Source organism: Vibrio sp. 1069 (assembly GCF_033340555.1).
In genome coordinates, this window is record NZ_JAWOWP010000003.1 from 123,254 (window position 1) to 180,924 (window position 57,671).

Annotated in this window: 52 protein-coding genes, 2 pseudogenes and 1 riboswitch (1 of these 55 cut by a window edge); of the genes and pseudogenes, 30 read left to right on the forward strand and 24 right to left on the reverse strand. The window is 45.1% G+C overall.

Features of this window, described 5'->3' with window-relative positions:
• Positions 1-2,143, reverse strand: the 5' portion of a protein-coding gene (locus R7040_RS06645; RefSeq protein ID WP_151515298.1) for a formate C-acetyltransferase/glycerol dehydratase family glycyl radical enzyme. It extends 299 nt beyond the left edge of the window; only the first 2,143 of its 2,442 coding nucleotides appear in the window; it begins with the start codon at positions 2,141-2,143; its stop codon lies off the left edge, out of view.
• 2 nt (positions 2,144-2,145) lie between these two features.
• Positions 2,146-3,087: a glycyl-radical enzyme activating protein gene (locus tag R7040_RS06650; RefSeq protein WP_318081148.1), complete on the reverse strand. Its 942-nt coding sequence runs from the start codon at positions 3,085-3,087 to the stop codon at positions 2,146-2,148.
• Between the two features lie 258 nt (positions 3,088-3,345).
• Here R7040_RS06650 and R7040_RS06655 point away from each other — a divergent pair, with 258 nt between their 5' ends.
• Positions 3,346-4,020, forward strand: coding sequence for a fructose-6-phosphate aldolase (locus tag R7040_RS06655; RefSeq protein ID WP_065275635.1), 675 nt, complete (start codon positions 3,346-3,348; stop codon positions 4,018-4,020).
• Positions 4,021-4,259: 239 nt separating this feature from the next.
• On the opposite strand, the gene R7040_RS06660 is transcribed toward R7040_RS06655, so the two are convergent.
• From R7040_RS06660 to R7040_RS06675, 4 genes are all read right to left on the reverse strand, one after another.
• The gene (locus R7040_RS06660; RefSeq protein WP_064354941.1) at positions 4,260-4,688 is read right to left on the reverse strand and encodes a DUF2809 domain-containing protein; all 429 of its coding nucleotides are present in this window, start codon (positions 4,686-4,688) and stop codon (positions 4,260-4,262) included.
• Complete coding sequence (gene creD / locus R7040_RS06665) at positions 4,675-6,015, reverse strand: cell envelope integrity protein CreD (protein WP_064354942.1); 1,341 nt, start codon at positions 6,013-6,015, stop codon at positions 4,675-4,677. The genes R7040_RS06660 and creD overlap by 14 nt, the downstream gene beginning before the upstream one ends.
• Positions 6,016-6,090: 75 nt before the next feature.
• Complete coding sequence (gene creC / locus R7040_RS06670; RefSeq protein WP_318095550.1) at positions 6,091-7,533, reverse strand: two-component system sensor histidine kinase CreC; 1,443 nt, start codon at positions 7,531-7,533, stop codon at positions 6,091-6,093.
• A complete protein-coding gene (locus R7040_RS06675; RefSeq protein WP_318081150.1) occupies positions 7,533-8,243 on the reverse strand; it encodes a response regulator in 711 nt (236 codons plus the stop codon). Before R7040_RS06675 ends, creC begins: the two co-directional genes overlap by 1 nt.
• Before the next feature lie 260 nt (positions 8,244-8,503).
• Here R7040_RS06675 and R7040_RS06680 point away from each other — a divergent pair, with 260 nt between their 5' ends.
• On the forward strand, positions 8,504-9,016 hold the full coding sequence (locus R7040_RS06680; RefSeq protein ID WP_064354945.1) for a DUF2799 domain-containing protein: 513 nt from the start codon (positions 8,504-8,506) through the stop codon (positions 9,014-9,016).
• Positions 9,017-9,050: 34 nt separating this feature from the next.
• Here R7040_RS06680 and R7040_RS06685 read toward each other — a convergent pair whose 3' ends face one another.
• Together R7040_RS06685 and R7040_RS06690 are read right to left on the reverse strand one after the other, a co-directional pair.
• Positions 9,051-9,509, reverse strand: coding sequence for a GNAT family N-acetyltransferase (locus R7040_RS06685; RefSeq protein ID WP_318081151.1), 459 nt, complete (start codon positions 9,507-9,509; stop codon positions 9,051-9,053).
• A 24-nt stretch (positions 9,510-9,533) separates the two neighbouring features.
• A complete protein-coding gene (locus R7040_RS06690) occupies positions 9,534-10,004 on the reverse strand; it encodes a GNAT family N-acetyltransferase (protein ID WP_065275497.1) in 471 nt (156 codons plus the stop codon).
• A gap of 132 nt (positions 10,005-10,136) precedes the next feature.
• Here R7040_RS06690 and R7040_RS06695 point away from each other — a divergent pair, with 132 nt between their 5' ends.
• From R7040_RS06695 to R7040_RS06740, 10 genes and pseudogenes are all read left to right on the forward strand, one after another.
• Positions 10,137-11,327: an MFS transporter gene (locus R7040_RS06695; RefSeq protein WP_064354948.1), complete on the forward strand. Its 1,191-nt coding sequence runs from the start codon at positions 10,137-10,139 to the stop codon at positions 11,325-11,327.
• Positions 11,302-12,269, forward strand: a pseudogene (gene yidZ / locus R7040_RS06700) (HTH-type transcriptional regulator YidZ). Before R7040_RS06695 ends, yidZ begins: the two are co-directional and overlap by 26 nt.
• A 141-nt stretch (positions 12,270-12,410) precedes the next feature.
• On the forward strand, positions 12,411-13,280 hold the full coding sequence (locus R7040_RS06705) for a DMT family transporter (protein ID WP_213870685.1): 870 nt from the start codon (positions 12,411-12,413) through the stop codon (positions 13,278-13,280).
• Between the two features lie 388 nt (positions 13,281-13,668).
• A complete protein-coding gene (locus R7040_RS06710) occupies positions 13,669-15,843 on the forward strand; it encodes an FUSC family protein (RefSeq protein WP_318081152.1) in 2,175 nt (724 codons plus the stop codon).
• Between the two features lie 10 nt (positions 15,844-15,853).
• Positions 15,854-17,497 (forward strand): TolC family protein, encoded by a 1,644-nt coding sequence (locus R7040_RS06715; protein ID WP_053307950.1) that lies wholly within the window; start codon positions 15,854-15,856, stop codon positions 17,495-17,497.
• On the forward strand, positions 17,497-17,700 hold the full coding sequence (locus R7040_RS06720) for a DUF1656 domain-containing protein (RefSeq protein ID WP_005374946.1): 204 nt from the start codon (positions 17,497-17,499) through the stop codon (positions 17,698-17,700). The genes R7040_RS06715 and R7040_RS06720 overlap by 1 nt, the downstream gene beginning before the upstream one ends.
• A gap of 12 nt (positions 17,701-17,712) precedes the next feature.
• On the forward strand, positions 17,713-18,603 hold the full coding sequence (locus R7040_RS06725) for an HlyD family secretion protein (RefSeq protein ID WP_005374944.1): 891 nt from the start codon (positions 17,713-17,715) through the stop codon (positions 18,601-18,603).
• Between the two features lie 16 nt (positions 18,604-18,619).
• Positions 18,620-19,306 (forward strand): potassium channel family protein, encoded by a 687-nt coding sequence (locus tag R7040_RS06730; RefSeq protein ID WP_005374942.1) that lies wholly within the window; start codon positions 18,620-18,622, stop codon positions 19,304-19,306.
• Entirely contained in the window at positions 19,299-20,447 is a 1,149-nt protein-coding gene (locus R7040_RS06735) for an AI-2E family transporter (protein ID WP_054730104.1), read from the forward strand. The genes R7040_RS06730 and R7040_RS06735 overlap by 8 nt, the downstream gene beginning before the upstream one ends.
• A 216-nt stretch (positions 20,448-20,663) precedes the next feature.
• Positions 20,664-21,335, forward strand: coding sequence for a DUF2057 domain-containing protein (locus R7040_RS06740; protein ID WP_017634411.1), 672 nt, complete (start codon positions 20,664-20,666; stop codon positions 21,333-21,335).
• Between the two features lie 59 nt (positions 21,336-21,394).
• Here the strand turns inward: R7040_RS06740 and R7040_RS06745 are convergent, their stop codons facing one another.
• Positions 21,395-21,841: an RDD family protein gene (locus R7040_RS06745; RefSeq protein WP_005374936.1), complete on the reverse strand. Its 447-nt coding sequence runs from the start codon at positions 21,839-21,841 to the stop codon at positions 21,395-21,397.
• Between the two features lie 180 nt (positions 21,842-22,021).
• Entirely contained in the window at positions 22,022-22,786 is a 765-nt protein-coding gene (locus R7040_RS06750; protein ID WP_005374935.1) for a ferredoxin--NADP reductase, read from the reverse strand.
• Between the two features lie 210 nt (positions 22,787-22,996).
• Between R7040_RS06750 and R7040_RS06755 the strand changes: the two genes are divergently transcribed.
• Positions 22,997-23,449, forward strand: coding sequence for an acyl-CoA thioesterase (locus R7040_RS06755; protein ID WP_171345528.1), 453 nt, complete (start codon positions 22,997-22,999; stop codon positions 23,447-23,449).
• A gap of 1,584 nt (positions 23,450-25,033) precedes the next feature.
• Here R7040_RS06755 and R7040_RS06760 read toward each other — a convergent pair.
• Positions 25,034-25,252 carry a VF530 family DNA-binding protein gene (locus R7040_RS06760; protein WP_005374929.1) on the reverse strand — a complete coding sequence of 73 codons (219 nt, stop codon included), beginning with the start codon at positions 25,250-25,252 and terminating at the stop codon, positions 25,034-25,036.
• A 132-nt stretch (positions 25,253-25,384) separates the two neighbouring features.
• Here R7040_RS06760 and R7040_RS06765 point away from each other — a divergent pair, with 132 nt between their 5' ends.
• On the forward strand, positions 25,385-26,308 hold the full coding sequence (locus R7040_RS06765) for a LysR family transcriptional regulator (protein WP_318081153.1): 924 nt from the start codon (positions 25,385-25,387) through the stop codon (positions 26,306-26,308).
• Here R7040_RS06765 and R7040_RS06770 read toward each other — a convergent pair.
• Positions 26,305-26,595, reverse strand: a complete 291-nt coding sequence (locus tag R7040_RS06770) for a putative quinol monooxygenase (RefSeq protein ID WP_005374925.1) — start codon at positions 26,593-26,595, stop codon at positions 26,305-26,307. The genes R7040_RS06765 and R7040_RS06770 overlap by 4 nt on opposite strands.
• 69 nt (positions 26,596-26,664) lie before the next feature.
• Complete coding sequence (gene nfsB, locus R7040_RS06775) at positions 26,665-27,318, reverse strand: oxygen-insensitive NAD(P)H nitroreductase (RefSeq protein ID WP_064354956.1); 654 nt, start codon at positions 27,316-27,318, stop codon at positions 26,665-26,667.
• A gap of 167 nt (positions 27,319-27,485) precedes the next feature.
• Between nfsB and R7040_RS06780 the strand changes: the two genes are divergently transcribed.
• A complete protein-coding gene (locus R7040_RS06780; protein WP_198039124.1) occupies positions 27,486-28,949 on the forward strand; it encodes a helix-turn-helix domain-containing protein in 1,464 nt (487 codons plus the stop codon).
• Between the two features lie 129 nt (positions 28,950-29,078).
• Positions 29,079-31,736 carry an alpha-amylase family glycosyl hydrolase gene (locus tag R7040_RS06785; protein ID WP_064354957.1) on the forward strand — a complete coding sequence of 886 codons (2,658 nt, stop codon included), beginning with the start codon at positions 29,079-29,081 and terminating at the stop codon, positions 31,734-31,736.
• An 84-nt stretch (positions 31,737-31,820) separates the two neighbouring features.
• Here the strand turns inward: R7040_RS06785 and R7040_RS06790 are convergent, their stop codons facing one another.
• A complete protein-coding gene (locus tag R7040_RS06790; RefSeq protein WP_064354958.1) occupies positions 31,821-32,978 on the reverse strand; it encodes a D-alanyl-D-alanine carboxypeptidase family protein in 1,158 nt (385 codons plus the stop codon).
• A gap of 211 nt (positions 32,979-33,189) precedes the next feature.
• Here R7040_RS06790 and R7040_RS06795 point away from each other — a divergent pair, with 211 nt between their 5' ends.
• Positions 33,190-34,485 (forward strand): alpha/beta fold hydrolase, encoded by a 1,296-nt coding sequence (locus R7040_RS06795; protein WP_064354959.1) that lies wholly within the window; start codon positions 33,190-33,192, stop codon positions 34,483-34,485.
• Positions 34,486-34,947: 462 nt separating this feature from the next.
• The gene (locus tag R7040_RS06800) at positions 34,948-35,928 is read left to right on the forward strand and encodes a rhodanese-related sulfurtransferase (protein ID WP_005374899.1); all 981 of its coding nucleotides are present in this window, start codon (positions 34,948-34,950) and stop codon (positions 35,926-35,928) included.
• A 68-nt stretch (positions 35,929-35,996) separates the two neighbouring features.
• Here R7040_RS06800 and R7040_RS06805 read toward each other — a convergent pair whose 3' ends face one another.
• Positions 35,997-36,302, reverse strand: coding sequence for a DUF6482 family protein (locus tag R7040_RS06805; protein WP_005374898.1), 306 nt, complete (start codon positions 36,300-36,302; stop codon positions 35,997-35,999).
• A gap of 108 nt (positions 36,303-36,410) precedes the next feature.
• Between R7040_RS06805 and R7040_RS06810 the strand changes: the two genes are divergently transcribed.
• The 3 genes from R7040_RS06810 to gbpA all read left to right on the forward strand — a co-directional run bounded on the left by R7040_RS06810 (position 36,411) and on the right by gbpA (position 40,408).
• Positions 36,411-37,892, forward strand: coding sequence for a cryptochrome/deoxyribodipyrimidine photo-lyase family protein (locus R7040_RS06810; protein ID WP_017820144.1), 1,482 nt, complete (start codon positions 36,411-36,413; stop codon positions 37,890-37,892).
• 80 nt (positions 37,893-37,972) lie between these two features.
• Complete coding sequence (locus R7040_RS06815; RefSeq protein ID WP_005384595.1) at positions 37,973-38,473, forward strand: fasciclin domain-containing protein; 501 nt, start codon at positions 37,973-37,975, stop codon at positions 38,471-38,473.
• 272 nt (positions 38,474-38,745) lie between these two features.
• Positions 38,746-38,846, forward strand: a riboswitch (cyclic di-GMP riboswitch).
• Positions 38,847-38,944: 98 nt separating this feature from the next.
• Positions 38,945-40,408, forward strand: a complete 1,464-nt coding sequence (gene gbpA, locus R7040_RS06820; RefSeq protein WP_064354960.1) for an N-acetylglucosamine-binding protein GbpA — start codon at positions 38,945-38,947, stop codon at positions 40,406-40,408.
• Positions 40,409-40,461: 53 nt separating this feature from the next.
• Here gbpA and R7040_RS06825 read toward each other — a convergent pair whose 3' ends face one another.
• Positions 40,462-41,334 carry a patatin family protein gene (locus R7040_RS06825; RefSeq protein WP_017634445.1) on the reverse strand — a complete coding sequence of 291 codons (873 nt, stop codon included), beginning with the start codon at positions 41,332-41,334 and terminating at the stop codon, positions 40,462-40,464.
• A gap of 190 nt (positions 41,335-41,524) precedes the next feature.
• Entirely contained in the window at positions 41,525-42,166 is a 642-nt protein-coding gene (locus R7040_RS06830) for a MarC family protein (protein WP_005374889.1), read from the reverse strand.
• Between the two features lie 194 nt (positions 42,167-42,360).
• On the opposite strand from R7040_RS06830, the gene nfsA reads away from it, so the two are divergent.
• The 4 genes and pseudogenes from nfsA to R7040_RS06850 all read left to right on the forward strand — a co-directional run bounded on the left by nfsA (position 42,361) and on the right by R7040_RS06850 (position 47,323).
• Entirely contained in the window at positions 42,361-43,083 is a 723-nt protein-coding gene (nfsA, locus tag R7040_RS06835) for an oxygen-insensitive NADPH nitroreductase (RefSeq protein ID WP_053303898.1), read from the forward strand.
• Positions 43,084-43,501: 418 nt separating this feature from the next.
• Positions 43,502-44,624, forward strand: a pseudogene (locus R7040_RS06840) (polysaccharide export protein).
• 69 nt (positions 44,625-44,693) lie between these two features.
• On the forward strand, positions 44,694-45,134 hold the full coding sequence (locus R7040_RS06845; RefSeq protein WP_053303899.1) for a low molecular weight protein-tyrosine-phosphatase: 441 nt from the start codon (positions 44,694-44,696) through the stop codon (positions 45,132-45,134).
• 29 nt (positions 45,135-45,163) lie between these two features.
• A complete protein-coding gene (locus tag R7040_RS06850) occupies positions 45,164-47,323 on the forward strand; it encodes a polysaccharide biosynthesis tyrosine autokinase (RefSeq protein ID WP_064354961.1) in 2,160 nt (719 codons plus the stop codon).
• A gap of 65 nt (positions 47,324-47,388) precedes the next feature.
• Here R7040_RS06850 and R7040_RS06855 read toward each other — a convergent pair whose 3' ends face one another.
• Positions 47,389-47,760, reverse strand: a complete 372-nt coding sequence (locus R7040_RS06855) for a hypothetical protein (protein WP_017634450.1) — start codon at positions 47,758-47,760, stop codon at positions 47,389-47,391.
• A gap of 7 nt (positions 47,761-47,767) precedes the next feature.
• A complete protein-coding gene (locus R7040_RS06860; protein ID WP_005374871.1) occupies positions 47,768-48,076 on the reverse strand; it encodes a monooxygenase in 309 nt (102 codons plus the stop codon).
• Positions 48,077-48,184: 108 nt separating this feature from the next.
• Between R7040_RS06860 and R7040_RS06865 the strand changes: the two genes are divergently transcribed.
• From R7040_RS06865 to R7040_RS06880, 4 genes are all read left to right on the forward strand, one after another.
• A complete protein-coding gene (locus tag R7040_RS06865) occupies positions 48,185-49,075 on the forward strand; it encodes a LysR family transcriptional regulator (RefSeq protein WP_064354962.1) in 891 nt (296 codons plus the stop codon).
• Positions 49,076-49,355: 280 nt separating this feature from the next.
• Positions 49,356-50,621 (forward strand): DUF1835 domain-containing protein, encoded by a 1,266-nt coding sequence (locus R7040_RS06870; RefSeq protein WP_318081154.1) that lies wholly within the window; start codon positions 49,356-49,358, stop codon positions 50,619-50,621.
• 389 nt (positions 50,622-51,010) lie between these two features.
• A complete protein-coding gene (locus tag R7040_RS06875; protein WP_213895966.1) occupies positions 51,011-52,315 on the forward strand; it encodes a dicarboxylate/amino acid:cation symporter in 1,305 nt (434 codons plus the stop codon).
• Between the two features lie 402 nt (positions 52,316-52,717).
• Positions 52,718-53,182: a DUF6795 domain-containing protein gene (locus tag R7040_RS06880; RefSeq protein ID WP_225491615.1), complete on the forward strand. Its 465-nt coding sequence runs from the start codon at positions 52,718-52,720 to the stop codon at positions 53,180-53,182.
• Positions 53,183-53,315: 133 nt separating this feature from the next.
• Here R7040_RS06880 and R7040_RS06885 read toward each other — a convergent pair whose 3' ends face one another.
• From R7040_RS06885 to R7040_RS06905, 5 genes are all read right to left on the reverse strand, one after another.
• The gene (locus tag R7040_RS06885) at positions 53,316-53,759 is read right to left on the reverse strand and encodes a DUF6795 domain-containing protein (RefSeq protein ID WP_104980194.1); all 444 of its coding nucleotides are present in this window, start codon (positions 53,757-53,759) and stop codon (positions 53,316-53,318) included.
• Between the two features lie 170 nt (positions 53,760-53,929).
• Entirely contained in the window at positions 53,930-54,304 is a 375-nt protein-coding gene (locus R7040_RS06890) for a YkvA family protein (protein WP_054700617.1), read from the reverse strand.
• A 212-nt stretch (positions 54,305-54,516) separates the two neighbouring features.
• Positions 54,517-55,641 (reverse strand): M20 family metallopeptidase, encoded by a 1,125-nt coding sequence (locus R7040_RS06895; RefSeq protein WP_025768633.1) that lies wholly within the window; start codon positions 55,639-55,641, stop codon positions 54,517-54,519.
• Between the two features lie 9 nt (positions 55,642-55,650).
• Entirely contained in the window at positions 55,651-56,118 is a 468-nt protein-coding gene (locus tag R7040_RS06900) for a YjiG family protein (protein WP_005374849.1), read from the reverse strand.
• Positions 56,118-56,858, reverse strand: coding sequence for a nucleoside recognition domain-containing protein (locus R7040_RS06905; RefSeq protein ID WP_213891063.1), 741 nt, complete (start codon positions 56,856-56,858; stop codon positions 56,118-56,120). Before R7040_RS06905 ends, R7040_RS06900 begins: the two co-directional genes overlap by 1 nt.
• Positions 56,859-57,387: 529 nt before the next feature.
• Between R7040_RS06905 and R7040_RS06910 the strand changes: the two genes are divergently transcribed.
• A complete protein-coding gene (locus tag R7040_RS06910) occupies positions 57,388-57,594 on the forward strand; it encodes a hypothetical protein (RefSeq protein WP_005374843.1) in 207 nt (68 codons plus the stop codon).
• Positions 57,595-57,671: the final 77 nt, after the last annotated feature.

The following is a 57,671-nucleotide window of genomic DNA, read 5'->3' on the forward strand; positions in this document are numbered from 1 at the left end:
TCTTACCAACCGAGTTGTACACTGCCGTTGGACCTAAACGGTCTGAGCCAGATGACGGGCTTGCACCTTCTGCCAATGGCGTTTTCGCTTTACGACCGTCTGGCGTTGCCATGGTTGAAGCACCGAATGGGACGTTTGCCGAGATACTTGATGTACCTGCGTAGTAACCGCCGCCAATTGGACCACGCCCATGACGTGTATTAACGAACTGCTCTAGCTCATCAATGTACACTTGGTACGCGTCTGCCAGTAGTTGGTCTACTGCGTCATCATCGTTACCGTATTTTGGTGCAAAGTTGATAAGACGTTGGCGAAGCTGCTCGTTCTCCATGCCGTCGAAATCTTCAGCCAATGCTTTTGCTAGCTGTTGTTGTTGTGAGATAAGGGGTTGGGTGATTTGCGCATCATCGAAAACAAGGTGCTTGATGGCGGCTAGGCTGTTACCCAAGTTTGCGATACCGACTTGCAAGCCAGATACCCAATCGTATTTCGCGCCACCTTCTTTCACGGTTTTACCGCGAGCTAAACAGTCATCCACCAGCGTTGAACAGAATATGTCTTGCGCTTGCTGTTCAAGCACGCTGTCGACGACTGTATCAATCTCAATCGATTTACGGGTGTAGTAGCGGATTTGCTCTGCCCAAGAAGCTGTCACTTGCTCAAAGTTCTCAAAGTTGCCTTTTGCTAATGACTTATCGTGCGGCAAGAAAGCTTTACCCGTTGTTGCATCCACACCTTCGTTCAATGAAGCAAGCAAGATACGAGCGAAGTTAATGAAGCTCATGCCCGTACAACGGTACCCCCATTTGCCCGGAACCGCCGTCTCGATACAGCCGATAGATGCGTAGTTGTAAGCGTCTTCTTTCTCTACGCCAAGCTTGATGAATTCAGGAATGACAATCTCATCGTTGTTGAACGCAGGCATACCGAAGCCGCACTTAATCACTTCGATACAACCCATTAAGAACTCTTGGTTCAAACCTTCGTGGTAACGCACACTTAAGTTAGGTTGCGTCGAACGTAACTGGCCACAAGATTCCAGAATCGCCCAAGAAAGTGGATTCACTGCGTCTTCTGGCTCACCCTTTTCATTCAACTTCTGACCGCCAATACACACGTTTTGGTACAGCGGAGAACCTGCGGAGGCTTTAGAGTGCGCACCAGAGCGAATCTTGTTAACTTCAAGCAGCTTCAACCAACAGCTTTGTAAAAGCTCTAATGCAAAGTCTTTCTCAATTGTGCCGTTTTCGATATCACGAACATAAAATTCGTTGAGGAACTGGTCCATACGACCGAAAGAAACCGAGTGACCATTCGATTCGATTTGTAGCATCAACTGAACGAAGTAGCTCAATTGCAGTGCTTGCCAGAAGTTTTCTGGTGCGTGGCTCGCGACATGACGACAGTTTGCCGCAATGCTTTCTAACTCAGCTTTGCGTAGCGGGCGCGTCTCTTCTAACGCCATTTTTGCCGCCAATTCAGAGTAGCTCACTATGTGGTCTTGAATCGCAAGCAGCACGATTTCGACCGACTTGTAGAACTGCTCTTTCTTCAAGCCTTCAAAGGTCGAAACATCATTGTTAACACGGTGCTGACGAACATCCTCTAACAAACCGTTCATGCCTAGCTTAAGGATTTTCTCGTTATCCACCGCAAGGTGCGCGTCACCCGAAGTCATGTTGCCTTCAGCTTTAATGATGGTGCTGGCTAAGATTTCTTGCTGCTCATCAGTGAACAAGCCGTAACAACGGTCTTGAACGGTTTTACCACGCCAATACGGTGTGATGCTGTGGATGCTTTGCTTATCTTCTTCGGTAACGGCAAAGCCTGCACCTGGGCGGTCGGCTAGATCATCAATTTCCGCTTCAATCCAACGTACAGTGTATTCCGGGAAAATAGGCGCAGCACGCACTTTGCTCGCTTGGTTACCGACGATCAACTCATCGTGTTTAATCCAAATAGTACGAGTGCGTAAATGCTCTTGCAGTGCTAGCGCACGTTGGACAATCACAGGTTTGTCTTCGTTTGCTTGATAAGCACGAGTGTATGCCTCTGCACGCTCGGTACAGACAGGTGGCGTTACGATATTTACTAGTGCCGATTTGTGCGCTTTGATACGCTCAGGAAGGTAATTCAGGTCCATAGTTAACCTCTTACAATCACGTTAAGTTGGGTGTTTTCGCTTGCGTATTGCATGGCGCTTTCTAGCAGTTCTGGTTTGTTTAATGGCTTGTCAGAACACTCGTAAGGCATATCGAGCAAACGGTATTTATTGATGCCGAGCGTGTGGTACGGCAGCAAGTGAAGTTCTTGGCAGCTTTCTAGTGAAGCCGCAAAATCGATGATGTCTTTCAACTCTTCGATGGTGTCATTGAACCCCGGCACCACTGGAACGCGAATCACAATGCGTTTCGCGATAGGTGCCAGTTTTCGGAAATTGTCTTTGATGCGTTTTAGTGAACCTTTCGCCCAGCTAAGAAACTTCTCTTCATCGGTATGTTTTAAATCCGCCAACCAGCAATCAATATGCGGCGCGACTTTTTCGACGTTCTTCCACGGCACATGCATGCACGATTCAATAGCGGTAGAGACTTGGTTGTCATGCAGACGCTGTGCGAGTTCTACCACCAAATCCGCTTGCATGAGTGGCTCACCACCGGAGAAGGTCACGCCACCTTGGCTTTGGTCGTAGAAAGGTTTGTCTTTCATTAAGGTGTCGAACAGCATGTCTGATTTTGCTTCGTCACCGCAGACGGTCAGTGCTTGCGTAGGACAGACGTTTCGCAGCGCGATCAGTTGGTCTTCTTTGATTGCTTTGCGATTGATGATGATTTGTTTGTCGATACGTTGAATACCATCACCCACCGTTTCGCTACCCGCTGTGGGTTGAGTTGTGGCTTGATAAGCAGAAACGCACAGCTGGCAACCTTCCATACAGCTTCGTTGATCAAAAAGCAGTGAATGCTTTTCGCTGCGGCTTTCTGGGTTTTGACACCAAGGGCAAGACAAGCTGCATCCTTTAAGAAAAAGAATGGAACGAATGCCATCGCCATCATGGGTAGAGAATCGTTGAATATTGAAATACATCTCTGCTTGCCTCTTGGTCTGTGCTACCGCTGTGTACTTAATCCGTTTCTTTCTTGCTGGTTAAGTCTTATGAACAGCTTTTCTTTGTTCGAACTGAAAGCTTCATTTGAGCGTTTACAAGTTTCACTTAACTTTCATTTAATGAAATTATTATAGTTTCAAATGAAATTTCAATTGATCAAAATCAAGATCTCGTTCGATTGTCAGATCTATAGTGATCCCATCATCAAAACGAAGATTTTGTTTAAGGTAGAAACCATGATTGAACTTTATTTAGATACTGCTGATGTGGCAGAAGTAAAACGCTTTAACCAGTGCCTACCGCTAAAAGGCGTGACGACAAACCCAAGCATTTTGGCGAAGTCAAAGCAGGGACTGAATGAAACCCTAGCAGACATGCAAGAAGCACTTGGCGGTACACCTCGCTTTCACGCTCAAGTCGTGAGTTCAACCGTCGAAGGCATGGTGGCAGAAGCACGCCAACTGAATGAATTGCCTTACGATATGGTGGTAAAAGTGCCAGCAACAGAAACCGGCTTAGCAGCAATTAAGCTAATGAAAAAAGAGGGAATTCAGATTCTTGCTACTGCTATCTATTCAGCTCAACAAGGGTTCCTTGCAGCACTGTGCGGTGCAGACTACCTAGCACCTTACGTAAACCGCATTGATGCGATGAACGGCAACGGTGTTGAAGTGGTTGCGGATCTTCAATTGTTGCTCGATCAAAACCAACTACCAGCGAAGATTTTGGCAGCCAGCTTCAAGAACACTCAACAAGCGATGGAGGTGATGAAACTGGGCATCGAAGCCATTACATTGCCAACCGATGTGGCAGCGCAAATGTTCGCTCACCCAGCAGTAAAACCTGCGGTTGAACAGTTCGATAAAGACTGGAAAGAGACGTTCGGCGAGAAACTTTCATTTGAAAGCTAATTAAAAGTAAGAACTCAATATCTTAGTCAATAATAAGGGAATCTTAACTCACCCTGTGCGCCGGTGAGTTAAGATTCCCTTTTTGTATTTCATATAAAGAGGCGAGGTTTACAGCAGTTCTCTATTGGTCAGTGACCAAAGGTACACGCGCTTGAGTAAACTGATTTTGACCCTCTTACGAATACCTCGTTTGGAATGGCGGAGTCGGTTTGGTAGCACAATGGCTTTCATCTCGGTTTTCATTTCTTTTCCATCCACCAACACAGTAGACCTCCGATGCAGTAAGCCAGCAGATCTTTCCAATCAAATGTGGCGCCCAAAATTACAGCCAGAGGCGATGAAGATTCGATACCAAGCCAAGCTGCGACCTGAAGCAATTGCCCCAACTCGACGGCAAACGCAATCAACACCACCAGTGAAACCATCCAGTTAACGGGCATGGAGAACAAGCTTGCAAGAAAGTAGTAGAGCCAAACCACAACCAGAACATCACCAAATGTCGGACGAATAAAGCTGTCTCGAACATAGAGCGCAATAACGACCAATGTGATAAAACACACCAAGCTTTTCAGTCCATTTTTTGCAGAAAATTGCAGGCGGATAGCGCACGTTTCTTCCAACATATTGCTTGGCTGCCCTGTGAGAATTGCTCGTTTAAACATCTTCATGATTCGCCTTTGCGCTTTCTTCCGCTTTCTTATTTCGTGCGTACCAGTCGATGTTGCGTGTAATGACCATAGTGAAGCTCAAAATCGCGAAACACAGTAATGTCCCCATTACCAATGCGTAACTCTCTGCTTGTAGCAAGCCAAACAGTAATCCGTAGAGAGTAAGCAAACACGCTCCGAATATCGCGCCGTGTTTGGTGTTGCTCAACATACCGCTCACGTACACACTTAAAAGCCCCGTCGATGCGACTGCTGACACCACATACGCCCAGTTGAAGCCGAGGTGTTCACTCATCGAAATCAGCAATAGATAGAAAAGCGCTAAAGCCAGACCAATAAAACCGTATTGCACTGGGTGAACCGGACGCGCTTGGAACAGCTCCAGCAAGAAGAAACTCGCAAATACTAATGTAATAACCAACAGTGAATAGTTAACGGCTCGGTGAGATTTCAAATAGTGGTCTACGGGATCAATCAAATCTACGCCCATTTGTCGCTGTTCAAGCTCGTGACAAGCGTGATTCGATGACAAACAACTTTGGAACAGCTGCGCGATATTGGTTGAGAAGTTGTTGCTCGCCCATTGTGCTTTAAATCCATCTTCAGATACCTCTGACGACACTGGTAAGTAATCACCGATAAAGCTTGGATGTGCCCAAGTTGAAGAGAATTCAACCGTTGTTTGACTGCCGATTGGTGTGACTTGAAGCTGACCCATACCTTGCAGCAAGAAGTTAAGATCGAAAGCCAAAGGTTGCTTTGCGTTTAGGTCTGCGAGTGTCAGAGCACTGTGGAAGCCTTGTGGTAGCTGATTTAACCCTGTTCCCGGTGCGACTTCGATATCAGAGCTCGCCATGGTCATGTCATCCAAACGAATCAATCCGCGGCTGTCTTCAATGCCAACCACTAGGCTCATGTTGTCAATATCAAGCCCCTGCAACGCCGCGAGCTCGTCTGCATCGAAAGTGCCTTTCAGTGCCACTTGTGCTTTGTATAAACGCGCGCGGTAAATGCCTCGGTACTTTTCAAAACTGTCCAGATTCGCGCTCATATCAAAAGTGCTAGGTAGGAGGAATTTACGACGCTCTTTAATCTGTACTTTGTCATCTCGGTAACTGGTTTCGGTGTAGTTAACCATGATGAATGGACCAATGATGCGTTGTTCGCCGCTGCTGCTGCGTGCGATGTCGTTTCTGACTTCATCTTGGCGATATGAGCGTTCTGAGATCAGCCCTGTGACCATTGAAAGCGGGATTTGCAGTAAGACAAACAAAAACAGCACGAAGGCGAACTTCGTGCCGAGTTGGTTATTGAGGATCTTTTTCATGTTTCATTCTCCATTTGCTGATGGAAGTAATCTAAATCAGCAATTTGGAGAACGAATGGAGCTAATGTGGAGTTTCTATGGAGTTGGTAAAATCAGGGTCACTTTCACGCCAGCATCGACGTTTTCGACTTGCAACTGACCTTTGTGCAGCTTGATCACTTGCTCAACAAAATTCAGCCCGAGCCCAGTGCTCTTAACACCATTTTCCCGAGCGAGGGAGTAGAAGCGTTCCGTCAAACGCGACATCGCGTAGTCGGGAATGTGAGGACCTGAATTGAAAATCGACAGGCACATTTTCTCTTTCGCGACCTCAGCTTTCCATTCAATGCATCCCTCCGAATCAACAAAATCCAGCGCATTGTCCATCAAGTTAAAAACGGCTTGTTTCAGTAAGAAGGCATCACCAAGCACGGCGAGATGGTCATCAATTTGGATGTTGGCAATCACCGACTTTGCACTCAAGCGCGCATCCGCCGATTCAACCACTTCATTGACCATTTGTTTTAGCGAGATAGCTTCGACTTGTTCTAGCTCAGGGCGCTTTTCAAGACGAGCAAGTTCGAGCAACTTATCAATCAATGACTGCATGCGGTCGCTTTCTCGCTCAATGTTGCCAGCAAAGCGCGTGACCTTTTCTGCAGGCAACGGCATTTGCAATATTTCACTCGCGCCTTTAATCGCTGATAACGGGCTTTTCAGCTCATGAGTCAGCGTCTGTACGTACTCTTCCACATATTGTTTACCATCGAGCTGATTGCGCATTTTCTCTAATGCGTCGCTTAGCGTGCCGTACTCATAAAAGATACGAAATGTCGGCTTAGAGACCTTTTCACCCTCACCCATTTTGGTCGCGTAGTCTTCTAGCTTGTTCAGTGCCGAGTGAATTCGCCAAGCAAACAATGCCCCTGCCAATAGCACTAAACCACCCATCCACACCATCCAAAACAGCACATTGCGTTTAGAAAGATCGATGAAGGGTTGTACTGAGCGATTGGATTTTGCCACCGTCACGCTGCCAATAATTTCACCTTTATGATAAATGGGCGCAGCAACGTGCATAACGGTTGAGAGCGGATCTTTCGGGTCTTCGATGGTACTGCGCGCACCGTATTGACCACGCAACGTGAGATACACATCGTTCCATTGCGAATAGTCTTTGCCAACATCTTGCTGCCAAGAATCCGCAATCACAATGCCTTGTTTGTCGGTGATGTAAATTCGATGGTTAATCGCTTTTTTGCCAATTTCCCAAATGCGCGCTTGAGGTTCTCGCTGCCCATAAGCCGCTAGCAGTTTGGAGAAGCGACTCTCAGACAACTTTCCGTTTGCAACGTCCTCTTCTGCCAATACCGCGAGCAAGTTCGCCATATCCACCAGCGTCTCTTCAGTGGTTTGACGCACGGTTGGCTTAAGTTCTTGGACGACAGTTTTGCTCACCATGTAAGCCGTCATCCCGACTAAGATGAAGTAGAGAAAAAACAGTCTGAGTCCAAGAGGGATCTTCGGCCAGCGATTCATCATTCACCTTTAATGCAGTAGAAGTAACCAAAGCCACGCTTGGTACAGATGCGTTCAGACATCCCAAACGGCTTCAACTTATGGCGAATAGCTTTGATATGAGTATCGATATTGCGCTCGTATGCGGCCTCTGGCGCCATGTCTGCCGCGACCATGAGCTGCTCTCGGCTCAATACATTGGAAGAGACAGAAATCAGTTTATCGAGGATCTTGAACTCCACCGCAGTTAACCCAAGCATTTGCCCGCCAACACCATAATCGAAGTTTTGCGCGACTAAATCATGGTTCAAATGAGGTTGTTCTGGAACAGCTACAGGCTCTGGTTTGTGCTCCATCAGTGGCGCTTTAGCTTTGATTCGAAGTTTAATGCGAGCCAACATTTCACGCGGGCTGAATGGCTTAGTCACGTAATCATCCGCGCCAATCTCCAAGCCGACTACGCGGTCAATTTCATCGCTTCTTGCGGTGAGAAAGATAATGGGAATATCAGAAAACTCACGGATGGTTTTACATAATTCAAAACCATTGCCATCCGGTAAGCCTACGTCTAACACAAGTAACGCTGCAGAGTTATGCTGCAAAAAGGCCAAGCCCTCTCCTGCCGTTACAAACCACTCTGCGTGGTAGCCATCCATCTCTAATACATGAATCAGGTTCTCTGCGATGGCAGATTCATCCTCAATAATGACGACGGTTGATTGGTCGCTCAATGTTCTAACCTCACTGACGATACTTGTTTAGATGCACATCTTGTTCACTTACTTTGGCGCAAAGGCTATCGGATTGATACCACAAAGGCAAAATCCGTGAATAATATTAATCAAACACCCTCTCATTCAGCGTGGTGGACTTATCACTCACACTGATGAGTCACTACAATTGTGAATACAATGATTTCAACCATTGATATGAACAGTGTTCATTTTACACTCGAGTTATCAATTCGATTTTGTTTAAAGGACAGTAACTGATGAAAAGAGCGCTAATCCCCCTAGCTTTACTCACTTTGCTCTCTGGTTGCGCCAGCATGTCTCCGGATGAGTGCAAGACGGCGAACTGGTACAAGGTAGGTTATCAAGATGGCCGAGACGGCAACGATCCAAACGTTATCAATAGCTATACCGAAGACTGTGGTGAAGCGGGTGTGACACCAGACCGAGCGAAATGGAAAGAAGGCTTTGATAAAGGCACTATCCTATATTGCTCACCAGACAATGGTTACACTGTCGGTATCGAAGGCAAAGAATATTACGGCGTGTGCAGCAGCAAAGAGTTCATTGAAAACTACCAGTTAGGTCATCAAGAATATCAACGCCAGCAACGCATCCAAGAAATCGATACTGAAATCTCCGTCATCGATAATCAACTTGATGGCAACCCAGACAAAGACAATGCCAAACGTCTGAAAGAGAAGAGAAAGCGATTGGCTGACGAGCGTTCAGACCTGTTGTCGCCAACCATCAACTTGAATCTGAATTTCTAAATCGATTGGATTTAGCTTCTAAAAATTCATGGCCCTAGCTCAGTTCTAGGGTCATGAATTGACTGTTCGGATCGAGTTCGTAATCCCCAAACGGCTCGCAGTACACAAAGCCATGCTTTTCATACAACAGGCGCGCAGGTTTAAAAAATTCCATCGAGCCCGTTTCTAAACTCAAGCGCTGCAAGCCTTTTTGCTTCGCTTGCTCAATCACATGAATCAATAATTGAGATGCCACTCCTTGGTTTCTTGCCGCTGGCGTGGTGCGCATGGATTTCAGCTCCGCGTGTTGGCCATCCAACTCTTTAATCGCAGCACACCCCAACAGCTGCTCATCTTTCCATCCAGTCCAGAACGTTACGGCTGGTAGTTTTAGTTTATCCAGGTCTAACGCATGTACGCTCTCTGGCGGTGACGTGGCGTACATGTCCTGTAAATGTCCTTCCAACAGCGCTATCACTTGCGGCCGTTCTAAATTGTCGATTTCAATTCTCATATATCCATCCTTGGTTTTTCATAGCTAAAGCGGCTGTCTCATAATGTGCTGCGGTCCAACTGGGCCGCCGTGGTAAAGCTCATTGGTATCTTCAAACCCTGATTTTAAATAGCACTGATAAGCAGGTATGTTGCGGCAATTCACAGTGAGATAAAGCGCATCAAACTCGGGATAATGGCGTTTGGCGAAATCGGCAAACTGTTGAATGGCTTGCTTGGCGATGCCTTTGCCTTGATGACGGAGATCCACCAGCAAAGCCCGCACGCCTAAACTGTTTTCCGGGCAAAAATCGTATTTCTCACTGTAAGCTGCATCAAATAGAAAAAAGCCAACCACATCATCGTCTGTCAAAATCAGATGCGGAAGTTCTGTAGGTTCAAGACGCGTAAGCATTTCACCCACATCCGCGACCGTAAACTGCGATTGCTCTTCTAGCACGCTAAGTTCGCAAGTTTGTTCATGTCGCTCAGGCGAATACTTTTCAATAGTAATCATAATCTTCCTTGTTGTTTTTATGCTCAATTCATACAGGGTATGTCGTAAATAGAAATACCTAGTGTCGTATTTCCCACTCGCAGGCAAACGTTTAGCACTCTATTATCCTCGCCATTCGATAGAGAGGTTTCCATGTCCCGTTTTTTACTTTGTAGTTTTGCACTTGTTTTACTCTACCCTACTGCCATTGATTTGTATCTTGTTGGTTTGCCTCAAATTGCGTCAGATCTCAACGCCAGTGAATCTCAGTTGCATATTGCGTTTTCGATCTATTTAGCTGGCATGGCTACCACCATGTTATTCGCGGGGAAAATTGCAGACTCTGTGGGACGAAAGCCTGTTGCCGTCGTCGGCGCGATGATCTTCGTGCTCGCGTCTTTTCTCGGCGGGATGGCTGAGCAACCAAACACTTTCTTGATTGCTCGCTTTTGCCAAGGCATCGGGGCTGGATCTTGCTATGTCGTCGCATTCGCGATTTTACGCGACACGTTAGACGATGAACGCCGCGCGAAAGTATTGTCGATGCTCAATGGCATCACCTGTATCATTCCAGTGATCGCACCCGTGATTGGTCACTTGATTATGCTGAAATTTCCTTGGCCGAGTTTGTTTACCACAATGGCAGGAATGGGCATTCTCGTCAGTGTATTGGCCATTTTTGTTCTCAAGGAATCACTACCCAGCCAACAAGGTGAAGAACAGACAGCGCCAGAGAGCCATCAAGAGACTTTCTTCGAGCGATTTTTTATCAGTAGGCTGATCATTACTGCACTTGGAGTGACCACCATTCTGACCTTTGTTAACGCTTCACCAATTGTCGTGATGAGCATGCTTGGTTTTGATCGCGGTGGCTATTCTTCCATCATGGCTGGTACTGCGACGATCAGTATGTTGATTTCGTTCTCGGCACCATTGGCATTGGGAATTTTTAAGCAGCGAACCTTATTGATGACCTCTCAAGTATTGCTCGCTTGTGCAGGCATCGTGCTCAGTGCTGCCTATTTCCATGATGGACAATCTCATTACTATGTGTTCGGACTTGGGCTGATTTGCGCTGGCTTCGCTTGTGGCTTTGGCGTGGCCATGAGCCAAGCGCTCAGCCCATTCTCTCAACAAGCTGGCGTGGCGAGCTCACTACTGGGCATTGCTCAAGTTTGTAGTTCCGCGTTCTATATTTGGTTTATGGGTTTCATCGGCGTTAGTGCACTGAATATGTTGGTGTTTATCTTAGTGTTAGGTAGCGTAATCAGCCTTGCTCTAATACTATTGATTCCAAAGCCTGTTCACGATACCCATTATGAAGAAATCCCTAGCGCGACTTGATTTAAACTTACTGTTCACTCTGCAATTATTGCTGCAAGAGCAAAGCGTCTCGAAAGCCTCGAAAAAGCTGAACGTTACGCCCTCTACCGTAAGTAAGTCGCTCAACAAACTTCGTCATTGGTTCGATGATCCTTTGTTTGTCAAAACACCTAAAGGTCTTGCGCCAACGCCTTTGGCACAAAGCATGGAGCAAGATCTCGCAGAATGGCTGCAAATTGGCAGCCAAATTGCAGAAAAACGCAGCGATATTACGCCTAAAGGAGTGCGTTTTGATATCACGATTGAGTCGCCATTAGTGCTCACAGTGCTGGACAGACTCATCGTCGCTATCCACCAGCGATACCCTGAAGCGAAAGTAAAAACCAGTAACTGGGATTACGATTCACTCGACGCCATCATTCGAGGCGAGGCGGATATCGGTTTTACCGGCCGAGAGAGTCACCCGAGATCGAAAGAGTCGTTGGATCTTCTGCCGTATTTCTTGGATTTTGAGATTCTATTTTATGACCTGCCGATGGTGTATTTGCATAAAGATCATCCGGCATTACAGCAAGAGTGGAATCTCGAGACCTTTCTGAGCTACCAACACATCAATATTGTTTGGGAAAAAAGTGAAACTTGGGCGTTGGATGAAGTATTAACGGAACTAGGGCTACAGCGCTCTATCGGGCTGACGATGTCCAACTTTGAGCAATCCCTTTTTATGGCAGCGCAGCCGACGCATGACATGATCACCACCGCGCCGCACTATTGCAAAAGTTACACAGAAAAGCTGCATCTCGATTTGGTGTGCTTGCCAATTCCATTAGACCAAGCTCAACAAGACAAGTTACTGATTCCATTTACCATGATTTGGCATAAACGCAATGCGTACAATCCCAAATGCTATGGTTGAAAAACACCATTAAGTCATTGTACAAACAACCTTCCCAACCACAGTAAGACTCAGGCTAAGGTCAGGTTTTCTCTGGTTATTTTTAATGACTTTCTTGCTCTGATAGCTATAACTAATCACTTTATCAACTAATAAAAATGTTCTTTTGGATCTACACTAGCTGTTCATTTACACGCTAAGGATCAAGGATGTCGACCTTCTTACTCACTGCTATTGCAATGCTGGCGTTCGCTGCCAATTCATTATTGTGTCGAATTGCCTTGGCAGAAGGGTTAATTGATGCAGGAAGCTTCACGCTCGTTCGATTGATATCCGGCGCTGTTATCTTAATCGCAATGCTTGTCGTGAGAGGTCAGTGGAAAACCGATCGGCCAACTTCTCGCTTTCGCTTTTTTGCTGGCGTGGCGTTATTTGGTTACGCTGCCCTTTTCTCTTTCGCGTACTTACAACTGGCGACAGGAACAGGTGCTTTGCTTTTGTTTGGTGCCGTGCAACTTACGTTACTGGCAATCTATTGGTGGCAAGGTGAGCGCTTTCAGTTTCTCGAAATCATCGGTATCGGCCTTTCAATTGTTGGATTTGTTTGGTTGATGTTGCCATCTGCCACTCGCCCCGATATTAGCTCTGCACTTCTTATGTTGATTTCTGGCGTTTGTTGGGCTGCGTTTACTGCGCTCGGTAAACAAGCGCCTTCTCCAAGTAGTGGCATCACGTGGGGATTCATCGCTGCATCAATAATTGGCGTGCTCCTTTCGCCATTAATCTTGTCCTCAATCCACCTTTCTTGGAGCGGAGTGTTGCTCGCTATCGCATCTGGTGCCATGGCCTCTGGCCTTGGTTATACACTTTGGTACCAAGTCGTGCGTAAGCTCTCTCTACTTCAAGCCGCCGTCAGCCAACTTTCCGTGCCAGCCATTGCTTTGCTACTCGGCAGCATCGTACTCCACGAGCCTCTTTCACTGCATATTCTTTTCACCAGCGGCATCATTCTTGGTGGGATCGCTTTGGTTTTTTTATCTCGATCCAAAAAAACAAACGAACAATCAGCAAGCCGATAAAAAGTAATAACTTTCCCTCTCAAATACCCATTCATCATCTATGCTTTTTAAAGCAGTAAAGCTCATTGCAGATGGTACAAGTGGTCTGCTTTGGTACCAGGCGAAGAATATAAGGTGAGAATTGGCTCACACAATGCAACGATTTTGTTTCAAAAATGAGAATCGTCACAGATCGCGAATTTGCTCGTTTTAGGCGTTTCGCCAATAACGCCAAGGGCTAGCACGAGATCAAGCCAAATACGCACTTTTTGTTTTGACAAAGGGTTTACAAAGCACACTTTTTCACCCGCTATATTCCGCCCCCCGAATTTATTCAGAACAAGATTCTGATTATTCATATAAGAAATTCATCAACTTATAACGATAAGCCTGAGCAAACTTTGACACTATGAACGACAAAATAAAATTCGCTATTAAAGTATCGCTTAGCCTGACTCTGGCTTATCTGATCCCGTTTGCCATGGGTTGGCCGCAAGCATCGACGGCCGCAACCACAGTGATGCTGATTGCATCCACAGGCAGTCGTCGTGAATCACTCGCCAAAGGTACCTTACGCGTGTTTGGTACGTTGGTTGGCGCCGTCGTTGGCTTGTTACTGGTGGGATTGTTTGCTCAAGACCGCTTGTTGTACATGCTGAGCGTGTCGGTTGTGGTCTCATTCATTTTTTACTTCCGTAATGCCTATCAAAAAGATCCAACGCTACTCATGCTGACCGGTGTGATGACGTTGATGATGTCCAATGGCGGTGACGCAGAAGGTGCGTTTCTTTATGGCGTTGACCGCGCCTACATGACGGTGTTTGGGGTGGTGGTTTACACACTCGTGGGGACTTTCTTATTCCCGACCAAAACAGAACAAAACCTAAGACAGCTCATCGAACAACTCAACCAAGCACAACGCGCGCTGTTCACCGCTATCTTGCAAAATTTCGAGCAAAAATCGGCAGGGCAAGTCTCTACTCAAGAAGAGGGAAAAGAAAATCCAGAAGCAGGAGAGCCACAACCTAGCGTGGATTCTCTTATCGAACAGATGTTTGCCGCCCAAAATGCGCTCGAACAGCGCTTTGCTACGGTCAGTGTGGAATGCAGTGAAGTGTCGGCCTACATGAAAGAGTGGCGCTTGGCGGTTCATTTGAACAAGCAGGTAACGCAACAATTGACCGTTGCGGCGCACAGCCACTTTAGCCACCAGCAAGACCGTGAAAGCATCAGCAACTTTGATCAAGCCGTTGCGGAAATTGACGCGCTATTTGATACCTGCCAACAAGTCTGGGACGAAAAAGAGCCCGCTTTTCGTGTTCAGGAATTCAAAGTCAAATACAACCAAGCGTTGCTAGAAGACGCAACTCACCTAGAGAAAGGCTCTGCGCTTACGCTTGGTCACCTATTGGAACTGATGCATCAAAACTTGTCGCGTTTAGCGGAGAGCATTAGCTGTATTGACTCTGTGACGAACAATGTCTCCTTTGACGTGCCACTGCCGAAACCGAAAGGCAAGTTTCTATGGTGGGACGCAGAAAACTTTAAAACCGCGGTCAAAACCTTTGTCACTTATTGGGTTGCTGGACTGATTTGGATTTATTTCAATCCACCAGGCGGCTATTCATTCGTGGTCTTCTCGACCATGTTTATGTCTTTGCTGTCGTTCGTGCCTGTGCACCCAATTTTGTTGCTTGTGCTGTTCACTTTCGGCTTCTTGTTCGCGGTGCCTTCTTACGTCTTCATTCTTCCGCAATTGGATCTCGGGTTAGAACTTGGCCTGTTCATCTTGATCTACACCTTTATCGGTTTTTATCTGTTTAACGGGCCAGTGACGATTTTCTACATGGTGGGCTTGTTTGTTCTCGGTTTAGATAACAACATGTTCTATCACTTCGGGATCCTCATGACGATCATACTGTTGTTCTACATGGTGGTGTTCATGATTATTTTCGCGCACTACTTCCCGTTTAGCTCACGACCAGAACACCTCTTTTTGACCATAAAAGAACGCTACTTCCGACATACCCGAGAGCTGTTCACTACCTATCAACAGCAGTCCAGCTCGGTTATTACGCCGCTCAAACGGGCCTTGCACTTGGTGACGCTCAATGTCTCATCGAAAAAGCTCAAAGTCTGGGGTTCGAAAATCAACCACAAACACTTTGATAAAACCACGCCAGAAGCGATTGGCGCGTTTAGCAAAGCGTGTGATGTACTCAGTAATCACATCAACATCTTAATGGCCGCCGAGAAAAAGTTGATGGCCAATCCGCTGATTACTCAGCTTCGTCAACAACACCGCGATTCCATCATTCCTTTGATGGCAGGCGCTTTAGCCAGCCATCAAGCAACACAAGAACTCGACTCCGTATTCGACCAATACAGTCAGGATTACCAAACATTCGAAGATAAACTGGAAGATTTTTTTAGTGAGTTGGATTTATCTGACTACGCTTATTCAGAGATAGCCGGTTTTTATATCTTGCTGAATTTAAAACGGAACGTGTTCGAAGCAATCAAGCATTGCAAGCAAACCTACGAGGATATCGATTGGGTGAACTTACAACAGAAGCGTTTTTAAAGGTGGGGATATGATGCTTCCAAAACTAACCAAACCAAGCCTCGCCATACTTTCTTTGCTCGGACTCAGTGCGTGTACCACGGTAGGACCAGATTATGTTCATCCAAAGCAGGCGCCACTGCCAAGTGACTGGTCGGTGCAAAAAGCAGCCAAAGATACGCAGCAATCAGAGCAACAGCTACAACAATGGTGGCAGCAATTTAATGACTCAACTCTTAATCAGCTGGTTGAGTTGGCGAGCAAACAAAACCTCGATTTAGAAGCCGCAGGGCTACGAATTGTCCAAGCACGTTCATTGCTTGGTATTTCGACTGGCTTGCAATACCCACAAGTTCAAACCGTGTCAGGAAACCTAGCGCGTGCCTACGTAAATGATCAGGGCGTGAATAACGCCACTTTGTCGTTTGATGCTGCTTGGGAAATGGATGTTTGGGGCAAGTATGCTCGCGGTATTGAGTCGGCAGAAGCGGGTTACTACGCATCCATCGCATCGTATCACGACATCATGGTCACCATAACCGCCGAAGTGGCGCGCAATTACATCAACTATCGCACATTCCAAGAACGTATTTTGCTGTCTCGCCGCAATATCGAGATTCAAGAGCGTGTCGTACGTATTACTCAGGTGCAGTTCGACTCTGGCAACGTTACAGAATTGGACGTTCAACAAGCTAAAAACCAACTCTACACCACCAAAGCAGCGTTACCGAGCCTCGAAGTGGCAATGAAGCAATCACGTACTGTGTTGGCTTTGCTACTGGGTCTGTTACCAGAAGAAGTAGATCGACTGCTACAGTCGGATGGGATGCACAAGCAAATCGCTGAGTACGAAGCCCAGTTCAAATCGACGGGCAGAAAATCGGCGCTATCGGGCACCGACGAGCGTTCCATTGTGCCACGTCCACCGCTTTTGGATACGCAAGTGGATGCTAACTTAGTGATGCGACGTCCGGATTTGCAAGTCTCTGAGATGCAAGCTCGCGCGCAAAGTGCGCAGATTGGCGTGGCAGAAACCGCTCTGTACCCAAGCTTTTCGTTGTTCGGTTCCATCGGTATCGACAGTACGGTTCCCGATGGCAGCAGTTTCAGTTTTAGCGATTCGCTCACCATGGTGGTTGGCCCAACGTTCAGTTGGAACATTTTCCAATACGGACGCGTGAAAAATAACATTCGTTTCGAAGATGCTCGCTTCCAAGAAACGCTGACGAACTACAACAAAAAGGTACTGCAAGCCGTTAATGAAGTCACCAATGCAATCGAAGCATATGACCTGTATTTGCAGCAAAAAGATTTACGCTTGCAATCGGTCAACTCTTCCATTCGTGCGTTCAACATATCCATGACACAGTACGAAAACGGACAAATTTCATTCGAACGTCTGCTTAACTCGGTAGAAAAAATGACCCGCGCAGAAGACAGCTACGCAACGATCAAAGGTAATGTTGCGAACCAAGTTGTCGCGCTCTACAAAGCCCTCGGTGGAGGCTGGCAAACCCAAACAGGCAAGCCTTTCATCAGTGAATCTATTGCCAAGCAAATGACAGAACGAACTGACTGGGATGGTTATTTAAATGAAGAAAACCGCGTATTGCCGCCTTTGCGACTCGAAACTCCGGCTGAGACCAGTGATGAAAACAAAACGGAGGATCGGTAATGCCTCATGAACTCTCTTGGGGAGACGTTTACTTTTCTCCTACGCTACTCGTGCTCTTTCTCGCCGTCACGGCCACGTGGATAACGGTGATGATATTGAACAAGACACGTTTGTCTCGCTTCATCGCTTTTCCGTCTCTGACGTTTATTGCCATCATGGTCGGTTATGTGGTGGCCATCGACAGCTTTTATATTCAATTTTAGGTGCCAAACAAGATGAAAAAACTATTAGTAATCGCACTCAATCTTGTCATTCTTGGTGGCGCAGCTTGGCTCGGCTATCAAAAGTTTGAGGAATACTTTAATAACCCATGGACACGAGATGGGCAAGTGCGTGCTAACGTCATCAAAGTGGCTCCTCGCGTATCAGGCCCAATTGTAAATGTCGCGGTGCAAGACAACCAAGAAGTAAAAACGGGGGATTTACTGTTTGAAATCGACCCTGCGACTTACCAGGTTGCGTTATCTCAAGCCGAAGTAGCACTGGAGCGCTCCATTGTTAGCTCTCGCGGTAAAAAAATCGAATATGACCGCTTAAAAGACATTCGTGCCAAAGACCGTGGCGCGGTTTCTCACAAGGATCTGATTCGTCGTGAAATCGCTTACGAAGAGTCGCTACTGCAAATCAAATCTGCAGAAGAGCAACTAAAATCAGCACGCCTTAATCTCAGCTTTACCAAAGTTTATGCGACCGTCGATGGTTTTGTATCTAACCTCGATATTAGAAACGGTACGCAAGCGGTCGCAAACCAACCACTGCTCGCACTGATCGACAAAAACAGCTTTTGGGTATTTGGTTTCTTCCGTGAAAACCAACTTGCGCAAATCGAACCTGGCAGCCAAGCGCGTGTCACTTTGATGTCTCACCCAGACACGCCAATTGATGCGACGGTTGACTCGATTGGTTGGGGTATTGCGCCCAAAGACGGCACGGTCGGCTACAACCTTCTTCCAAACGTAAACCCTGTTTTTCAGTGGATTCGCTTAGCACAACGTATTCCGGTGCGAATCTCCCTACAAGAACTTCCTGAAGATGTTGATCTTCGATTCGGGCTTTCTGCGTCCATCATGGTGATGAAAGAGTCATCCGCAGAAAGTGAACAATAACTAAGTGAGAAGAGCCATGGTCATTGGTAAAAACCTCAAAAATATTAATGAAGAAAACAACTTCTTCTATCTAACCTTAGCACTAGTGATTTTGTTGCTAGGGAGTGCGATGGCACAAGTCGTAGGTGAAGGGACGATTGAACACATACTTCAGGCTTTCACGGTTCTGACGTTTATCGTCTGTTTTGCGAGCCTTCGCTTTGACAAAACCTGGTCTCGTTTCCTCTACAGCCTGTTTGGTATTTGGGTTCTTGTGATTGTGATCAAGACCGTTTTCGACATCAGAGAGATGAATGTGGTGATGCTTGCCCTCACCTTTGCGTTCTTTTTCGGCACTTTTAAATCCATCGCAAGACAGATTCTTTTCACCGGCCATGTCAACAGCAACAAAGTCATTGGCTCGGTCGCGCTTTTCTTGCTGCTTGGTCTGATGTGGGCGATTGCCTACCTCATTCTGCTTGAGTTTTCGCCTGAAGCCTTTACCGGTATGGAAGCGATTTCTTGGGGGCAGAACTTCTCCAATGCAGCGTATTTCAGTTTCGTTACCTTAACCACGCTCGGTTATGGCGACATTAGTCCTCTAACACCACTGGCTCAAGTCGTGGTGTATTTAGAGGCCATCACAGGTGTTTTTTATATGGCGATTGTTGTTTCAAGTCTCGTCAGTTCTAACATTGATCATCAGGTAAACAAAAATGGATAAACAATCGGTAAAAATCGACAGTAAGCTTTTCATCAGTAATATGGTGGAATCGGCAATACGCATTGGCTTGATCTTTGTCTTGCTGATGTTTACGTACGACATCATCAAACCCTTCATCCTTCCGGTTATTTGGGGCGCTATTATAGCCGTCGCTTTAATGCCGCTTACCCAAAAATTGCAGCGTGTATATGGTGGTCGTAGAGGCTTGGCAGCCACAACCATTGCTTTACTTGGTATTGCCCTCCTTGTCACGCCACTTGTTATGGTATCAGGCTCCATTGTGGATGGTGCAACGCACGCGCTTGAAGTACTACAAAATGGACAAGTGAAAATACCAGGGCCAAAAGCTTCCGTAGCGGATTGGCCTATCGTGGGTGATAAGCTCTACGAAGTGTGGACCCTATTCGCTACTAATCTTGAGCAAGCGATTCAAACCTTTATGCCACAAATAAAGGCAGGACTCACATCTTTACTGGGTACACTGGGGGGCGTATTGGGAAGTTTACTGCTTTCAATCTTGTCACTTGCGATTGCAGCAGGTTTCATGACGTACTCTGAATCTGCGGCATCAGGCTTAAGAACCATCGCGATTCGAACCGCAGGTGAAAACGCAAAAAGCTGGACCACGCTTATCGCAGCGACAATTAAAAGCGTACTGCTTGGCGTAGTCGGTGTAGCGGCGATTCAAGCACTGTTGATCGGTGCTGGTTTCTTCGTATTTGGCGTTCCGGCAGCAGGTTTACTCACACTGCTTCTAATGATCTTATGTATCGCTCAGCTCCCGGCGTTGCTCGCTGTGCTACCTGTGATTGGCTTCATGTACATGACCCAAGACACCTCAACAGCAACCATGTTTACTGTTTGGGTCGTAGTTGCGGCTCTTTCTGAAAACCTGTTCAAACCAATGTTGATGGGACGTGGCGTCGACGTGCCAATGCCTGTGATTCTGCTCGGTGCCATCGGTGGTATGCTTTTCTACGGCATCGTTGGTCTGTTCTTAGGTGCCGTTATCCTAGCAATTTGGTATGAGTTATTTGTTTGGTGGTTGAGCATTGAGAAAGCACAACAGCAAGAAGAAATGGCAGAACAACAAGACGCTTCTGATGACCAATCAGAATCTGGACATGGTGCAGGCATATAATAAATCAATAAGTTAGAAAGAAATTTAATCTATAACTTATAATATCAAACCGCTGAATTTCAGCGGTTTGATTCTATTTGGATCACAGTTTCGTCGTAATAAATGCGATAAAAATGACGTTCTTGTTAAATTTTCATACTTATTACACTTGGGAGTTGCAATCGGGCAATGAACGATGCACTCTCGATGACCACTAATTTGCTTAGGATAAAAACAATGAAATTGATCAAGCCTTTAACTTGTGCGCTTGCTCTCGCAATGAGTGGCATGGCATTCGCAGATGTAACCGTGAGTGTTCCTGACAACGTTTCAGTATTAGCGGCTAACGGTGAAAAAGCAGATCTTTCGGGTGGTTTTTTCGCCTCTGAAAGAACACTGACGTTACCTGATGGCCTTAACCAAGTCGTATTTCGTTTCGCCCCTTACTTCAACCAAGGTAATGACCGTTTAAGTGTTGAAAGCGATGTTATCGTTACACGATTTGACGCGACCAATGCCGAACTCACTCTACAAATGCCAGAATACCGCAACCTACGTGATGCGGAAGAGAAGATCAAAGACTTAGATTGGAAACTGGTTGATGATTCTGGCAACGCAATCGCGGTTGACCAGGACAAGTTGCTCAAACCGGGTATGCAAATCGGTCGTGATTACGTACGTGAAATCGAAGATTATAACCAAGCTGGCGGTGCAGCAGCCGTGGCTTTTGCTGGCGCAGCAACCATGCAGCCAGTCACGCTTCCTGCAAAGGTTCCTGCGGATATGAAGCAAGTGAGAGCAACTGCGGTTAAAGCGGATTCGACAGCTGAAGAGATGCTGCACTTCTGGTACCAAAAAGCAGACGCAGAAACCAAAGCTCGCTTTAAGAAATATGTTAATCAACAGTAAATCTGGTTAACTTTATCGATATTATAAAAGCCACTTCACGTGGCTTTTTTGATCAAAAATTAGGAAGCTTGGACAACTTTAGTATTGGCGATCAAGTCATGCAACAATCGTCGCTCCGGATGAAAGAACAACAATGCCAAATTTACCAACGGGATCCCCGGAATGAGCATCTCCAGCAAGTAGCTAATAACAAGCCTTAACCCTGCTGTAACTTTCGTTGCCTTACTATCATTTTTCATTACAACTTTAATACCAATCATGCGCATACCAATGGTTTGCCCATGACTCAATGCATTCCAGTTGATCATTAAAACCGTTGGTAAAGAAAGCAAGTAAAACGCCTGAGTTTCACGAACAAGCGTGAGGTTATCTGCTAAAGAGAGCTGAAAGTCGTTAAGAAAAGAGTTAATACTCAATGCGATGATTAACACGACCACCATCGCAAAGAGCAGGTCGATAAAACCAGCAATGATTCTCTGTTGCTTGCTCGCGATAAAAGCATACATGGACTTCAGTCACCTCAATGTAATTGGTTAAGCGAGAATGACTGAGTGTACAGACGCGCAATGGTGAGCGCAGTTTAGGTATTGCCAACATAATATTCAACTAAGAACATACTAAATCGCGATCGTATCTCAAAAGTAATCATTACATCTTGAGCATAACCGTATCAATTTAACAAAACGCTACCAGTAACGTTCGTAAATGATATTTCCCCCAGTTTGATGGCGATACTTTTCCAAGCCTAGCTCTTGTAAAACGGGCACGGTATCTTTGATCATTTGTGGATTCCCACACATCATGACAAAGCTACGCTGAGCTGAGAATGGCGCATCAGCGGCGTTGGACAGTAAACCCGATTCGATGAGTTCAGGAATTCGGCCTTGTAATTTACCATCAACCACTTCCCTGCTAACTATCGGTATATACTTTAATCTGCCTTCATATCGTTGCTGAAGCTGTTCAATTAGGTATTTATAAACCAGATCTTTTTCGAAACGAACGGCATGAACCAGCACAATGCGCTCATTGTGAGGCGGTAAGTTTATATCATCCAGCAGCGACAAAAACGGTCCAATCCCCGTACCTGTAGATAGCAGCCACAGGTCATGAGCCTGTTTAGGAATAGAATCATGGATTAAATCGCCATGTGCGGTGGCACCGACATAAATGCTATCACCAGATTTAAGCTTTTGGAGCCGTGGAGAAAGTTGTCCTTGAGGGTCGGCTACTATTAGAAACTCCAACCAATCGAATTGCTCGCTTGGCGCATTAACCACAGAGTAAGCGCGGCTGATCGGCTTACCTTCATCATCAAGCAAAGCAAGCTTGGTGAATTGGCCAGCTTTAAAGGAAAGAGGCGCGCCAGATATTCTCAAACTGAACAGCTCACCTGTCCAATCGATGCGTTTCTCAACTCTTGCGAGGTTGAAACCTTTGAGTTCAATCATGAGACACCTCCTATCTGGTTACTCTTAGTTAAACTTACGCCTTCAACTCAATTATGTAAAGTTTCTAGTTTACATAATCAAACCACCATTTCATTTCACATTTTAAAAACAATTTTATTACATATTAAATGATTACATCTAGAATAAATGCTCAAAGTGATAAGTCGCGTCGCAATTTGTGGCAAAGCAGATGAAAAAGGAGCAATAAAAATGGACACACTGTTAAAGGACTTTCCCGTTATCACAGAGATAAAAGTCGCATGGGGTGAAATGGATGCTCTGCAACACGTTAATAACGTGGTCTATTTTCGCTACTTTGAGACCGCACGTTTAGATTACTTCAACAAAATTAACCTGCTGGTCGACCTGCAGACCTCGCAAATTGGACCTGTACTGAGCGAGACTCAATGCCGCTACAAATTGCCTGTTACTTACCCAGACACGCTATTAGTCGGTTCTCGCGTAATCGACATGCAAGAAGATCGCATCACGATGGAGTACCAAGTGCTGAGTAAGAAGTGGGGTAAAATTGCGACCATCGCGACCGCCACTGGTGTGATGTTTGATTTTAAGAACAACGTTAAAGCTTCGATTCCAGATCACGTTCGCCAGTCGATTTTAGACTTGGAAGGAACCGTGGGTAGTACGCATCATTTGGAGTAACAATAAACGAGAGATTAAAGGCGAGGTTCCCGACAGCGCTTCTTCATCGCTATCGGGAATGATGCTGAGGTACCATTCCAACTTACGCAATAAGAAAACTAGCGTCATTCTAATGAGCCTAAGTGAATCATTCGAAACCTCGCTAAACGTAACAGCAGCGCGACTCTTCCAGCCTACGCGATAAGAAAAGCTGCGTCATTCTAGCGAGACTAAGAATCTACTTGCCGCTTGCTGCAGAACATAGAACCATGAATAAACTCAATACAATCTGAGGGTAAATTCTGAATCACGCTCGTTCCTCTCGGTTCAAAATAACAGTTCGAGTTTGGCTCTGACCTCTACAAAACCATCTAAAAAAGCGATTCTAGACAAGCCTAAGTGACCATCCGGAATTTCGTTTTAGACGCATCAGCAGAGCGACTCTTCCAGCCTACGCGATAAGAAAAGCTGCGTCATTCTAGCGAGCCATAGCGAGACTAAGAATCTACTTACCGCTTGCTGCAGACCATAAAGCCATGAATAAACTCAATACAATCTGAGAGTAGATTCTGAATCACGCTCGTTCCTCGCGGTTCAGAATGACGGTTCGAGTTTGGCTCTGATCTCTACAAAACCATCTAAAAAGCGATTCCAGAAGAACCTATGTGACCATACGGAATTTCGCTTTAGACGTAACAGTAGAGCTACTCTTTCAGCCTACGCGATAAGAAAAGCTGCGTCATTCTAGCGAGCCAAAGTGAGACTAAGAATCTACTTGCCGCTTGCTGCAGACCATAGAACCATGAATAAACTCAATACAATCTGAGGGTAAATTCTGAATCACGCTCGTTCCTCTCGGTTCAGAATAACAGTTCGAGTTTGGCTCTGAGCTCTACAAAACCATCTAAAAAAGCGATTCCAGACAAGCCTAAGTGACCATCCGAAATCTCGCTTGAGACGCATCAGCAGCGCGACTCTTCCAGCCTACGCGATAAGAAAAGCTGCGTCATTCTAGCGAGCCATAGCGAGACTAAGAATCTACCTTACCGCTTGCTGCAGACCATAAAGCCATGAATAAACTCAATACAATCTGAGAGTAGATTCTGAATCACGCTCGTTCCTCTCGGTTCAGAATAACAGTTCGAGTTTGGCTCTGAGCTCTACAAAACCATCTAAAAAAGCGATTCCAGATAAACCTATGTGACCATCCGGAATCTCGCTTTAGACGCATCAGTAGAGCGACTCTTCTAGCCTACGCGATAAGAAAAGCTGCGTCATTCTAGCGAGCCAAAGTGAGACTAAGAATCTACTTGCCGCTTGCTACAGACCATAGAGCCATGAATAAACTCAATACAATCTGAGGGTAAATTCTGAATCACGCTCGTTCCTCTCGGTTCAGAATAACAGTTCGAGTTTGGCTCTGACCTCTACAAAACCATCTAAAAAAGCGATTCCAGATAAGCCTAAGTGACCATCCGGAAAATCACTTTGGACGTATCAGTGGAGCGACTCTTCCAACCTACGCGATAAGAAAAGCTGCGTCATTCTAGCGAGCCAAAGCGAGACTAAGAATCTACTTACCGCTTGCTGCAGACCATAGAGCGGTTAGCAGAACGTCTCGATGTACAGCGCTTCGACTTTGTCCCGCGCCCATTGCGTTTTGCGCAGGAACTTCAGCGACGATTTGATTGAAGGATCTTTCTTGAAACAGTTCACACGAACGCGCTCATACATGCCATTCCAACCAAAGTGTTCAACTAGTCGGGTGACGATTTTCTCTAAACTCAACCCGTGAAGTGGGTTATTCGGCTGCTGTTGGCTCATGCTATTGATCCGGTAAAGTGAAGTTGCGCGCTAATCTAACTCAAACTCGCCGTGCAACCTAATGTTTTAACCTTGAATTGGCCTACGACTCTCCCCTATAGTAGCCCAAACTTCTTAAAAGCCCTTTTCATTATGAAAGCCCTCAACGACCTCAATATTTTTGTCGAAACCGCGCGCCAAGGCAGCTTTTCAAAAGCCGCTAACAGTATGGACATGACACCTGCCGCCATTAGCGCATCGATTAAGCGTCTTGAAGGGCAAATCGGTTTCCCGTTGTTTGTGCGTTCCACCCGAAGCCTGCGTTTAACCTCAGAGGGCGAACTGTTTTTAGACAAAACCACGCAAGCGTTGGCAACATTGCAAGAGGGGTTGGATCAGATCTCAAGTGCGCGCGGGGAGTTGTCTGGTCAGCTGCACATTACTGCACCCTCCGATTTTGGTCGCAATATGTTGCTCGATTGGGTGGATGAGTTCATCGATCTCTACCCAAATGTTTCCATCAAACTAGAGCTGTCCGATAGCTTGACGGATATGTACACAAAGCCTGTCGATATTGCGATTCGCTACGGCGAACCGGCCGACTCCAATCTGGTCGTATTGGCATTGTGTGGGTCAAACGAACGGATATTATGTGCATCGCCAGAGTACGTAGCTACACATCCAGAACTCGCCTCTCCTGCCGATTTAACGCAACACAACTGCTTGTGCTACATGGTCGCGGATTCGGTCTACAACAAATGGACGCTCACTCGTGGCAGCGAGAAAGAACAAATCGTGGCCAGCGGTAACTTGTTGAGCAACGATAGTGACTTGCCACACCGGTTAGCGATCAAAGGCAAAGGCATTGCGAATAAATCATTGATGGACATTAGCCGAGACTTAATCGAGGGAAGATTGGTGCGAGTGTTACCAGAATGGGATTGCGGCCCAGTGCCGCTCTACATGGTATGTGCCGATCGTCGATTATTGACGCCAACGATTCGGACTTTCCGCGACTTTATCCAACAAAAATGCTGCCAGCAACGCGCCAACGTGCTGGCAACCTTCTGTCATTAGGCGATAAATCGAAGAGGACGAATCTGGGTATATTCAACCCAATCATTCTCTTCCAATGTTTCAAGAAACGTCGCCATATGCGGGCTTTGCAAATGCTTATCCAAGGCCTCTTGCGACGCCCAGATTTCTTGGAACATAAATAGGCCATCAACTTTTTCGTCGAGATACAACTCGTATTGGCAACAGCCTTCTTCTTTACGAGTTGGCTCTAGTAAACCAGCAAGCAAATTCACCACCTGATCCTTACTATCTGGATAGGCTTTCACTTCTGCGACTAAGTGGATCATCGTTTTATCACTCTTTTGCGATTTATATATTGATTACGGGGTTCTACGTCACCTGTAAGTAAGCTCGAATTAGATCTCGGTGAATACGGTTTCTGCGTCCCAGCGAGACTTTGGCGTTTTCGCGTTGAAGTCATCTTCCGCGTGGTAGCCAAGCGGCACGATCACAACACTGGTATAACCTTTTTTACGCAAGCCAAATTCTTCATCCAGCACTTTTGGATCAAACCCTTCAATTGGTACTGCATCAATTTCTAGCGTCGAAGCACCCAACAGCAACGTACCCACGTTGAGGTAAACTTGTTTCTCCATCCAATGGTTTGCATCTTTCAGATCAAAACGGTGCATGTTCACAAAGTAGCTACGACCACCGCGCACAGCCGCTTTCGCTTCTTCAGTTGGGAATCGACCATCTTTTTCTTCTTGCACCATTAGCGCTTCAATGTAGTCGTTATCGATGCCTGTTTTTGCACAAAACACCAATACGTGAGATGCGTTGAGAATCTTCGCCGCGTTAAACGCGTAATTCTCTTGCGCCGCTTTAGCGATGCGCTGTTTGCCTTCTTCTGTGCTTGCCAGAATGAAATGCCAAGGCTGGGAGTTCACACTCGATGGACTAAAACGAATCAGCTCTTTAACTGCATCGATTTTTTCTTGAGATAGCTTGCGCGTTGGGTCAAACACTTTCGTTGAGTAACGAGATTTTGCAGCTTGTACGATATCCATGAGGCTCTCCAATTAATGAGTTTAAGCTGAGTAACAGCATAACCTCATGAGATAAAGGGAAAAACCGATTTCGATTAAAAACATTTTCAAAATAAATTTGAAAATAAAACGATAAGAAAGGCTTTGAGCGTTCTCACTGAACTTCTTCATCTTTTCGGCAATAATGCATGTTTGCTCGCAACCAAACTCAACTCATGCTGCCTCAAGATAACGTTATTACATCCTTTCTGTGCAAAAAGCTCGGTCACAATCACCTTCGAATTGCCGGCGAATATTGGCACATTGAGAAGTTGGTGGCCTTGCAATGCATGATGTTGAAAGAAGCGCCTAACCTCCAAGAAGGGCTGCTTTGGTGGAGTAAAAGTGTCTCATTATTCGACCGCCGTTTGTACGTCACATTGCAGCATGGTGATGCCCAAATCCATCTGCAAGTCGAATGTAGAACGGGCGATATGCCAAATTGGGCGGAGTCGGTGTTTGGCTTGCTCAAAATGCAATTGGAAATGCTTGAGCTAAGCGAATCAATACAGGTACAAATTCAAGCCAGCAATCCACTCGCGGCCGATATTTTTCTAGGGGAAACGCGAGATTCTAAAACGAGTTCAAGCGTGTTTGACCTGGTGAAACATGTTTATTTGCTGCTTTCTCACCAGCCAATTGAGCAACCAGAATTACTGAGTGTTTTGAACGCCTTGTTCATCAAAAACAGCAATTACGCGCTCAAGTTAGAGCAAGCGGCAAGGCAACTGGGCGTCTCCAAACGCACCTTGCAACGTCGACTGCAAGAGAAGCAAATGAGCTACTCTCAATGCGTTGATTTCGCGAAAAGAAAGCAAGCACTCACTTTGCTTGCCGACACCCAACTCACAACGCAGCAAATCGCCTATCAACTTGGTTACGAAGAACCATCGAACTTTCACCGCACTTTTCGTCGTTGGTATCCGTTTTCACCCATGCAGTATCGCCAACAATGTTTGGATAACCGAACTCAGCTAAATCAGCAACCGATCCGCTTGTACTACGCCAAAGCCAATACCTTCGACGATAACCACATCGACCAACCTGTCGGCAAAATCTGGATGGAAGTGGACAATATTGCGTTTGAAAAAGTGGTCTCGGTAGAATGCCGTGACCGTGATGGCGCATGGCGGCGCTACCCCGCCTTCTTCGAGCGTTTTTTAAGTCATGGCACCGAACTCTGGGCAACGACCGAACTTCCGGTGGCGCATCCCCTTACCTTTCGCCTGTGTTACGAAGTCGATGGGGAGCGTTACATTGAGAATAACCACCAGCGTGATTATGTAGTTTCTAAGGGGCTTTTAATTGGCGCAACGGAATATATTGTCCCGACTCGGCAACTTATTAACATTGGGGCGCAATATACGCTCTTTATCGAACTGGCATGCCGACTTGAAAACGTTGCGAGGATTGACTGTTACGCCGATGATGACCCCACACCTCACGCAATGCGCTTAACCAAACACTCGCTACATTATGCTTGTTGGGTGCTGCAATTATCGCTCACTCAAACTACAAAGCAGTGCCGTTTCCGCCTTTATGATGAATCCGGCAACGAGCTCGCGAAAGAGCATTACCCGATACAATATCCTATTGTGCAACCGCTCAATTAAAACTGTCGGTCAGATCAAAATCGTCTCTTCGTGACATCATTTCACGTCTTTTTTGGCGTGAAATGACACTCTCAATTTCAAACCTTTGCTTTATCGTTTCTGCATTACTGCATAACGGAGGCAGAAACTGTGTTTGAAACTCTACCTAACCCAATGAATAAAATAAAAATACTTCCTTTAGCGATCGCTCTTGCTCTCTCTGGCTGTGGAAGCGACGAAACCACACCAATCGATACAGGCAGCCACGTGGCATCTCCTGATTGGCAAGATCAAATCATTTACTTCCTGATGATCGACCGTTTTAACGACGGCGACAGCGCTCTCAATGATCAAGGGCAAAACGAATTCGATCCGACGTCGGATAAAAAATTCAGCGGCGGCGACCTCGTTGGCGTGAGTGATAAGTTAAGCTACATCGAAGATCTCGGTGCCACATCGATCTGGATTACTCCGCCAGTTGCTAACCAATGGTGGGATGCAGAGCAAAACTACGGCGGCTACCACGGGTACTGGGCGCGCGATTTCCAAAAAGTGGATGAACACTTTGGCGACATGGAAAGCTACCAAGCGTTAGCACGCGAAGTGCATGCGCGTAACATGTTCTTAATTCAGGACATCGTGACCAACCATGTAGGCAACTTCTTCACCTACGATGATCCTTACAGTTATGATCCAAGCCTACCTTGCCAAGGCTTCCGTTTGATTGAAAATGCGCTACACGCCGGGCAAGAACTGCCATACCCGCTCAACATGAACGAGTGTAAAACAGACGGCACAGGCAGCTACCACTGGACGCCAACCATCACCGACCACAACGATCCGGTACAAGAAAAAACCTGGCAACTCTCTGATTTGGATGACCTTAATACGTCCGATCCCGAAGTGCGCGCTTACTTAAAAGAGAGCTACCGAAAATGGATTCGCGAAGTCGGCGTCGACGGATTCCGTATCGATACGGTGAAGTTTGTTGAACACGATTTCTGGAATGACTTCCTACACGCCGACGATGGTGTGATGACGCAAGCGGTTGATACCGGTCGTGACAACTTCCTCACTTTTGGTGAAGTATTCGAAACATCGACGCCTTACCACACCGAAGGCGAAGAGAAGATGCTGACTTACATCGGTGAAAGTGGCTCGCCGAAACAGCTAACCTCGGTACTGAACTTCCCATTGCAAGCGACCATGACGCGCGTATTTGCATCAGGGCAACCGACCGATTACTTACGCTTCCGTCTTGAGAAAATGATGGAGATGTTCCCAAATCCATACATCATGCCGAACTTCATTGATAACCACGATATGCCACGTTTTCTATCGCAAGGCAGTGTCAACGATATGAAGCAAGCTCTGATCACCATGATGAGCGTACCCGGTATTCCTGTGATTTACCAAGGTACAGAGCAAGCGATGCCAGCAGCGCGCGATGCGATGTTTGCTGGCGGTTACCGTGAAGACGGCGACTACGTAGATTCATTCGACCAAAACAGCGAGATGTACTTGTTCATCCAAGAGCTTGCTAAGTTACGTACCGAAAACAAAGTCATGACACGCGGCGAAATGAAAGTCATTGGCAGCGATAAAGCTGGCGCCGGTGTGTTCGCCTTTACCCGCACTTTGGATAACGACGAAGTCTTAGTGGTAATGAACACATCGAATTCCCCAATGTTGATGAACCAACTCGATGTAGAGCAAGCGGACGGCACCGTTTTCCAGCAACAAATCATGTCGAACTGGGCAGACGCTCCAGAGCAATTAGTCGCAGATGAAAATGGTAACGTAACCCTTGAGTTGCCATCCAAGTCAGCAGTGATTTACTCAAAAACAAGCAGCAATCAATCTGTAGATACCCCAGACCTCAAAATCCAACTGGCACAGGATTGGGAAGGGCAAACCATCACTGGTGATATTGTTATCGCGGGTAGTGCGAACGCCAACGAGAAGTTGAACCTCGTCGTCGATGGTAACTTGGAAACAGCGCAAACCATTACTGTAGGTGCTGATGGTCAGTTTAGTGTCACGCTGTCGACTCGTCATTTTGCGATTGGCGAGCAACAGCACCGCTTCGCGATTTATTCCACCGAGAAAAAAGCAGGCATCGAGGACGTGAATTTTGTCTCCAACCTAAGCTGGTCAAACACGCCGGACAACACCATTGATGATGCGGGCGATGCACAAGACGGCGTGGGCGGCCCTAATGGCAACTACTCATTACCAACCGATCCAACGTTCGACAAAGACAACAGCCAACTCGCGATCAACAAAGCAGAAGTGTTTACCGTTGGCAGTAACGTACGTTTGACCTTCACTATGGACAAAATCACCGACACTTGGTTGCCACCAAACGGCTTCGACCACGTGGGTTTCACCATCTTTATTGATTTACCGGAAGAAGCCGCAACCAACTTGTCTGAGCTACCGAAGATCAACGCTTCTATGCCAAACGGAACCTGGAGTCGCAATGCGGTTGTTTTTGGCTGGCAAAGCTCGATTTACAGCACCAAAGGAGCAAATGCGACGACATGGGGAGAAGCCGTAACTCCAGCACCAACAGTGACAGTAGACAAAGCCAACAACACCATTTCTATGGACTTTGCTAGCGATGCATTAGGCCGCCCAGAGTCGCTCGATGGAATCCGATTCTATGTCACGACTTGGGACTTAGACGGCCTTTCGGCAACTTACCGTCCGCTAGAACAAGACAAAGGCCCTTGGAACTTCTCCGGTGGCGCATCGGATGAAAGTAAGATTTGGGACGATTTACCAATCATCACCTTGTCGGAATAAACCGTTAAATAAAACACCGCCCAGCGTTTAGCTGGGCGGCCATCAACAAAAAAATGCAGAAAGACACTTCTGCTCGTTTTTATTCTAGTTAAAGAACGATTTCACCCACAGCACCAGACTGTCCCAAAGCTGACCGAACCACGAGCCCTCTTCTACCGCTTGGCTGCTGACCAAGGGATAACTCGCCACGGTACTGTCATCGCTTTTCCAAACGATCTTACCAATCTCGTCTCCTTGCGCGATCGGCGCAATCAACGGTTCATTTAGCACCACACTCTTATCAAGCCCAGCCGTCATTGAACGAGGCAGAGTGAGATAGGCATCTTTAGCAAAGATCGCCTCAACTTTATTGGTATTTCCCTTCCAAACGCGAACTTTAGACTCAACTTGGCCTTGCTTAGCAACTTGCTTGGTGTCATAAAAACGAAAACCATAGCTGAGTAGATTCTTCGATTGGCTGATCCGAGCCTGTTTACTTGGCGTACCCATCACCACCGAGATAAGGCGCATTCTTCCTTCTTTGGCCGAGCTCACCAAGCTGTATCCGGCATTGCTGGTGTAGCCGGTTTTGCCCCCGTCGACATCAATGGAATTGTCCCATAACAACTTATTGCGGTTGTACTGCGTAATGTCGTTCCACTTGAAGACTTTCTCGCTGTATAGCGCATACACATCAGGAACATCGCTGATGATCGACTGCATGAGTTTTGCCATATCGGTTGGTGAGGTTTGGATGCCATCACTATCAAGACCATGGGAGTTCACAAAATAGGTGTCTTGCAGTCCTAATTTCTCCGCCCAACCATTCATCAAGGCGACAAAGCCGCGTTCACTGCCTGCAACGTGCTCAGCCAGTGCAACGCACGCGTCATTTCCTGATTGGATGATCACGCCGCGCATTAAGTTCGCAACACTAATTTCATCTTTCGGTTTGATGAACATTTTAGAAGATCCGGGAAACTTGGCCGACCACGCGTTTTCGCTCACGGTGACAACATCATCCCAATTCAAACGCCCCGCTTTGATTTCTTGCCCAACTACATAAGCGGTCATCAACTTGGTTAAACTCGCCGGAGCAAGGCCTGCTCGCCCGTTATGCTCGGCAATAATGGCACCGGATTGAAAGTCCATTAATACGTAACCTTTCGCCTTTAATTGAGGTGGGTTGGGCGTAACAACGGCAAAAGTAGGTACGCTTATTAAACAAGTCACAATAATCCATCGAGCCAGTGACACTTTCATCCGACTTCCTCCATGCTCTCACTTTGTCCTCACTCTATTGAGCATAGCTCACTCAACCAGTTGCACCAGTCGCTAATCGTTTCATTTTCTTGAACTTACATTGATTTGATCAAGGTATAGAACTGAAGAGGCAATTGGGAAATAGCGTTGGTTCTTCGCGCCATTCGCAGTAAAGTAGCGCTACCCCCTCAATACGGAAATAAAGATAACAATGAACGCTCAATCATTTATCGACGCAGGATTGCATTACACTCCCCACAGTTTTACCGTTCCTCTGGATTACCAAGACGCAAGCAAAGGCACCATTAGAGTCTTCGCCCGTGCGGTTTGCCTAGTTGGCGATGAAGAATCGACCAAACCTTGGTTGGTTTACTTTCAGGGCGGACCTGGCTTTCCCTCTCCGCGTCAAAACGGCAATAACGGCTGGGTAAAACGCGCCCTGCAAGAGTACCGAGTTTTGCTTCTCGACCAGCGCGGTACGGGCAACAGCAGCGTAATTAATCACCAGACGCTTGCTCACCTCACGCCAGAGCAACAAGCAGACTACTTGAGCCACTTCCGAGCGGATAACATCGTGCGCGACGCAGAATACATTCGTGAGCAATTTGGCGTCGAAAAATGGGCGATCTTAGGTCAAAGCTTTGGTGGTTTTTGCTCCCTCACCTATTTGTCTTTGTTCCCAGACAGCTTGCTACAAAGCTACATCACAGGTGGCGTGCCATCAGTCTCGCGTCATGCCGACGATGTGTATGAAGCCACCTTCAAACGCACCATGGAGAAAAACCAAGCGTTCTTCCAACAATTTCCCAATGCGCAACAACTTTGCCAAAACATTGCGAATCACTTGCTGGAAAACGAAGAGTACCTACCAAATGGTCAACGCTTCACGGTGGAGCAATTTCAACAAATCGGCATCAACTTTGGTGTGAGTGATACTTTCTTGCCAACTTACTATTGGCTAGAAAGCGCGTTGATTGAAGTGGACGGCAAACCACAACTTCGCTATGAGTTCTTGAACGATATGTTGGCGCAGCAAAACTTCCAAACCAACCCGATCTACGCCATTTTGCATGAATCGATTTACTGCCAAGGCTTTGCGTCGAATTGGAGTGCGCACCGTGTTCGCCAAACCCGAACAGAGTTTAATTATGAACCTGGCCAGCCATTTTACTTTACGGGGGAAATGGTCTTCCCGTGGATGTTCGACCAATACGTCAACCTTAAACCACTAAAAGACGCCGCAGAAATATTGGCCGCGAAAGAAGATTGGACAACGCTGTACGATCAAACACAACTGGCTCAGAACAAAGTGCCTGTCAGTTGCGCCGTTTACGCCGATGATATGTTTGTTGAAATGGATATCAGTCGAGAGACGCTCGCGTTAATACCAAATTCAAAAGCGTGGATCACCAATGAGTACGAGCACAACGGTTTACGTGCCGACGGTGAACGTATTCTCGATAGGCTCATAGCCATGGGCAAACAGACCGCAGCTACGTTGAAATAAGCACGGCAGAAATTAGAAATACGCCTTTTCAGTATGTGGTGAAAAGGCGTTTATAGCGGTTTATGAACAATGGCGATCAGTCATTCACTCTTTGTCCCTAAACCTTTATCCCTCACCACCTCATGTATAAAACTGCGACATGTCCTTTCCTTGTCAATGACTCCGGTGATTATTTGGTGCTTCTTGCGCCTAACTTTTTTGAAGGGCCTAAAACAGAATAACAACATAAATTTAAACCAAAAGTATCGGCCCCAACCTACCTGACTCACTATAATTAATGCTTATAATTTGAACACATAGCGGCTTCACCTGCGGACATGCACCCCTATCAAAGACCGCCAGGCCCCGCCTACTCATAATATCCGTATAATTTGTCCGTATTTCCGACTAGTTTAGTCAGGTATACTTCGTGCCGCTAAAATTTTAAGGTCGTTGACCACCTGTATTTTTAAAGGAAACCTCATGAGTCAGTATGTAGTTTGTGCGCTGTACAAGTTTGTTGAGCTGAATAACTATCAAGAGCTACGCGAGCCATTACTTGCGTTGATGGAAAAACACCATATTCGCGGAACATTACTACTGGCAAGTGAAGGTATCAACGGTACTGTTGCATCTGATCGTGCAGGTATTGATACGCTACTGGAGTGGCTAAACAACGAACCTCGTTTGACTGGCACCGTATACAAAGAGTCGTATTCTGAGACCCAGCCATTCAATCGCACCAAAGTGAAACTGAAAAAAGAGATCGTAACATTAGGTGTTGAAGGTATAGACCCTCGCCACGTAGTGGGTACTTACGTGAAACCTCAAGAGTGGAACGATCTTATTGCTGATCCTGAAGTGTTTGTTGTCGATACACGTAATGATTACGAAATCGAGATCGGGACATTCAAAGGCGCTGTAAACCCAAATACTGAAACCTTTCGTGAATTCCCAGACTATGTAAAAGAAAACATGGACCCGGCAAAACACAAGAAAGTTGCGATGTTCTGTACCGGTGGTATCCGCTGCGAAAAATCAACGGCTTACATGAAAGAACAGGGCTTTGATGAGGTCTACCACCTAGAAGGCGGCATTCTTAAATATCTTGAAGAAGTTCCTCAAGAAGAGAGCATGTGGGAAGGCGATTGTTACGTATTTGACGGTCGTGTTGCCGTGAACCACCAGCTAGAAAAAGCAGATTACGATTTATGTAACGCTTGTCGTCTACCGATCACTGAAGAAGACAAACAGTCAGAATTGTTCGAGCAAGGCGTGAGCTGTCCAAAATGTCACGGCACACACTCAGAAGAACAAATTGCTCGATTCCGCGAGCGTGAAAAACAAGTTGTTCTTGCAGAGCAGCGAGGCGAGCAGCATGTTGGTGGTGAAAGTGCCAAGCAAAGAGAAGCCCGACGTGCCGCTAAGTACGCGCAAAAAGAAGCGCAGCGTAAACAAGACTAAGCCCAACTCTCCTTATATTTAGCGAGCTGCCGTAAGGTGGCTCGCTTTTACTACGCACCAATACTCTTTCAATACAATTTTGTATCCCTCACCAATACCTCTAGTTGATTGTCTCTTTTGCCTTCGGGTAGCCCCACCATTTCATCATAAGCACTTTGATGTACTAAAACCTGCTTATTTGCTTTGATATTCCTGCACTTCTTTTGCATCTCGATCAGGGAATGAGCCCTCAAAAAGATACCGTTGTCATCAGTGATAAATTGCGCTTCTCCATCAATCACGACAGATGCCTGGTACAATGCGAGATCAAGCGAATGAATGACCAATTTGTCTACATAGAAGTATTTTTGTAACTTACTCAATGGTATTGCCATGTGTCACCTCCCTGAAAGTTACCTCTACGTTTTGTAGAATAAAACCGATCATTGGATGAGATTTCTTCGGTTTACTTGCGTACAACATCGGAAACAAAGAGGATTCCGATGCAAACAATCAATGTCGTGTGGTTAAAGCGAGATTTAAGGCTGACTGACCATCAACCACTAACTCAAGCATTATCAACAAAGCACCCAACTGTGCTTTTGTATATTGTTGAACCATTGCTATTGAACAACCCACACTATTCTGAGCGCCACTGGCGATTTGTTTGGCAATCACTGCAAGACATGGATGAAACGCTCAAAGCGTATGGGCATCGAATCACGGTGCTGTTTGACGATGCCTTAGCATGTTTCCAATCAATTCAAGCGCAATATCAAATCAACGCTGTTTTTTCTCACCAAGAAATAGGACTCAACTGCACCTTTGAACGAGACCGACAAGTTGCCGCTTGGCTGTATGAGCAGAACATCGACTGGTTTGAATTCGAACACGGTGCTGTAATCAGAGGGGCAATAAACCGGCAAGGTTGGGACAAACATTGGGACTCTGTCATGAGAGCCTCAATAAGCCCTATTGAGCTCCAAACCGACTTATTGCATTCATTGGATGCAGAAGCTCTCGGCTGTTCGTTTTCGCCACCATCATCCTGGCTATCAAAATGCAAAGGAATGCAAACGGGAGGAAGCCGGCTCGCTTGGAAAACACTAGAGGACTTTTTCCATCGTCGAGGTCGTGATTACTATCGAAGCATTTCTAGTCCCACAGCCTCACGCACAGCCTGTACTCGACTTTCTCCATATCTCGCTTGGGGTAACATATCCTTGCGTGAAGTTTATCAATACCTTTTGAAACACTGGCAAGTCGCTGGGTTTCGTCGCAGCTTAATTGCATTGTCTTCACGGCTTCATTGGCACTGTCACTTCATCCAAAAATTCGAATCGGAATACGACATGGAGTTTTACTGCGTTAATCGGGCTTACGAACCATTGATTAAACAAAGTAGTACTTTCGATGAAGAAAAGTTAGCAGCATGGAAATCCGGGCATACTGGCGTACCTTTGATTGATGCCTGCATGCGCTGTTTGCACCACACTGGTTACATTAACTTTCGCATGCGTGCCATGCTGGTTAGCTTTCTTACTCACCACATGAACATGAATTGGCGAGTAGGTGTAACGCATTTAGCGCAACTGTTTCTCGACTTTGAGCCCGGAATTCATTACCCACAATTCCAAATGCAAGCAGGAGTAACCGGGACTAACACAATCCGTATTTATAATCCGATCAAGCAAGCCCAAGAACATGATCCTGACGGCACGTTCATCTACAAGTGGGTACCTGAATTGCAAATGGTTCCTCCCCCTCTTTTATTCGAGCCTTGGACAATGACCCAGATGGAAGCTGTCATGTATCAGTTGCAGCCAGATAGCCGTTACCTTGCACCTATTATCACACCAGACAACGCAGCTAAGGCAGCAAGAGAGCGCTTATGGACGTGGCGGAAACGAGCCGATGTGAAACAAGAAGGCAGACGAATTCTTGCGCGACATGTTAGACCCTCAAAAGAAAGTAGGACGCGATGATCATCTCTCAATCACAATGCGTACAAATGCAAACACACTCCAGGGAACCCGTTGTACCCTCAACTAGTAAGGAACACATTATGTTCAAACGTATCTTAGTTATCGCGGCGACACTGATGGCGACGTTATCTTTTATGCTTCCCGTCAAGGCTCATGAGCATGGCATGATGAAAGCCGATATTGTCGACGTTGCCGCTGAAAACGGCTCTTTCAATACGCTTGTTGCTGCGGTAAAAGCAGCGGGCTTGGTTGACACTCTCAAAGGGGAAGGCCCATTTACTGTTTTTGCACCAACGGATGACGCTTTTGCAAAACTGCCAGACGGCACAGTCGACATGCTCTTAATGCCGGAAAACAAAGACAAGTTAGTATCTGTTTTGACTTATCACGTCGTGCCAGGGAAAGTGATGGCTGCCGATGTTGTTAAGCTAGACAAAGCGACTACGGTTCAGGGGCAAGATGTGATGATTAAAACCATGGGCGATAAAGTCATGGTTAACGATGCAAATGTCATTGCAACCGATGTGAAAGCTAAAAACGGTGTCATTCACGTGATTGATACTGTCATCATGCCGAAATAACACCATTCAGAGGGCGGTACACTCCGCCCTTTAGACAGAACTTCTTTCACCCTTAGCACGATTCCTCTTCACTTATCGCCAACAAACCTCCACTCATTCGCCATGGTTATAAAAAAGATAAAAACAAAATTAAAATCAATACCTTGCAAGACGATACTGCATAATATTGACGAGATTAAGATATCGTTATCTTTCAATTTGAGAACAGGATTCCATGTCAGTGACGTTTACTTTTCCACATGTAAATTCTTAAGCTAAATTTTGGCTGCTCAATCACATTTCGGCAAACCATTCGAAAGGGTGGGACGCAAAGCTTCCGGTCTGTCAGCATTTAAAAATCTAAAAGAATGCGCATGATAGCGGGGTTACCATAACGCAGTGTTACAGAAGTCCAGTTGCTGTAGCGTTGCTTTATGCTCAGCATGCGCCGGGGTGTGACATTAGTTTGTCAGCCATAACAGAGGACATGTGATGAAATCATTTCCAACCAAATCCGTACTCGCGTTAGCACTTGCAAGCATTAGTTCAGGTGCTGCGGCTCACGGTTATGTATCAGAAACCAATGGTGGTGTCGCTGCAAGTCGCTCGGCACTATGTAAGTATCCAACGCCAGATACTAACGAAAAAAATAATAACTGCGGTGCGATTCAATATGAACCGCAAAGCGTTGAAGGCCCTGATGGCTTTCCCGAAACAGGGCCTCGCGATGGTAAAATAGCGAGTGCCGAAACCGCTTTAGCAGCTGCCCTTGATGAGCAAACTGCCGACCGTTGGGTAAAACGTCCTATTCAAGCAGGTACACAAACTTTTGAATGGACATTTACCGCTAACCACGTGACGCGCGACTGGAAATATTACATCACCAAGCCTGATTGGAACCCAAACGCTTCACTATCACGAGACTCTTTTGATCTAACTCCTTTCTGTGTCGTCGACGGCAATATGGTTCAACCCCCGAAACAGGTAAGCCATCAATGTAATGTGCCTACTCGCGAGGGATACCATGTCATCCTGGCAGTATGGGATGTTGGCGACACTGCAGCCTCATTTTATAACGTGATCGATGTGAAATTTGATGGTGGCAGTCCCGTTATTCCAGATTGGAAGCAAGGCGGTCAAATTATTCCTACAATGGATTTAAATATTGGGGATTCGGTTTATACACGCGTATTTGATCAAGCAGGTGAAAACGTGGCGTATAGAACTGAACTAGAAATTACCGATGCAGCAATGGGCCAAGCGAAAAACTGGTCTTACACACTCGCGACTAAGCTAAACCAAGAACAAGCAAAACTGCAAGCCGGGCAGTATGCAGAGGATAAATTCACTCCTGTTTATGGTACTAATCCGGTGTATCTGCAAGCAAATAGCGGCCTTAAGCGAGTAGAGATCGGCTATAACATTGAAACTCCTGTCCCAGAATACTCACTCACAGTAGATGGCTTAGCAGACGAGTATATCATTGAGTCAACACCGACAACGTTGGATCTGACACTAACTGCTGAAGGCGATTTAAATGCAGAACTCACCGTTTACAATCACCATCGCGAACCACTTGCAAGTTGGGCAAACGAAATGAAAGACGGCTCGGTAGAGGCGATATCGCTCGCTTTAAGTAAATCAGAGCCGGGTCACCATATGCTCGTGACACGTATTAAGGACAAAGATGGCAACTTGGTGGATCAGCAAACACTCGACTTTCACTTAAAAGAAGAGTCAGTTACTCCACCACCATCTGGTGAGTACGATTTTGTCTTCCCTGAAGGACTATCTAGCTACACTGCGGGCACAAAAGTGCTTGCCAGCGACGGGGGCATTTATCAATGTAAACCTTTCCCATACTCTGGTTACTGTATGCAGTGGAAAGAAAGCGCAAACCATTACGAGCCTGGAATAGGTTCACACTGGGAGATGGCTTGGGATAAAGTCAACTAAATCACCCTTCGAACGTTAAGTAAAAAGAGCCTCACTATGAGGCTCTTTTATAATCAAACGCAAAAATGACAATTTTCCCGGTCTAAACCATGAACACCAGATAAACTAGTGAGATGCGCTCGCCCCTCAATCAGCCCCATTTCATACCCTTCTAGTAAAACGGATTGTCGCATTGATAAGCGCTGAACATGAAAATTATCTGGTGGGGCAATCACCCTAACATGTGTTCCTGGTGGAGGGTTACGAATAAACTCTAATGATTGATTATAGTTATCTGCACGTCTTAACATCGCATCCGCCATTTTGGGGTGCTCCGCAAACAGTTTCTTCATCAGCCATGTGGTCTTAACTGGCTTTTTGGCATAATTCAGTGGGTGAGAGAGTACTACGGTTATGTCGCGAGCCCCTCGACGATAAGCCTCACGCACTGGGATAGAATCAGCGACCCCACCATCGGTATAACAACCACCAGAAAAACAAGGGGTATGCTTGTAGGCAATCGGTAATGCTGTTGTCGCTTCAATCGCATGGTGAAAATTATCACGTGTCACGCGATAGTAATCTGCCTGCCCTGTATCTACATTTGTTGTCGCTGCGAGAAAAGGAACGCCATTAAACAGTTTATTTTCATCGACGGGATACAAGCGATTAGATTCTTCAAACAACCACTTCACATCGATGAGATCCCCACCTTTAACGAAGCGAGTCGGGTCAAAAAAGCGTTTACTTGTGGCCAGCTTAGTAATGACGTTAATACTGCGATGCGGGTAGTCGGTCAAATACCCAATCAAATTTGATGCACCAGCAGATACACCGATTGCAAAATCAAACGGTTTATAACTCTGCTCTAAAAACGCATCTAACACTCCGCTTGCGAAGACGCCTCGCATCGCGCCACCTTCTACTACAATTGCTTTTGTTGCCATATTTCCCCCATTCTCCTTGCCAAAAGAGTAATGAAATTCGTGCAATCACAACAATTGAATATTCTTATTATTGAAATAGGTGAAGTCTATTTATTTCTCTCTTAGAAAATGAAAACTAAAGTTCAAAAAATCCGTACCCGTTAGAAATGTAATTGCGGGCTTAACCAAGGTGGCAAGGTCTAAGAGAAATCTAGGAGAAAACCGTTTTATAGGCTTCGCCCGCGCCATCAATGAACATTTGAGTACCAATAACCGCTAGAATTAAGCCCATCATTTTAGTCACAACATTTAGAGCACTTGGTCCAACCGCTTTGACCAATTTGTCTCCAAACAAAAACAGTACATAGGTGATCACACAAAGGACAGCGAAAGAAACGATAGTAATAATGGTTTGATCGAAACCACCCGCTGTCGCAAAGTTCATCGCGGTAGCAATCGTTCCAGGCCCAGCTAATATTGGCATCGCCAGTGGAGACACTGCAATACTCAATGCCGCCCGTTGCTGAGCTGGTGAATACGCCTTCTCTTTGGTTTTTTGATGCGTCGAATCACCTTGAAGCATGTTAAAACCTATCAAAAACACCAAAATACCGCCTGTTATTCGCAATGCATAAAGCGTGATACCAAACAAATCAAAAATTAACTTACCGGCAATAGAAAATATCGCGATGATAATAAATGCAATAAAAACCGAGCGGAGCGCAATGGAACGGATGGTTTCTTTATCTTCATCAGCAGTTAAACTCAAAAAGATGGGAATATTGGCGATAGGGTTCATGATGGCAAAGAAGCCCATAAACACCGTAACTGTATGAACAATGAGTTCTTTCATATTTTCCACTGCATTTAAATTATTGATTCTAAAAACAGTATATACGCTCTCAAACAGAACGAGTGGTGTATTCTCGATTCGTCTTCACACTTATGCACCAAGCATTGTTTTTCTTTTGAGATAGTTTACCGACTCATCAAATGTCGCTAAGGTGAGTCTTCAGCCTTTAACGTAACAGGGGATGTTAAGTCACCATGAACAGCACGATTCAAACAATTCTCAATCACCGCTCAATTCGAAAATTCACCTCACAACCGATTGAGAGTGAACAATTAGATGCCATTCTTCAAGCCGGCCTTGCGGCATCCTCATCAAGCATGTTGCAAGTCGTTTCAATTATCCGCGTCACCGACAAAGAAAAACGCACGCTATTAGCTCAATATGCCGGAAATCAAGGGTACGTTGAAAGCGCGGCTGAGTTTTTGGTGTTTTGTATTGATTACCAGCGCCATGCCAGTATCAACCCAGATGTTCAAGCTGACTTTACCGAGTTAACGCTAATAGGCGCTGTAGACTCGGGCATCATGGCACAAAATTGCTTGCTTGCGGCGGAGTCGATGGGACTAGGAGGTGTGTATATTGGTGGTTTACGAAACAATGCCCAAAAAGTAGACGAATTATTAGGTTTACCTAAAAATACCGCCATTTTATTTGGTATGTGTCTTGGTCATCCAGATCAAGCCCCTGAAGTAAAACCTCGCCTACCTAAGCATGTCGTGGTGCATGAAAATCAGTATCAAGACCTAAGCTTGGATGATATTCAGACGTATGACCAAACTATGCAAAACTACTATGCAAACCGTTCGAGCAATCAAAAACAGAGTACTTGGTCACAAGAAGTCACCAGTAAACTGGCTGGCGAATCACGTCCGCACATCCTTCCGTATTTGAATGGGAAGGGGTTAGCGAAGAAGTGACCATGTCGAAAGACAACAAAACAAAAAAGAGACATGAGTCACATTTTTAATAATCCTATTTAATACAACGAGATAATTAGTCGGTAGACTTTCTTGGTTGTATTTTAGAAAGAAAACACTACATATAGAGCTAATAAACAAAATTTGAGCTAATTGAACAAGTTTTTTATCCGCAATATGAAATCTTGTAAGTGAAAACATAAAAATACGATATTTATTTGGACACTTGCTGCATTACTGTCTATTGCTCTAACCATTGAAATTCATTAGAGTTCATGCCTCCAGATGCAATCAATCCCTTATTGAGCACTTTATAAATAGAAGAAGGTGGTGCTTATAAGGTTATGTTGTGAAGTCTTTTCTGGAAAAGAATGTTGCTACCAGCAACTCGCTCTTTACGTCAGATGAATGAAAAAACATGAATTTCAAACATAAAAAGCTAGCTAGTTTAGTGCTTTCCTCAGTACTTCTTTCTGGATGTACTGTACCCGGTAGTCACCTTTCAACAGATGGAAAAAACTTCGTCGAAGACAGCAATGTTAGTCGCACTTCTGATTTCAATGTTTTTCCACTTACACTTGATAAAGTATCTCAACTTAAAATTTTGGGGATAGAAGCCAAATCCAACCCTGAACTAGATCGCCAACTTAGCTCTTATGAGTATGAGGTTGGCCCTGGAGATATACTAAACATTACTATTTGGGATCACCCAGAACTAACTATTCCTGCTGGTTCTTATCGCAGCTCTGCTGAAGCGGGGGAACTGGGTACATGCTGATGGCACTATCTTCTATCCATATATAGGTATTGTTGAAGTTGCGGGTAAAAACGTTCGTCAAATTCGTGCTGATATTTCTCGCCGATTAGCAAAGTACATAGAAAGTCCTCAAGTGGATGTCAGCGTAGCAGCTTTTCGTTCGAAAAAATCCTACATTACTGGTGAAGTAAGTAATCCTGGACAACAACCAATCACCAACATCCCACTCACCTTGTTAGATGCAATTAACCGTGCAGGTGGATTAGCCGAAAACGCCGACTGGAAAAATGTAACACTGACAAGAAACGGCATAGTTGAAAACATATCTCTTTATGCGCTGATGCAAGAAGGCGACCTCACTGAAAATAGGCTACTTCAACCAGGTGATATCATCCATGTGCCAAGAAATGATTCACAAAAGGTTTTCGTTATGGGTGAAGTTAACGATCCTAAACTACTGAAAATAGATCGCGCTGGCATGAGCCTTACGGAAGCTCTGAGCAACGTTGGCGGTATTAATCAGATATCAGCGGATGCGACAGGTGTATTCGTAATTAGGAGGTCACAAGACGCAGGTTCACTGGGCGACATATATCAACTTGATGTCTCCGATGCGGCAGCGCTCGTTATTGGTACTGAATTTGCTCTGAAACCGTATGACATCGTTTATGTCACTGCGGCGCCTATCAGTCGTTGGAATCGCGTTATTGCACAACTAGTACCTACCATCTCAGGCTTCAATGAACTTACAGAAGGCGTCCTTCGAGTCAGGACTTGGCCATAGAAAAAGCATTCTGAAGGGCTTGTTTGAACATAAACAAGTCATTCAAACGTTGTCTATAAGGAGCAAAACATGTTTTCGAACATTCTTGTCGTGTGTGTAGGTAATATTTGTCGCTCTCCCACAGGAGAGCGGTTACTACAGCAACTACTCCCAGATAAACAGATTTCTTCGGCGGGTATTGCCGTAGAAAAAAGTCGCCTAACCGGAAAGCCAGCAGATGAAACCGCCAGACTTGTCGCGTCAGAACGTGGTATCTACCTGCTAGACCACAAAGCGCAGCAGCTAACCGCTAAGTTGTGCGCAAAACAAGACCTAATATTGGTGATGGAACAAGGTCATATCGATGCTTTGACGGAGCTGGTACCAGAGGCTAGAGGTAAAACAATGTTATTTGGTCACTGGATAGGTTCCGTGGATATTCCAGATCCATACAGACAGAGTAGAGAAGCCTTTGAGCATGCATTATCTCTGATTGAAAATGCTGCTCATGCATGGGCAAAAAAAATATAAATTCAGATCACTTGGCGAAATAAAAAATAATGGCTAACCAAACAATACAACCATCTGCTCTTGCTGATGATGAGATCGACCTAGGCAAGCTCTTCGGCATATTGATAGACGCGAAATGGTTTATCATCAGTATTACACTCTTTTTTGCAACATTAGGTATCGCGGTCGCGTTGCTATCAACTCCGATTTACAAAGCCGACGCGTTAATACAAATCGAAAAGAAAAGTTCAGGTGGTATTTCGGCGATGGTCGGTGACATGGGAGAACTCTTTTCTGCCGAATCATCTGCAACTACAGAGATTGAAATAATTAAATCGAGAATGATTCTTGGCGATACCGTTGATAAGTTTAACTTAACAACCATTGCCACTCCTGATTACTTACCTTTTGTTGGTAAAGGTCTAGCACGAATCAACGGTACTCAAAACTACATTTCTTTGACCACGTTTGAAGTACCTCGAACGGCTAAAGGATTATCTCATCAACTGATTGCTACAGACATCGAGAAAGGTCAATTCAGCTTGATGCTTGAAGACCAAATGGTACTTTCTGGTTCAGTTGGTCAACTAATTGAGATGAATGGCTATCGTGTAAAAGTGAACCAGCTCAATGCTCAAAATGAAGATACTTTTACAATAAGTAAAATAAGCAAGTTAGATGCTATCAACAAGTTAGCCTCACAACTTTCTATTTCAGAGAGAGGTAGCCAAACAGGTATTGTATCTCTAAGTATTGAAGGTGAATACCCAGACCACAATCAGCTTGTTTTAAATGATGTTGTTCAAAACTATTTTTTGCAGAATGTTAGAAGAAACTCAGCTGAAGCTGAGCAGAGCCTCAACTTCCTTAAAGGTCATTTACCCGAGATTAAGGACAAGCTAACTATTTCAGAAGATACATTGAACAGTTTTAGACAAGAAAACGAATCTATCGATTTAAATCTCGAAGCACAATCTACTCTAAAAGTGATGGTGGCACTTGAAGCCCAACTTAATGAGCTAACATTTAAAGAAAGTGAAATCAGTCAAAAATTCACCCAAGACCACCCAGCTTATAAATCGCTGTTAGACAAACGTCAGACATTACTACAAGAGAAAGAGCGTCTTAACAAACAAGTTCAAAAACTGCCAAAAACACAGCGCGAAGTCTTGCGTATGACTCGTGATGTCGAAGTAAACCAGCAAATCTACATCCAACTTTTGAATAAAGTTCAAGAGCTAAATATCATAAAAGCTGGCACCGTAGGTAATGTGCGTATTATTGACAACGCACAATCTTACGCAATTCCTATTAAACCGAAAAAACCTTTGATTGTAGTTTTGGCTACTCTTCTAGGAGGCATGGTAGCTGTCGCATTTGTTCTGGTAAAAACCGCGTTTCATCGTGGAGTGACTTCTCCTGATGAAATTGAGCAAACTGGAATATCTGTATATGCAAGTGTTCCAAAATCAGCACAACAATTGGAAGTTGCGAACAAGCTAAAACGTAAAAACAACAAAGACTTACTTCTTTTAGCAAATGCCAATCCAGCAGATCTATCAATTGAAGCACTACGTGGACTTCGAACCAGCTTACACTTCGCAATGTTGGAAGCCAAAAACAATGTCTTAATGATTTCAGGCCCAGCGCCTTCCATAGGTAAGACGTTCGTATCAACTAACTTTGCTGCAGTTGCGGCTAAAACGGGTCAAAAAGTCCTTTTGGTGGATGCTGACATGCGAAAAGGTTATTTACAGCAATGTTTTGGCCTCACAGCAGAGCAAGGGTTATCTGACTTACTAAGTGGAAAAATTGATCGAGCAACCGCAATCAAGCCAAGTCAAGTTGAAAACTTGGATGTGGTTACTCGCGGCCAAGTACCACCAAATCCGTCAGAACTTCTTATGCACCCTCGCTTCAAGAGCTTTGTTGACGAGATGTCTGCACAATACGATCTAGTCATCATCGATACGCCGCCTGTACTCGCAGTTACCGACCCAAGCATTGTTGGCGCGCTTGCAGGAACAACTCTGATGGTCGCTCGTTTTGATCAAACGACTTTGAAGGAGATTGAAGTCGCGCAAGGTCGCTTCGAGCAATCAGGCGTTGAAGTTAAAGGTGTGATTCTCAATGCAGTTGAGAAAAAAGCATCTAACTCATACGGCTATGGATACGGCTACTATAACTACGCGTACAAAAGCGAATCATAACTTGAATTTAGATCGCTAATTAAACCAAATATGACAAAGCCCTGCTAGAAACAGCAGGGCTTTTTCTATTGCACTCTTAATTGCTTGTACGTAATCAAACTAAGCAAGACAAAGAATATTGGGTCACTCCAACCAAAACCGACAAATACTCCGATAATGCCGGCATAGGTAGTAATCACTGCCCCTAAGCCATTAGTAATCAATAATGCTTTAAACAGCTGTTTCGCAGTATGCCCTGATTCCACATTACGTAACATCAAACTCACCGCTGCGATTCCACCTAAAAAGATCGAAGTATGCTGCGATAAAAACAGCGCGTACTGGTCGTTAATTTGTACTCCATACATCGGCCACATTATGGTTGGTACAAAAAACAACGCAAAAGCGAATACCGTATATACGACACCATGAACGGTTAGAAAAGTGCGGTTGGTCATCATCTCCTTATCCTCTAATAGGCCCTTGATTGAGCGTCGTTAACGGCACATTGATATCGAAAATTTGACCTCGTACTTCGACTACGCCCATTTTTCGTAAGCGTGCGGCATGCATTTCGAGATAAGCTTGCGCCGTGGCTTCATCTTCAAAAAGATAGATACCACCACCGAGTTTGTCTTTTTCGCTTTCCGTCCAGATTTTCCAAATCATGCCCGGCTCTTGGTTAATCGACTTAGCTAAGTCGACCAGAGCATTCGACATCTCGTCACCAAACGGACCATGAAATTCAAAATCAACTTGCAATAATTTCGCCATCTTGAGTCTCCTCTTCTTATTGACTCGTTTTCGATGACAAGATTATTACCTTTATAAAACTGACAGAAAAGTTCATAATTTCGCCATTAACTGTCTAAAAATTGACTCATGAGACTAAAAACGACCTTAGAACAATGGCAAACGCTACAAGCGATTAATCAAGAAGGCAGCATTCAATCCGCAGCTTTACTGCTCAACAAGAGCCATACCACATTGATCTACTCGGTGAGGAAGTTAGAAGACCAACTTGGTATTCAACTTATCGAAGTACGAGGGCGCAAAGCGGGTTTGACAGAGCACGGCAAAACCATACTGCGTCGTGCACAATCCATGCTTGAACAAGCGCGGGAACTAGAAGTCATCAGCGAGCAGTTAAAAAGTGGGGTGGAATCTCAAATCACGGTCGCAGTAGATCATCTTTGTGACCCTTGTTGGCTTTATGCACCACTCAGTCAATTTTTGGAGGACAACAACACAACCTCCGTTCAAGTGGTTGAAACGTCACTGAGCAAAACAACCGAAATGGTCGTAAATGATCTCGCTGACATCGCAATCATCAACTTACCGATAACCAACTACCCTGCCGAAGCATTTGGCGTAACAACCATGCTGCCTGTAATCGCAGCACACCATCCACTCGCTAAAAAGCCGCATGTTTCCATCGACGATTTTGCAACCACCAGCCAAATTGTCATCCGTGACTTAGGTGATTCAGACAAAACGAAAAGAGATGTGGGTTGGTTACGCGCACGTCAGCGTATTACCGTCGATAACTTCGACCACGCTTTTCACGCCGTAGAGCAAGGCGTTGGGTTTTGTCGGCTACCAGCGCACTTAGTCTCAGCCCGAAAGAGCGATAAAATTAAAGTATTGGAGCTCGAACACTCCCATCAATATCAAGTTGCGCTACACCTCACTTTGCCCAAAGGAGCCAAAAGTGGTCCTGCGACTCAAGCGCTTTATCGTATTTTACTCAAAAGTGTAGAAACTCGAGTCTAGCAACAGTGGTATTGAGTTGAATCGCTAGTGTTATCGCCTATTGATTCTCCCTAAACATAGAGAAACGGCCATTTTGTGACGCTACACTCTCACAAAAGGTTGCACGAAGGATAGCGACCACCTACTATCACTCTGCTCATGCCTAAAGCCCCCAACACTCGCGGAAAGAACTCGGTTCACGGCAATATCCTCACCTGCTTGGTTTAGCAGGCACAATCTGTTTTTACCTTCTTTTTAGCTTCTATTTAGGCGAGTGTGGAAGAAATAAGAAAGGTGAAATATGAACTCTACAAATAGCTTCTCGATCAATATCAATCAGCAAAAATCCATTGCTAAAAAAAGGCTCAAAGCTATCCGCCTATACGATGACGCCACGTTGGAGTTAGTTAAGCGATTTCACTCCAAACCAGAATCTTTGGCTCCCAATACAATTCAATTGGCTGACGTTCAACATGCACTCGCAAGAGAACTGGGCTTATCCAGTTGGAGTAAACTAAAAGCTCATGTCGAAGAGCTAGAAGCGCACAAACTAGCCATCAAAGAACAAAAACCGCCCCTAGATGCAAAAGTAAAAACGCTACACGTTCGTTGTGGCCACGACATTCAACAACAACTTAAAGCCAGCGGATTTGAAGGGACATTTTTAGCCCTGATCGATCCGCTTTGTATTGGCCCCATACCAGCAACACCGCAGAACTTCCTTGCCATTCGTGCCCAATATGTCGTAGAGACTCTGCTGCCTGTGATGAAGCGTGAAGACTCGGTTCAAGATATAGTCACATTGGAACAATCAAACCTCGATCTGTTGCAAAGTGATGTATTTGAACGAATCGTCTTTTGGGTCGAACATGACAGTTATGATCAATTGATGCTAATTCGTGCTCTAACACAGTTAGAGAATGTAGAGAATAAAGTGATAGAGGTCATTGAGTTGAACCAGTTCCCGGGCACTGAACGATTCATCGGCTTTGGGCAGTTGCCTGAAGAAGCTATTCGTTCTTGTTGGCGATACCGTAAACCTGTGACAGCAAAATTATTCAGTCAGGCTAAACGGTGTTGGCACGCTATTACATCACCGACACCTATTTCCATAGTTAATTTGATTCAGCAACATAACCTGGATTGCTTGCCCAATATATTCAACGTGCTTAAACGCCATTTGCAAGAGTTACCTAATTCACAAACTGGATTGAGCTTGACACAACACCTCACGCTAAAGGTCTTGAGCTCGCAAAATCGTTCAATTCCCATCAAAGATTGGTTTGAGCAATATCAACAACTAGAACCTCTTCCTTACCTAGGAGACGTGATGTTTTACGCGTTACTCCTCCCTCTAGCACAGTGTCAAACACCTTTGATCACGATTGAGTCACGTGAAAGGCACTGGTGGGAACAAAGCGTCCGTATCACTGAGGCTGGCAAGCAGTGTTTGGAGGGTTTAATACGAGCGAAACAATGCTATTGGGTTGGAGGGATTAAAAATACCAGTCAAAGTTATTGGAGCTGGGATCACCTCCAACTAACTACACTTGCCAACCATTATTGAGTTGACAAATATGAAAGCATAAAAGGTTCGTTGGCTCTGATGAACACTCAATACTAAAGTATCGCTAAAGAAGCGACCGCTAGTCTGAATACAACTTAAATAGTTATGCAGAAATGCATCCACTCAAAGAGAGTATGCACTCTATCTCTTATTAAAATTTATTGTAAATCCTCTTTGTTATCGGTTGTATATTCGATAAAAGTGTTAAAATACAAACTTTTCATCCGGCCAATTCGTTAATATTTGGTTAAAATCCCATTTTTATTAGTGATAAAGTTCACATCTATTAACCATTTAGAGGATTATTCTTTCGTATTTTCTCACTCCGCTGCTAATCTGCTCGCCGCTTTGAAGTGAACTCAAGGTGCATAACTATAAGGAGTGTTCTCATGAATACCAAGAAACCGATGTCGCTTACCAGCCGCGTAATTTTAGGTATGGTTGCGGGTATCTTGACAGGATTTGCAATTCGCACACTTTTTGCCGACAACGGATTTGTCGACGCATACATTGTTAATGGATTATTCGAAGTTGGTGGACAGATCTTCGTTGCCAGCTTAAAAATGCTTGTTGTACCGCTAGTATTTGTTTCGTTAGTTTGTGGTACTAGCTCTCTCAAAGACCTCTCTACACTGGGTCGTATGGGCGGTAAAACCCTCGCTTTCTACGTTACGACAACGGCTATCGCGATTACGCTTGCTCTAACTATGGGTACTCTATTCCAGCCAGGTGCAGGGGCAGATCTAACGGCAGCAAGTTCATTCAAATCAGCTGAAGCGCCATCTTTAGGTCAAGTGATCATTGATATGTTCCCGACTAACCCAATCAGCGCGATGGCAGAAGGTAAAACCCTGCAAGTTATCGTGTTCGCCGTCCTATTCGGTATCGCGATCAGTGCAGCAGGTAAGCCAGGCGAGCGTATCGCAGCATTCTTCTCTGATCTGAATGAAGTAATCATGAAATTGGTTGCGATTCTGATGAACCTTGCGCCTTACGGTGTGTTCTTCCTAATGGCGAAGCTGTTTACAGGCCTTGGTCTAAGCGCAATCTTTAACCTTGCTGAATACTTCGTTGTACTAGCAGGTACGCTATTGCTGCACGGCCTTGTGACTTACAGCCTGATGCTAAAAGGTTTCACAGGTCTAAACCCAATTACGTTCCTACGTAAGATGGAAGACGCAATCATGTTTGCTTTCTCTACAGCATCATCGAACGCGACGATTCCAGTGACAATGGAAACAGCAAAGCACCGCATGGGTGTTGAGAACCGTGTATCATCATTCACAGTACCACTAGGTGCAACCGTGAACATGGACGGTACGGCGATCATGCAAGGCGTAGCAACTGCGTTTATTGCTCAAGCTTTCAATATTGATTTAACTATGGGCGATTACCTAATGGTTATCATGACGGCAACTCTGGCGTCTATCGGTACCGCAGGTGTTCCTGGTGTGGGTCTAGTAATGTTGGCAATGGTATTGAACCAAGTTGGTCTGCCTCTTGAAGGTATCGCGCTCATCATGGGTGTTGACCGTCTTCTCGATATGATTCGTACCGCGGTAAATATCACTGGTGACAGTGCTGTAACCGTCATCGTTGCAAAATCAGAGGGTGCATTGGATGAGGCTCGCTTCAACGACCCAATGGCAGGCGTAGCCGAAGAAGAAGTGCACCTGAAACGCGCGGAAGCTTAAACCCTTCCAAGTTAAATTATCCTGTCTAAGCAAAAACCACCTTACTCTAAGGTGGTTTTTTATTTCCAATTAACCCGAAGTCAAAAAGGTTTAGATAAATTTCTCGTCCCCCGAGGTTGTTTCAATTACTAATCGGTAAGTAGTTAGATTCTATATTAGTTCATCTAGAGGGTTAAGATAACTCGCCTATGTTTATCACTTTGAAAATGATATAAGGAACATTTTCATCATATAGAGATACAAATTCCATTATCAAATTAAAGTTCAAAACCAAATCGCGATAGATAGTAGTCTGATAATTAAGTTGGTACTAAGATACATACATCATAATTTCATGTTTAAAAATAGTCTTTTTTATTCATTTTCTCATTTCCAATACTTGCATTAGGTTTCAACGAAAGTATGTTCGATTTTTTTAAGAAATTTAAATATACATTAAGCCCAGAGGTAAAAGGTACTTTAGTTCTTGATCAAAGACCTCTAGAAAATGTAACGGTTTACTTAGAAGCTAATTTTTTAAAAAATAATTACAAAAGGAGTTCAAGTACTAATGAGTTAGGTGAATTTCACTTTAAACCAGTCATACATGCTCAAAGGTTCAAAGAATCAGCTTTGAATCAAACATATTCATATATCGGAATATATACCTATATAAATGAAGAAAAGAAATATATTTGGGAGTCTCAGTTAAACTACGTTTCACCACCTATATTTATAGAGGACAACTTAAGTAATCTTTACTGTGAGCTTGAAGATACCGAGTTTCGATACTTTTTCAAGAATATCAATCTAGAAAATGCTGGAGATCTAATGGTTATTAGCAACTGCAATTTAAATGGATTTTTATATAAAAGACATTTTTCATAGAGTTTATGATTGTGATGATTATTAAACTCAAAGTTCTTTAAAAGAAAAAGCTATACCTGCACGCCTCAATCAAGTTTAAACATATCAATCAAAGTGCTAATTCGCAGAATATTTCTCTAAAGTAATTCACTACTTAACTTTCGTATACTCCTGATTCTACATAACCAGTTAGTTTGCACTGACTGTACACATAAGTATCATCTTCACCATTTCCAAAATAAGAAAAAGCGAAGTAGTAAACTTCATTGGTTACTTCACAATTCAAATTTCCCATATTTTCTCTAGCAAACTCATAAGTCTCATAACCATCAATTGAAGACTCCCATATCGTCACCTCTTCTCCATTTGCTAGATGAGTCTTCAGGAAAACGAGCACGTATTTCTGATCTAAGTTCAATAAGTCTTGAGACTCATGCTCTTCAAATACAGGGAAGGCAAACGATCCGTTAGCATCAGTAATAGTTTGAAACTCATGAATGGTTCCACGCACACCGACTCGGAGGACCACTAATTGAGATGACAACGGTTTTCCGTTCAAAGTTAGCATACCAATAATATCTGGCGTATACCTGTACATGAAAGGTTTCTCTTAGATAAAAACTTGAATCTGAAAGTACCCTTTCAAATCGAGCAAATCTACTACGGAAAAACGTATTGTGACGAGCTCGTGTGCTTTGAGTAAATGTTAAAAATAACAATTTCTTGTTTGCGCTAAACCAAACATAGAACATGTTTGATGGGCCATACCTACTCCACCATCGAATTCAGTTTTTCTCTAGCTTGTGCTTCGTGTTCTTTAGTGATGGCATTACCGACTGAGTTCGCGGCTAAGGTAAGTGCCGCCATATCATCGGTAAAACCGACGCCAGCTAGTACGTCTGGCACCATATCTGTTGGTAGGACGAAGTAAGCCAGCGCGCCACCTAAAATAGCCTTGTGGCGAACAGAGGTGTTGGAATCTGCCATCGCGAGCCATGATTTTATGCCCATTACGGCAATTTCTTCACCCGCTTTCTTAACCGACCCTTTCATTTTTCGCCAGAATGTTTTCTCATCTGGCGCTTGCATCGTTTGATCTTTGGCGTCTTTCGGCGCCGATTTTACAGACATTGTTGTGGTCATCGTTGCCTCCGAAATTTATGACTATGTCCAACATATTAATAAATCGAACCTGAACGCAAGATTAATAACAAGAAATGATAGTAAAGTGAAACACAGATAGAAAAATCCCCAAACCGAAGTCCGGGGATTATTGCCTTGGAAACAAAAAGTCTTGGAAAACAAAAGTTTTGAAACCAAAAGCTTTGGGAGCCAAGCTTTAGAAGCAGAATGCCTTATTGAACAATCTTCTCCAGTACACGTATCAACATTTTGATACGTGGTTCAATAGACTCAAGCAACAAGTACTCTTGATCGCTGTGGAAGCCCGCACCGATAGGTCCTAGACCATCCAAAGTTGGAACACCAAGAATCGCCGTGTTGTTTGCATCAGAGCCACCACCTACTTCTTTCCAGTTGATTTCGATCGCCAGTTCACTTGCGGCTTCTTCAACTAGCATCATCAGGCTTTCTGTTTGTGGGCTTGGCACCATAGAAGGCTTATAAGCTTCACGAACCAACTCAATTCTCACGCCACCAACGAATGGTGTTTCCAGCATGCCATTTAGCTTGCTATCGACATCATCGTATTCTTCGTTGCTCCAGAAACGCACATCCACGATCGCTTCCGCGTGCTCAGGGACGATGTTCGCACCGTTGCCGCCAGAAACAATGCCGACGTTCAATGTGGTACCAGATTCAAAGTTGGTCATTGCATTGACAGCCAGAATCCAATTCGCCATCTCAGTGATTGCGCTGCGGCCGTTTTCTGGCTCGTTACCTGCGTGAGCAGCAACGCCATTAAAGGTCATTTTGTAGCGAGCCATGCCTTTGCGCGCTTTCACTAAACCACCGTCTGCACGTGCTGCTTCTGCAACCAGCACATTCTTAGCGTTTTTCGCAACTGATTGAATCCAATCCACAGAGTCCAGAGAGCCCGTCTCTTCATCTGGGTTCATGCAGATAGCGATAGACAACTTATCCAACACCGCTTGGTCTAGATTGCGCATCGCGTATACGATGTTCAGCAAGCCAGATTTCATGTCCGAGACGCCCGGACCGTAGGCTTTCTCTGCATCTTGAGACATTGGACGAAGCTCAGCAGTACCCACAGGGAACACGGTATCCATGTGACCAATCAGCATTACGTCGATTTGCTCAGCTTCCGGCTTGTTTCGAACTTCAAGACCGATGCCCGCTCTGCCACAGTCGATGCGTTTTACGCTCCAACCTGACATCGCTTGGTACTTCTCTTCAAATTGAGAAGCGATAAACTCGATACCATCAGTCGTGTAAGTGCCACAATCCACATTAATCAGCGGACGTAGCTCTTCTAGATATTCATTTAGAGAGAATTGCATGACTCACTCCTAGACAAACAGATTCATCACCAGCATTGCGCCAAACGCGTTCAATACTGAGATTGCAATCATAACTGGGATGTAACGACCTTCAGTACCAATTGGACCCATGATACGACCCATGTACTGAACTTGAGAGCCCATTAGGTAGATAGCAGGCGCAAGAATCGCAATGTGCGTACCGTTCAGGATACCTTGGTCAAACAGCGTAATCACTACGCCAACCGCACCGCCCATCGACATCCAAGCACCGATCAATACCGCTGCTGCTTCACCCGGAAGACCAAACACTGCCATGATTGGAGAAAACACCGTGCCCATCAGATCCAACGCGCCAGTGATTTGAAGCGCTTTGATGATAACGAACGCCATCAATACGTTAGGCACCGTAGAGGTAGTCGCAATTACCCAGCCTTTCTTAGCACCCTCGACGAAGATATCCGTCACCATTGGTTTTTTCGCTTTAACGTCACCCATTATGCCGTCTCCTCTTTTAGGTTCTCTGATTTGTTTTGGTCTTGCTTGTCTTCTTTACCTTCCGTCATGTTCAGGTAGATACGGAACAGGTTCGCGCCGATGATCTTAAATGCGAACATCACCACAACTGCTAAACCAATAGAAGACGTTACTGCTAGAGAGCCGTCAGCCATCGTCAGTGTGAACAGCACAGCACCCGATGAGAAGAAGTTCACGATGGTTGCACCTGCAGTGAACTGGAACATGGTAAATACGTCCGTTTCACGCTTAGTTAGGTGACCTTCATCTTTTAGCTGACGCGTCATTGCCGCACCTGCATCGGTACTTTGTAGAGAAGCAATTAAAGCCAGACCAGAGTTACCAGGGATGCCCATTAGAGGACGTAGAAGAGGAGTAAGAAGCTTACGAGCTGCTTCAAGTGCACCGTAGTGCTCAAGTACGTTGATCATACCTAATGCGAACATAACGGTTGGAATCAAAGTAAGTGCGAAAATGAAACCGTCACGAGCACCGCTACCGCCAGTACCACGGAAAGATGTGGTCGCAGCTTGTACCTCGCCATCCGCACCTTCCGTTACGCCGTAAGCCACTTTACCGAAAGAGCCATTAAGCGTTGTAAAGTCGAATACACCGTACCATTCGTTGGATTGCATCAGACCAGAAAAGAACACAACCGCAAACGCCAGAGCAACGTAGCACCCCAGTGTAACTTTACGCTCAGTTTGAACAGGAATTTTCATAACATTACCTACACATGTGGACCTTAACACATATGTTCACCTGAATAATGTGCTAGAGAGATGATCAAAATCAATCCGTCTGCCGAACATTATCGCGACTCAGTTATGAAGTTTTATTTTATGATTCCAATCACAATTGAAAGATAATAAAGATTTGTGCTAACAATTAGGTATATTAATCTATGTTGATAGCTCACGACTTCTTCATCAACTCAACAAATGATTCTGACGAATATTGCTTTCTACAACATTCATGACGTACTTCATACTTTGGCATTGAGGCAACATCGATTAACTCGAAAGTAACATTCAGCCACGAAATTTAGGTTAGGATGGCCCGGTCATATGTAAACGGCATAAACCAGAATTAACAGGACTATACGACCCATTGTTACGCTCACAATATAAAATAGCCAAATGGACACTCGCCCTCGTGCTTTGGGTGGTGATGATATGCTTAAGCCAAAATTCTGGTTTCTCGAAAAACTGCCCGAAGGCTCACCAAATACAGAGTCAGCAAGATGAAAGCGTGAATTTATCACCATCTTGCGACCTTTCAGAAAAGCTGGTTCAAGCTTACCAACATCAGTTTGATCATATTCTTATTCCATTTTTTCTGTTTGCTTTGATTGTGGCGCTGCCGATGACAACCACAGCAATTCGCTATCTGGAATACACAGAACCGATACCGGAAAAGTATCGGGTTCACCTAAAACTTTGCGTGTTTAGAGAATAAAGCCAGCAAGGCGAGAGACCTTTCGGCCTGACTTTTGTACATATTTTATTCACTTCACATAACAAACAACGAAATTT

What these genes read in the sequence shown, in the direction of transcription:
- R7040_RS06650 (WP_318081148.1), bottom strand. Translation starts at nt 3,087, where the DNA reads ATGTATTTCAATATTCAACGATTCTCTACCCATGATGGCGATGGCATT.
- R7040_RS06655 (WP_065275635.1), top strand. Translation starts at nt 3,346, where the DNA reads ATGATTGAACTTTATTTAGATACTGCTGATGTGGCAGAAGTAAAACGC.
- R7040_RS06660 (WP_064354941.1), bottom strand. Translation starts at nt 4,688, where the DNA reads ATGAAGATGTTTAAACGAGCAATTCTCACAGGGCAGCCAAGCAATATG.
- creD (WP_064354942.1), bottom strand. Translation starts at nt 6,015, where the DNA reads ATGAAAAAGATCCTCAATAACCAACTCGGCACGAAGTTCGCCTTCGTG.
- creC (WP_318095550.1), bottom strand. Translation starts at nt 7,533, where the DNA reads ATGAATCGCTGGCCGAAGATCCCTCTTGGACTCAGACTGTTTTTTCTC.
- R7040_RS06680 (WP_064354945.1), top strand. Translation starts at nt 8,504, where the DNA reads ATGAAAAGAGCGCTAATCCCCCTAGCTTTACTCACTTTGCTCTCTGGT.
- R7040_RS06685 (WP_318081151.1), bottom strand. Translation starts at nt 9,509, where the DNA reads ATGAGAATTGAAATCGACAATTTAGAACGGCCGCAAGTGATAGCGCTG.
- R7040_RS06690 (WP_065275497.1), bottom strand. Translation starts at nt 10,004, where the DNA reads ATGATTACTATTGAAAAGTATTCGCCTGAGCGACATGAACAAACTTGC.
- R7040_RS06695 (WP_064354948.1), top strand. Translation starts at nt 10,137, where the DNA reads ATGTCCCGTTTTTTACTTTGTAGTTTTGCACTTGTTTTACTCTACCCT.
- R7040_RS06705 (WP_213870685.1), top strand. Translation starts at nt 12,411, where the DNA reads ATGTCGACCTTCTTACTCACTGCTATTGCAATGCTGGCGTTCGCTGCC.
- R7040_RS06710 (WP_318081152.1), top strand. Translation starts at nt 13,669, where the DNA reads ATGAACGACAAAATAAAATTCGCTATTAAAGTATCGCTTAGCCTGACT.
- R7040_RS06715 (WP_053307950.1), top strand. Translation starts at nt 15,854, where the DNA reads ATGATGCTTCCAAAACTAACCAAACCAAGCCTCGCCATACTTTCTTTG.
- R7040_RS06720 (WP_005374946.1), top strand. Translation starts at nt 17,497, where the DNA reads ATGCCTCATGAACTCTCTTGGGGAGACGTTTACTTTTCTCCTACGCTA.
- R7040_RS06725 (WP_005374944.1), top strand. Translation starts at nt 17,713, where the DNA reads ATGAAAAAACTATTAGTAATCGCACTCAATCTTGTCATTCTTGGTGGC.
- R7040_RS06730 (WP_005374942.1), top strand. Translation starts at nt 18,620, where the DNA reads ATGGTCATTGGTAAAAACCTCAAAAATATTAATGAAGAAAACAACTTC.
- R7040_RS06735 (WP_054730104.1), top strand. Translation starts at nt 19,299, where the DNA reads ATGGATAAACAATCGGTAAAAATCGACAGTAAGCTTTTCATCAGTAAT.
- R7040_RS06740 (WP_017634411.1), top strand. Translation starts at nt 20,664, where the DNA reads ATGAAATTGATCAAGCCTTTAACTTGTGCGCTTGCTCTCGCAATGAGT.
- R7040_RS06745 (WP_005374936.1), bottom strand. Translation starts at nt 21,841, where the DNA reads ATGTATGCTTTTATCGCGAGCAAGCAACAGAGAATCATTGCTGGTTTT.
- R7040_RS06750 (WP_005374935.1), bottom strand. Translation starts at nt 22,786, where the DNA reads ATGATTGAACTCAAAGGTTTCAACCTCGCAAGAGTTGAGAAACGCATC.
- R7040_RS06755 (WP_171345528.1), top strand. Translation starts at nt 22,997, where the DNA reads ATGGACACACTGTTAAAGGACTTTCCCGTTATCACAGAGATAAAAGTC.
- R7040_RS06760 (WP_005374929.1), bottom strand. Translation starts at nt 25,252, where the DNA reads ATGAGCCAACAGCAGCCGAATAACCCACTTCACGGGTTGAGTTTAGAG.
- R7040_RS06765 (WP_318081153.1), top strand. Translation starts at nt 25,385, where the DNA reads ATGAAAGCCCTCAACGACCTCAATATTTTTGTCGAAACCGCGCGCCAA.
- R7040_RS06770 (WP_005374925.1), bottom strand. Translation starts at nt 26,595, where the DNA reads ATGATCCACTTAGTCGCAGAAGTGAAAGCCTATCCAGATAGTAAGGAT.
- nfsB (WP_064354956.1), bottom strand. Translation starts at nt 27,318, where the DNA reads ATGGATATCGTACAAGCTGCAAAATCTCGTTACTCAACGAAAGTGTTT.
- R7040_RS06780 (WP_198039124.1), top strand. Translation starts at nt 27,486, where the DNA reads ATGTTTGCTCGCAACCAAACTCAACTCATGCTGCCTCAAGATAACGTT.
- R7040_RS06790 (WP_064354958.1), bottom strand. Translation starts at nt 32,978, where the DNA reads ATGAAAGTGTCACTGGCTCGATGGATTATTGTGACTTGTTTAATAAGC.
- R7040_RS06795 (WP_064354959.1), top strand. Translation starts at nt 33,190, where the DNA reads ATGAACGCTCAATCATTTATCGACGCAGGATTGCATTACACTCCCCAC.
- R7040_RS06800 (WP_005374899.1), top strand. Translation starts at nt 34,948, where the DNA reads ATGAGTCAGTATGTAGTTTGTGCGCTGTACAAGTTTGTTGAGCTGAAT.
- R7040_RS06805 (WP_005374898.1), bottom strand. Translation starts at nt 36,302, where the DNA reads ATGGCAATACCATTGAGTAAGTTACAAAAATACTTCTATGTAGACAAA.
- R7040_RS06810 (WP_017820144.1), top strand. Translation starts at nt 36,411, where the DNA reads ATGCAAACAATCAATGTCGTGTGGTTAAAGCGAGATTTAAGGCTGACT.
- R7040_RS06815 (WP_005384595.1), top strand. Translation starts at nt 37,973, where the DNA reads ATGTTCAAACGTATCTTAGTTATCGCGGCGACACTGATGGCGACGTTA.
- gbpA (WP_064354960.1), top strand. Translation starts at nt 38,945, where the DNA reads ATGAAATCATTTCCAACCAAATCCGTACTCGCGTTAGCACTTGCAAGC.
- R7040_RS06825 (WP_017634445.1), bottom strand. Translation starts at nt 41,334, where the DNA reads ATGGCAACAAAAGCAATTGTAGTAGAAGGTGGCGCGATGCGAGGCGTC.
- R7040_RS06830 (WP_005374889.1), bottom strand. Translation starts at nt 42,166, where the DNA reads ATGAAAGAACTCATTGTTCATACAGTTACGGTGTTTATGGGCTTCTTT.
- nfsA (WP_053303898.1), top strand. Translation starts at nt 42,361, where the DNA reads ATGAACAGCACGATTCAAACAATTCTCAATCACCGCTCAATTCGAAAA.
- R7040_RS06845 (WP_053303899.1), top strand. Translation starts at nt 44,694, where the DNA reads ATGTTTTCGAACATTCTTGTCGTGTGTGTAGGTAATATTTGTCGCTCT.
- R7040_RS06850 (WP_064354961.1), top strand. Translation starts at nt 45,164, where the DNA reads ATGGCTAACCAAACAATACAACCATCTGCTCTTGCTGATGATGAGATC.
- R7040_RS06855 (WP_017634450.1), bottom strand. Translation starts at nt 47,760, where the DNA reads ATGACCAACCGCACTTTTCTAACCGTTCATGGTGTCGTATATACGGTA.
- R7040_RS06860 (WP_005374871.1), bottom strand. Translation starts at nt 48,076, where the DNA reads ATGGCGAAATTATTGCAAGTTGATTTTGAATTTCATGGTCCGTTTGGT.
- R7040_RS06865 (WP_064354962.1), top strand. Translation starts at nt 48,185, where the DNA reads ATGAGACTAAAAACGACCTTAGAACAATGGCAAACGCTACAAGCGATT.
- R7040_RS06870 (WP_318081154.1), top strand. Translation starts at nt 49,356, where the DNA reads ATGAACTCTACAAATAGCTTCTCGATCAATATCAATCAGCAAAAATCC.
- R7040_RS06875 (WP_213895966.1), top strand. Translation starts at nt 51,011, where the DNA reads ATGAATACCAAGAAACCGATGTCGCTTACCAGCCGCGTAATTTTAGGT.
- R7040_RS06880 (WP_225491615.1), top strand. Translation starts at nt 52,718, where the DNA reads ATGTTCGATTTTTTTAAGAAATTTAAATATACATTAAGCCCAGAGGTA.
- R7040_RS06885 (WP_104980194.1), bottom strand. Translation starts at nt 53,759, where the DNA reads ATGTACAGGTATACGCCAGATATTATTGGTATGCTAACTTTGAACGGA.
- R7040_RS06890 (WP_054700617.1), bottom strand. Translation starts at nt 54,304, where the DNA reads ATGACCACAACAATGTCTGTAAAATCGGCGCCGAAAGACGCCAAAGAT.
- R7040_RS06895 (WP_025768633.1), bottom strand. Translation starts at nt 55,641, where the DNA reads ATGCAATTCTCTCTAAATGAATATCTAGAAGAGCTACGTCCGCTGATT.
- R7040_RS06900 (WP_005374849.1), bottom strand. Translation starts at nt 56,118, where the DNA reads ATGGGTGACGTTAAAGCGAAAAAACCAATGGTGACGGATATCTTCGTC.
- R7040_RS06905 (WP_213891063.1), bottom strand. Translation starts at nt 56,858, where the DNA reads ATGAAAATTCCTGTTCAAACTGAGCGTAAAGTTACACTGGGGTGCTAC.